Origin of the sequence: Undibacterium sp., from assembly GCF_030683615.1 — a bacterium.
GTDB classification, from domain to species: domain Bacteria; phylum Pseudomonadota; class Gammaproteobacteria; order Burkholderiales; family Burkholderiaceae_D; genus Undibacterium; species Undibacterium umbellatum.
This window is the reverse complement of sequence record NZ_JAUXQE010000006.1, coordinates 170,933-228,603: the sequence shown is the minus strand read 5'-3', so window position 1 is coordinate 228,603 and position 57,671 is coordinate 170,933. Positions and strand designations below refer to the sequence as shown.

50 protein-coding genes and 1 riboswitch (1 of these 51 cut by a window edge) are annotated in these 57,671 nt (G+C 50.6%); of the genes, 25 read left to right on the top strand and 25 right to left on the bottom strand.

Annotated elements, in window-relative coordinates; translation table 11 throughout:
• The first annotated feature begins 252 nt into the window (after positions 1 to 252).
• From Q8K39_RS04040 to Q8K39_RS03970, 15 genes are all read left to right on the top strand, one after another.
• Positions 253 to 2,031 (top strand): ABC transporter substrate-binding protein, encoded by a 1,779-nt coding sequence (locus tag Q8K39_RS04040; RefSeq protein ID WP_305258398.1) that lies wholly within the window; start codon positions 253 to 255, stop codon positions 2,029 to 2,031.
• Positions 2,032 to 2,105: 74 nt separating this feature from the next.
• Positions 2,106 to 3,953 carry an ABC transporter substrate-binding protein gene (locus Q8K39_RS04035; RefSeq protein ID WP_186954259.1) on the top strand — a complete coding sequence of 616 codons (1,848 nt, stop codon included), beginning with the start codon at positions 2,106 to 2,108 and terminating at the stop codon, positions 3,951 to 3,953.
• A 39-nt stretch (positions 3,954 to 3,992) separates the two neighbouring features.
• Positions 3,993 to 4,931 (top strand): ABC transporter permease, encoded by a 939-nt coding sequence (locus Q8K39_RS04030; protein ID WP_186954258.1) that lies wholly within the window; start codon positions 3,993 to 3,995, stop codon positions 4,929 to 4,931.
• Positions 4,932 to 4,940: 9 nt separating this feature from the next.
• The gene (locus Q8K39_RS04025; RefSeq protein WP_305258397.1) at positions 4,941 to 6,056 is read left to right on the top strand and encodes an ABC transporter permease; all 1,116 of its coding nucleotides are present in this window, start codon (positions 4,941 to 4,943) and stop codon (positions 6,054 to 6,056) included.
• Between the two features lie 9 nt (positions 6,057 to 6,065).
• Positions 6,066 to 7,766 (top strand): ABC transporter ATP-binding protein, encoded by a 1,701-nt coding sequence (locus Q8K39_RS04020; protein WP_305258396.1) that lies wholly within the window; start codon positions 6,066 to 6,068, stop codon positions 7,764 to 7,766.
• Positions 7,767 to 7,976: 210 nt separating this feature from the next.
• Positions 7,977 to 9,374, top strand: a complete 1,398-nt coding sequence (locus tag Q8K39_RS04015) for a TldD/PmbA family protein (RefSeq protein ID WP_305258395.1) — start codon at positions 7,977 to 7,979, stop codon at positions 9,372 to 9,374.
• Positions 9,374 to 10,696: a metallopeptidase TldD-related protein gene (locus Q8K39_RS04010; protein ID WP_305258394.1), complete on the top strand. Its 1,323-nt coding sequence runs from the start codon at positions 9,374 to 9,376 to the stop codon at positions 10,694 to 10,696. Before Q8K39_RS04015 ends, Q8K39_RS04010 begins: the two co-directional genes overlap by 1 nt.
• Before the next feature lie 163 nt (positions 10,697 to 10,859).
• Complete coding sequence (locus Q8K39_RS04005) at positions 10,860 to 12,446, top strand: dienelactone hydrolase family protein (protein WP_305258393.1); 1,587 nt, start codon at positions 10,860 to 10,862, stop codon at positions 12,444 to 12,446.
• Between the two features lie 275 nt (positions 12,447 to 12,721).
• The gene (gene fabI / locus Q8K39_RS04000) at positions 12,722 to 13,516 is read left to right on the top strand and encodes an enoyl-ACP reductase FabI (protein WP_186954253.1); all 795 of its coding nucleotides are present in this window, start codon (positions 12,722 to 12,724) and stop codon (positions 13,514 to 13,516) included.
• 158 nt (positions 13,517 to 13,674) lie between these two features.
• A complete protein-coding gene (gene bcsZ, locus Q8K39_RS03995) occupies positions 13,675 to 14,775 on the top strand; it encodes a cellulose synthase complex periplasmic endoglucanase BcsZ (protein WP_305258392.1) in 1,101 nt (366 codons plus the stop codon).
• 419 nt (positions 14,776 to 15,194) lie between these two features.
• On the top strand, positions 15,195 to 16,658 hold the full coding sequence (locus tag Q8K39_RS03990) for a DEAD/DEAH box helicase (RefSeq protein ID WP_305258406.1): 1,464 nt from the start codon (positions 15,195 to 15,197) through the stop codon (positions 16,656 to 16,658).
• Between the two features lie 157 nt (positions 16,659 to 16,815).
• The gene (gene selD, locus Q8K39_RS03985; protein WP_305258391.1) at positions 16,816 to 17,874 is read left to right on the top strand and encodes a selenide, water dikinase SelD; all 1,059 of its coding nucleotides are present in this window, start codon (positions 16,816 to 16,818) and stop codon (positions 17,872 to 17,874) included.
• A gap of 33 nt (positions 17,875 to 17,907) precedes the next feature.
• Complete coding sequence (gene tal, locus Q8K39_RS03980) at positions 17,908 to 18,843, top strand: transaldolase (RefSeq protein WP_305258390.1); 936 nt, start codon at positions 17,908 to 17,910, stop codon at positions 18,841 to 18,843.
• A gap of 71 nt (positions 18,844 to 18,914) precedes the next feature.
• The gene (locus Q8K39_RS03975) at positions 18,915 to 19,550 is read left to right on the top strand and encodes a chloramphenicol acetyltransferase (RefSeq protein ID WP_305258389.1); all 636 of its coding nucleotides are present in this window, start codon (positions 18,915 to 18,917) and stop codon (positions 19,548 to 19,550) included.
• A gap of 120 nt (positions 19,551 to 19,670) precedes the next feature.
• On the top strand, positions 19,671 to 20,363 hold the full coding sequence (locus Q8K39_RS03970) for a tetratricopeptide repeat protein (protein WP_305258388.1): 693 nt from the start codon (positions 19,671 to 19,673) through the stop codon (positions 20,361 to 20,363).
• A gap of 13 nt (positions 20,364 to 20,376) precedes the next feature.
• Here Q8K39_RS03970 and Q8K39_RS03965 read toward each other — a convergent pair whose 3' ends face one another.
• The gene (locus tag Q8K39_RS03965; RefSeq protein ID WP_305258387.1) at positions 20,377 to 22,011 is read right to left on the bottom strand and encodes a DUF342 domain-containing protein; all 1,635 of its coding nucleotides are present in this window, start codon (positions 22,009 to 22,011) and stop codon (positions 20,377 to 20,379) included.
• A 249-nt stretch (positions 22,012 to 22,260) separates the two neighbouring features.
• Between Q8K39_RS03965 and Q8K39_RS03960 the strand changes: the two genes are divergently transcribed.
• Positions 22,261 to 23,076 (top strand): hypothetical protein, encoded by an 816-nt coding sequence (locus Q8K39_RS03960; protein WP_305258386.1) that lies wholly within the window; start codon positions 22,261 to 22,263, stop codon positions 23,074 to 23,076.
• Between the two features lie 17 nt (positions 23,077 to 23,093).
• On the opposite strand, the gene Q8K39_RS03955 is transcribed toward Q8K39_RS03960, so the two are convergent.
• Positions 23,094 to 23,495 carry a DUF1398 family protein gene (locus Q8K39_RS03955; RefSeq protein WP_305258385.1) on the bottom strand — a complete coding sequence of 134 codons (402 nt, stop codon included), beginning with the start codon at positions 23,493 to 23,495 and terminating at the stop codon, positions 23,094 to 23,096.
• Between the two features lie 24 nt (positions 23,496 to 23,519).
• Positions 23,520 to 24,098: a MarR family winged helix-turn-helix transcriptional regulator gene (locus Q8K39_RS03950; RefSeq protein WP_305258384.1), complete on the bottom strand. Its 579-nt coding sequence runs from the start codon at positions 24,096 to 24,098 to the stop codon at positions 23,520 to 23,522.
• 161 nt (positions 24,099 to 24,259) lie between these two features.
• On the opposite strand from Q8K39_RS03950, the gene Q8K39_RS03945 reads away from it, so the two are divergent.
• From Q8K39_RS03945 to Q8K39_RS03925, 5 genes are all read left to right on the top strand, one after another.
• A complete protein-coding gene (locus Q8K39_RS03945; protein WP_305258383.1) occupies positions 24,260 to 26,212 on the top strand; it encodes a TonB-dependent receptor domain-containing protein in 1,953 nt (650 codons plus the stop codon).
• Positions 26,213 to 26,397: 185 nt separating this feature from the next.
• On the top strand, positions 26,398 to 26,562 hold the full coding sequence (locus Q8K39_RS03940) for a hypothetical protein (RefSeq protein ID WP_305258382.1): 165 nt from the start codon (positions 26,398 to 26,400) through the stop codon (positions 26,560 to 26,562).
• Positions 26,552 to 26,845 carry a hypothetical protein gene (locus Q8K39_RS03935; protein WP_305258381.1) on the top strand — a complete coding sequence of 98 codons (294 nt, stop codon included), beginning with the start codon at positions 26,552 to 26,554 and terminating at the stop codon, positions 26,843 to 26,845. The genes Q8K39_RS03940 and Q8K39_RS03935 overlap by 11 nt, the downstream gene beginning before the upstream one ends.
• Before the next feature lie 11 nt (positions 26,846 to 26,856).
• Entirely contained in the window at positions 26,857 to 28,455 is a 1,599-nt protein-coding gene (locus Q8K39_RS03930) for a PepSY domain-containing protein (RefSeq protein ID WP_305258380.1), read from the top strand.
• Positions 28,456 to 28,533: 78 nt separating this feature from the next.
• On the top strand, positions 28,534 to 28,941 hold the full coding sequence (locus tag Q8K39_RS03925) for a hypothetical protein (RefSeq protein ID WP_305258379.1): 408 nt from the start codon (positions 28,534 to 28,536) through the stop codon (positions 28,939 to 28,941).
• Here Q8K39_RS03925 and Q8K39_RS03920 read toward each other — a convergent pair.
• From Q8K39_RS03920 to Q8K39_RS03845, 16 genes are all read right to left on the bottom strand, one after another.
• Positions 28,938 to 30,359: a cobyric acid synthase gene (locus Q8K39_RS03920; protein ID WP_305258405.1), complete on the bottom strand. Its 1,422-nt coding sequence runs from the start codon at positions 30,357 to 30,359 to the stop codon at positions 28,938 to 28,940. The two genes, Q8K39_RS03925 and Q8K39_RS03920, sit on opposite strands and share 4 nt — an antisense overlap.
• A 34-nt stretch (positions 30,360 to 30,393) precedes the next feature.
• Positions 30,394 to 31,203: a cobalamin-binding protein gene (locus Q8K39_RS03915; RefSeq protein ID WP_305258378.1), complete on the bottom strand. Its 810-nt coding sequence runs from the start codon at positions 31,201 to 31,203 to the stop codon at positions 30,394 to 30,396.
• The gene (locus Q8K39_RS03910) at positions 31,200 to 32,117 is read right to left on the bottom strand and encodes a cobalamin-binding protein (RefSeq protein WP_305258377.1); all 918 of its coding nucleotides are present in this window, start codon (positions 32,115 to 32,117) and stop codon (positions 31,200 to 31,202) included. The genes Q8K39_RS03915 and Q8K39_RS03910 overlap by 4 nt, the downstream gene beginning before the upstream one ends.
• A gap of 180 nt (positions 32,118 to 32,297) precedes the next feature.
• Positions 32,298 to 33,311, bottom strand: coding sequence for a threonine-phosphate decarboxylase CobD (gene cobD / locus Q8K39_RS03905; RefSeq protein WP_305258376.1), 1,014 nt, complete (start codon positions 33,309 to 33,311; stop codon positions 32,298 to 32,300).
• Positions 33,304 to 34,257 (bottom strand): adenosylcobinamide-phosphate synthase CbiB, encoded by a 954-nt coding sequence (cbiB, locus tag Q8K39_RS03900; RefSeq protein WP_370868552.1) that lies wholly within the window; start codon positions 34,255 to 34,257, stop codon positions 33,304 to 33,306. The genes cobD and cbiB overlap by 8 nt, the downstream gene beginning before the upstream one ends.
• A complete protein-coding gene (gene cobU / locus Q8K39_RS03895) occupies positions 34,251 to 34,829 on the bottom strand; it encodes a bifunctional adenosylcobinamide kinase/adenosylcobinamide-phosphate guanylyltransferase (protein ID WP_305258375.1) in 579 nt (192 codons plus the stop codon). The genes cbiB and cobU overlap by 7 nt, the downstream gene beginning before the upstream one ends.
• Entirely contained in the window at positions 34,826 to 36,139 is a 1,314-nt protein-coding gene (locus Q8K39_RS03890; protein WP_305258374.1) for a cobyrinate a,c-diamide synthase, read from the bottom strand. Before Q8K39_RS03890 ends, cobU begins: the two co-directional genes overlap by 4 nt.
• Positions 36,133 to 36,759: a cob(I)yrinic acid a,c-diamide adenosyltransferase gene (cobO, locus tag Q8K39_RS03885; RefSeq protein ID WP_305258373.1), complete on the bottom strand. Its 627-nt coding sequence runs from the start codon at positions 36,757 to 36,759 to the stop codon at positions 36,133 to 36,135. Before cobO ends, Q8K39_RS03890 begins: the two co-directional genes overlap by 7 nt.
• A 45-nt stretch (positions 36,760 to 36,804) precedes the next feature.
• A complete protein-coding gene (locus Q8K39_RS03880) occupies positions 36,805 to 37,578 on the bottom strand; it encodes an ABC transporter ATP-binding protein (RefSeq protein ID WP_305258372.1) in 774 nt (257 codons plus the stop codon).
• Positions 37,578 to 38,633, bottom strand: coding sequence for a FecCD family ABC transporter permease (locus tag Q8K39_RS03875; RefSeq protein WP_370868555.1), 1,056 nt, complete (start codon positions 38,631 to 38,633; stop codon positions 37,578 to 37,580). The genes Q8K39_RS03880 and Q8K39_RS03875 overlap by 1 nt, the downstream gene beginning before the upstream one ends.
• Before the next feature lie 141 nt (positions 38,634 to 38,774).
• Positions 38,775 to 40,646, bottom strand: a complete 1,872-nt coding sequence (locus Q8K39_RS03870) for a TonB-dependent receptor domain-containing protein (RefSeq protein WP_305258371.1) — start codon at positions 40,644 to 40,646, stop codon at positions 38,775 to 38,777.
• A 182-nt stretch (positions 40,647 to 40,828) separates the two neighbouring features.
• Positions 40,829 to 41,067, bottom strand: a riboswitch (cobalamin riboswitch).
• A gap of 105 nt (positions 41,068 to 41,172) precedes the next feature.
• Complete coding sequence (locus Q8K39_RS03865) at positions 41,173 to 41,517, bottom strand: PilZ domain-containing protein (RefSeq protein WP_186954230.1); 345 nt, start codon at positions 41,515 to 41,517, stop codon at positions 41,173 to 41,175.
• A gap of 56 nt (positions 41,518 to 41,573) precedes the next feature.
• A complete protein-coding gene (locus tag Q8K39_RS03860) occupies positions 41,574 to 42,122 on the bottom strand; it encodes a histidine phosphatase family protein (protein ID WP_305258370.1) in 549 nt (182 codons plus the stop codon).
• Position 42,123: 1 nt separating this feature from the next.
• Positions 42,124 to 42,891 (bottom strand): adenosylcobinamide-GDP ribazoletransferase, encoded by a 768-nt coding sequence (locus Q8K39_RS03855; protein ID WP_305258369.1) that lies wholly within the window; start codon positions 42,889 to 42,891, stop codon positions 42,124 to 42,126.
• Between the two features lie 28 nt (positions 42,892 to 42,919).
• Complete coding sequence (gene cobT / locus Q8K39_RS03850) at positions 42,920 to 43,957, bottom strand: nicotinate-nucleotide--dimethylbenzimidazole phosphoribosyltransferase (protein ID WP_305258368.1); 1,038 nt, start codon at positions 43,955 to 43,957, stop codon at positions 42,920 to 42,922.
• A gap of 9 nt (positions 43,958 to 43,966) precedes the next feature.
• On the bottom strand, positions 43,967 to 44,365 hold the full coding sequence (locus Q8K39_RS03845; RefSeq protein WP_186954225.1) for a diacylglycerol kinase: 399 nt from the start codon (positions 44,363 to 44,365) through the stop codon (positions 43,967 to 43,969).
• 230 nt (positions 44,366 to 44,595) lie between these two features.
• On the opposite strand from Q8K39_RS03845, the gene Q8K39_RS03840 reads away from it, so the two are divergent.
• Entirely contained in the window at positions 44,596 to 45,375 is a 780-nt protein-coding gene (locus tag Q8K39_RS03840; protein WP_186954224.1) for an IclR family transcriptional regulator, read from the top strand.
• A 71-nt stretch (positions 45,376 to 45,446) separates the two neighbouring features.
• Here the strand turns inward: Q8K39_RS03840 and Q8K39_RS03835 are convergent, their stop codons facing one another.
• From Q8K39_RS03835 to tkt, 6 genes are all read right to left on the bottom strand, one after another.
• Positions 45,447 to 46,979 (bottom strand): DUF4214 domain-containing protein, encoded by a 1,533-nt coding sequence (locus Q8K39_RS03835; protein WP_305258367.1) that lies wholly within the window; start codon positions 46,977 to 46,979, stop codon positions 45,447 to 45,449.
• A gap of 344 nt (positions 46,980 to 47,323) precedes the next feature.
• Complete coding sequence (locus Q8K39_RS03830; RefSeq protein WP_230413735.1) at positions 47,324 to 47,785, bottom strand: cache domain-containing protein; 462 nt, start codon at positions 47,783 to 47,785, stop codon at positions 47,324 to 47,326.
• Between the two features lie 318 nt (positions 47,786 to 48,103).
• On the bottom strand, positions 48,104 to 48,784 hold the full coding sequence (gene lepB, locus Q8K39_RS03825) for a signal peptidase I (protein ID WP_370868551.1): 681 nt from the start codon (positions 48,782 to 48,784) through the stop codon (positions 48,104 to 48,106).
• Positions 48,785 to 48,910: 126 nt separating this feature from the next.
• Positions 48,911 to 49,924, bottom strand: a complete 1,014-nt coding sequence (gene gap, locus Q8K39_RS03820; protein WP_186954222.1) for a type I glyceraldehyde-3-phosphate dehydrogenase — start codon at positions 49,922 to 49,924, stop codon at positions 48,911 to 48,913.
• 173 nt (positions 49,925 to 50,097) lie between these two features.
• A complete protein-coding gene (locus Q8K39_RS03815; protein ID WP_305258366.1) occupies positions 50,098 to 50,697 on the bottom strand; it encodes a GNAT family N-acetyltransferase in 600 nt (199 codons plus the stop codon).
• Between the two features lie 18 nt (positions 50,698 to 50,715).
• Complete coding sequence (gene tkt, locus Q8K39_RS03810) at positions 50,716 to 52,719, bottom strand: transketolase (protein WP_305258365.1); 2,004 nt, start codon at positions 52,717 to 52,719, stop codon at positions 50,716 to 50,718.
• Positions 52,720 to 52,901: 182 nt separating this feature from the next.
• Between tkt and Q8K39_RS03805 the strand changes: the two genes are divergently transcribed.
• The 3 genes in view from Q8K39_RS03805 to Q8K39_RS03795 are tightly spaced (at most 28 nt apart) and all read left to right on the top strand, a layout consistent with a single transcriptional unit that may run on beyond the window.
• Entirely contained in the window at positions 52,902 to 56,288 is a 3,387-nt protein-coding gene (locus Q8K39_RS03805; protein ID WP_305258364.1) for a DEAD/DEAH box helicase, read from the top strand.
• A 10-nt stretch (positions 56,289 to 56,298) separates the two neighbouring features.
• Positions 56,299 to 57,534 (top strand): polyamine aminopropyltransferase, encoded by a 1,236-nt coding sequence (speE, locus tag Q8K39_RS03800; protein ID WP_305258363.1) that lies wholly within the window; start codon positions 56,299 to 56,301, stop codon positions 57,532 to 57,534.
• A gap of 28 nt (positions 57,535 to 57,562) precedes the next feature.
• A protein-coding gene (locus Q8K39_RS03795; protein ID WP_305258361.1) for a hypothetical protein crosses the window boundary here: on the top strand, positions 57,563 to 57,671 show its 5' portion. Its footprint extends 365 nt past the window's final position; the window shows 109 of its 474 coding nt (coding positions 1-109); it begins with the start codon at positions 57,563 to 57,565; its stop codon lies beyond the right edge, outside the window.

Sequence of the window (57,671 nt, the reverse complement as noted above, 5' to 3'; positions counted from 1 at the left end):
TAAAAATTTCTTTTCATTTCCCACCGATGTGACTCTTGCGTTAAGGTTACGGCTTTTTGGCATGCATACAAGCTAAATTGTTTGAAAACACAAGGGTAAAATTAATTTGCACCTGCAATATGTAAATTAAACTATTCAATAGTTTTTTTCTAAGATTTTGCCATTAAAGGCCCGCATGTACCCCACCCGGGCCTGATCCATGCTTAAGCAGAATAAATTTACACTACAAGAGTACGAAGGTTAACAATGTTCATGCGTCACCAGAGAGTTGCTTGTATTTTCACCATGCTGCTGGCTACAGTTTCCTTGCAGGTGGCTCAGGCAGCTAGCCCTGCGGACCTCAACAAAGTAGTCAGGCAGGCTTTCGAAGCTGCGGATGATGGCTTTGACATGGCAAAAACCCAAAATTTTTATTCTGGCTGGGTCAGTGAAGCAATCTTTGAACCCTTGCTCAGCTATGATTACCTGGCACGCCCTGCACGTCTCTTGCCACTTGCTGCAGAGGCAATGCCAGAAGTAACCGAGCAGGGGAAAGTTTTTACCTTCAAGATCAGGCCTGGCATTTACTTTGCCCCCGATCCCGCATTCAAGGGCAAAAAACATGAGTTGACCGCGAACGACTATATCTACACCTTCAAGCGCGTATTGGACCCCGTCAACCGTTCACCCAATGCCAGCTTCATAGAAGGCAAAATTGTTGGCCTTGATAGTGTCGCTGCAAATGCAAAAAGAACGGGTAAATTCGACTACGATGCGCCAGTTGCTGGCCTGAAGGCTATCGACAAGTACACGCTAAGGATAGAGTTAACAGCAACAGACTACAATTTCCTGTATGTCGTCGCCTACGGCGGTTTTGGCGCAGTAGCGAGGGAAGTGATAGAGGCTTATGGCGATCAAACTGGCCTGCATCCAGTCGGGACTGGTCCTTACATGGTGGAAAAGTATTTGCCACGTAGCAAGATCGTGCTCACGGCCAACCCCGAATACCGTGGCTACACCTGGGATTTCAAATCGACGGGCAGCGCCCGCGATGAAGAAATCGTCAAACAAATGAAGGGCAAGAAGATGCCCCAGGTTGGCAAGGTCGACATTAGCATCATCGAAGAAGAACAATCCCGCTGGCTGGCATTTCAGGATTCGCAACTTGACATTGATAAGCTGCCGCAAAGCGCTGCCACGGCAGCCCTCGATGGAGTTGCGTTAAAACCTGACCTGGTAAACCAGGGCATCAAGATGGACAGAGTTACAGACGCGGGCATCACCTTTACGATTTTCAATATGCGCGACCCTTTGATCGGCGGTTACACCAAGGAGAAAATTGCCCTGCGTCGCGCGATAGGCATGGCCTATAGTCATGAAGATGAAATCGCCCAAATGCGGCTGGGGCAAGCCATACGATCTGAAATGCTGATCCCCAAGGATATTGTTGGCTACGATCCAGCTTACCGCAGCAGTCTCGCATATGACATCAAATTAGCCAATAAACTGCTCGACCATTTTGGCTATAAACGTGGAGCGGATGGATACAGAAATAATCCTGACGGCAGCCCGCTCACCCTCAAAAAAACCGTGGAACCCGCAGCCATCTATAAAGTTCAGTCTGAGATTTATAAACGTGGCCTGGATAAAATTGGCTTGCGCATCGAATTCCCGGTCAGCAATTTCGCTGACAACTTGAAAGCTGCCTCCGCCTGCAAACTGAATATGTGGGGCGGCGCCTGGAATGCAGATTTCCCTGATGGCGAAAACTTCCTGCAATTACTCTACGGTCCCAAAGCCGGTGCGGGCAACCATGCCTGCTACGAATCACCTGCCTATGACGCACTGTTCCGCAAGGCTGTCTCCTTGCCATTGGGGGAAGAGCGCAATAAGGTGTATGCACAAATGAACCGCCAGGTAGAAGCTGATACACCATGGATAGTACATACCTCGCGCATCCGCAGCTGGCTATATCGTCCCTGGATTATTGGCTATAAAAAGCATCCTATCTTACATTCTGACTGGGCCTTCATTGATGTAGAAAAACATTAATTGCGACGTGCAAGTCTCAGTTGATTCAATACGCATTTATTATCATCGTACAAAAATAGCAGGAGAACTCGTTTATGAAGTCCACTCATCCGTATCAGCGCGACAGAGCTTTACGCAAGCTATCCAGAACAGGCATGGCAATCTGCCTGACCCTTGCTGGTCTGGCCGCAACAACTCTGCCCATGCATGCACATGCTGCCAAACCTGATTTTGCTGATCCGGAAAAAGTGTTGCGCACCATCTTCCCAGTTGCGGAAACCGGCTTTGACCCTGCGGCGACACGAGACCTTTACTCCAACGCCATTAATGAGGCGATTTTTGAACGCCTGTTCACCTATGACTACCTGGCCAGCCCGGCGAAGATTATCCCAAAAACAGCCGATGGCATGCCAGAGATTTCTGCCGATGGCAAAACCTATACCATCAAGCTGAAGAAAGGTATTTACTTCACGCCTGATGCGGCCTTCAATGGCAAAAAGCGTGAATTGACGGTGGATGATTATGTGTATTCATTCAAGCGCATCATGGACCCGAAAATCGCCTCTACCCATGTATGGCTGTTAGAAGACAAGATAACGGGACTGGATCAACTGGCCGCGCAGGCGAAGAAATCGGGTAAATTTGATTATTCGGCCAAGGTACCAGGTCTGGAAGTCGTCGATAAATATACTTTGCGCATACATCTGACGCGTCCGGACTTTAATCTGCCCATGATATTGGCCTACACCGCCATGTCCGCGGTTGCACGCGAAGTGATAGAAAAATACCAGGATGCACAAGGTGTTGCCATGGCAAACCCAGTAGGCACTGGCCCTTTCAAACTAACTGAATGGGTACGCGGCTCGAAAATGATACTGGATGCAAATCCTGATTTTCATAAGACGATATGGGATTTCCAGGCCAGCGCAGACCCGAATGATCAGAAAATCATTGCTGCCATGAAGGGCAAACGCATGCCACAAATCGGGCGTGTTGTCGTCAATGTGATACTGGAAGACCAGTCGCGCCTGCTGGCATTCCAAAAAGATGAAATTGATTTATTCCAGTTATATGGCGGTCTGGCACCTCAGGTATTGAACGGACCAGACTTGAAGCCTGAATTTGTCAAACGCGGCATACAGATGTCGCGCATTATTGACCCAGAACTAACCGTCTATTACTGGAACATGCGAGACCCAGTATTTGGTGGCTTGAGCAAAGAGAAAATCGCCCTGCGCCGCGCCATGTCCATGGCCCACAATGTAGAAGAAGAAATACGCATCGTAGACAACGGGCATGCTATACCTTTGCAATATCCCATCCCTCCTGGCGTGGTAGGACATGACCCTAACTACAAAAGCAGCATTCAGTACAATCCTGCCGCAGCCAACGCCTTGCTCGACAAGTTCGGCTACAAAAAAGGCAAGGATGGTTATCGCACCATGCCAGATGGTAGTCCACTGGAAATTGTTCACACAGCCCAGACAGAATCACGCGGTCATTTGCAGGCTGAGGTCTGGAAAAAATCCTATGACGGCATAGGCATTAAAATGCGTGCCGAATTCCGTCCCTTTGCTGAAATTTTGAAAGCAGAAAAGCAGTGCCAATTGATGCAGCGCATTTCACCATGGATAGCGGACTATCCTGATGGTGATAACTTTATGCAATTGTTTTACGGTAAAAACATACACATGAATAATAATGGCTGCGTCGCCATCCCAGAATATGACAAGCTGTATGAACAATCACAAAAAATGGCTCCAGGGCCAGAGCGCGATCTGCTGTATCACAAGATGACCCGCATCATGGAACTGTATGCTGCCCAGCGCCTGGGTTATGCCCGCCATCGCATGATGCTGTCACAGCCACGCGTGATAGGTCATAAAAAGCACCCCATCATGCATATAGAATGGCTACAGATCGACATCGACAAGAACAAGTAATCCGCAGGCTGACTGAAATTTGAAAACCGAGAGACAAACATGACCGCTTATATACTGCGCCGCTTATGGCAGATGGCACCAACGATGCTGGGTGTCATCCTGCTGGTGTTTTTCCTGTTTAACTGGGTGGGTGGCGACCCGGCCTACATCCTGGCAGGCAAGATGTCAAATGCCGAACAGATAGCCAATATCCGCACCCAACTTGGCATAGACCAGCCTTACTATGTACAACTATGGATCTTCATCAAGCAAATTGTCACCTTCAACTTTGGCAATAGCTGGAGTACCGGTGAAGCAGTGTCTTCCATCATAGGCACACGTCTTGGCCCTTCACTGACTGTCTTGATACCACTTACAATTATCGAAACCCTGATTGCGATTGCGTTGGCGCTCGCAATTGCCTTCAAACGTGGCTCGTTGACTGACCGCTCTGTGATGATTGCCTGTACCGTCGGCATGTCGGTCAGTATCCTGGTCTACATCATCGTCGGCCAGTATTTCTTTGCTTATAAACTGGGAATGTTCCCGGTACAGGGTTGGGGCAATCACTTTGCTGAAAACCTGTTCAAATACTCTGCCCTGCCTATACTGATTGCGCTGGCCGTGGGTGTCGCACCTAACCTGCGCCTGTTCCGCACCTTTGTGCTGGATGAAGTGAACCAGGATTATGTGCGCACTGCACGCGCCAAGGGCGTTAGCGAAAGCCGCGTGAAATGGGTACACGTCTTGCGGAATGCATCGATACCTATCATCACCCACGTCATGTCGAACCTGCCAGCCTTGCTGATCGGTGCCTTCCTGATCGAGCGTTTCTTTTCCATCCCTGGCATAGGCCGCGAAGTGATATTGGCAGTGGAACGCAGTGACTTCCCCGTGATTAAAGCGATCACCGTGTATGTCGCAGCCGCGACCATGTTTTTTAATTTGTTGACCGATCTGCTGTACCAGGCGGTTGATCCACGCGTACAGTTGAAATAAGGATCATTCATGAGCACGACTATCACCTATCCAACTGTTCAAACTGTTTCGCCCGGGCTGTGGGCCCTGGCCTGGCGCCGCCTGCGCGCCGACAAGGTCGCCATGATCGCCATGGCGATTGTGGCTGCCTTTTTATTGACTCTTACCCTGTCCGCTGCCGGTATCATTGCCGCAGACTGGGAACAGGAAAGCGGTGTCAGCTATGCCCCGCCCGGCTTTATTGGCGCAGACACAAACGTAGCAGCTAAAGTAGAAGTAGAAGCACCACCGCCTGAGAATCCTCTCGACCCGTTGGCTGACATCATCCGTGAATTGCGCAAGCAGCCAGATGATGATCAGGCAATCATCGTCAATGATTACGGCATCCCTGACCCGCTGGCAAAGGAAATGGCAGAAATCCGCGCTGAACTTGCCAAGTCTGGCAAAGCTGTCGTGGCCGACCGCCTGACCACCCTGCCCTTTGGTGCCGACAAGTGGGGGCATGACATTATCAAGAAAACCATCAAGGGTGCTGAGACTTCCATCGTCGTTGGCCTGGTTGCAGCCTTTCTGGCGACACTGCTGGGTACGATGTTTGGCGCACTGGCTGGTTATTTTGGCGGAAAAGTCGATGACTTTTTCAACTGGTTTTATAGCATCTTCACTTCCATCCCTTACCTGTTGCTGATACTTTCAGTCGCAGCTGTATTGCAGCAAAAAGGTGTGACCACCATCATCCTGATTCTGGCCTTTACTGGCTGGACTGGTCCATTCCGACTGATACGCGCCGAATACATGAAGCACAAGGCGCGTGAATATGTGTGGGCAGCAGATGCCATTGGCGCTTCGCACTGGCGCAAGATGTTCGTGCATATCTTCCCGAATGTCAGCCATGTGGCACTGGTACAGGTATCCATCCTTGTCGTCGGCTTTATCAAATCAGAAGTTATCCTGAGTTTCCTGGGTTTTGGCGTGCCAGTTGGCGTGGTGTCCTGGGGCAGTATGCTCAATGAAGCGCAGAATGAATTGATTTTGGGTAAATGGTGGCAACTGGTTGCCGCAACCGCAGCGATGGCCGTGCTGGTGACAGCCTTCTCATTGTTCACCGATGCCTTGCGCGATGCGCTTGACCCCAAGTTGAAATAAGGACAGATCATGAGTCAAGAAAACCCAAATCAAGCTTTGCTGAAAGTAGAAAACCTGCGAGTGTCTTTCCGCGTCAATAAAAAAGACAGTGTAGAAACCGTCAAGGGTATTTCATTTGAAATACCGCGCAATTCCACTGTCGCCCTGGTAGGGGAATCCGGCAGTGGCAAGTCAGTCAGCTCACTCGCTGTCATGGGCTTGCTGCCACCAGACACTTCAAGCATAGCTGTCGACAGCAAGATCATTTTTGAAGGCCGCAGCCTGCTGGAGCTCAGCATTGCTGACAGGCGTGTCCTGTGCGGCAAGGAAATCTCCATGATTTTCCAGGAGCCGATGACCTCGTTGAATCCGGTATTTACTGTTGGCTTCCAGATCGCGGAAGTCTTGCGTCTGCACATGGGCATGGATGCCAAACAGGCCAGGAAGCGCGCGATAGAATTGCTGGAAGAAGTCGGCATTCCCGATCCTAAGAACAAGATCGACGCCTACCCCAGCCAGATGTCCGGCGGCCAGCAACAAAGGGTGATGATCGCCATGGCGATAGCCTGCGAACCCAAATTATTGATTGCCGATGAACCGACGACGGCACTGGATGTCACCATACAAAAGCAGATCATCGACCTGATCGATGCGCTGCGCATTAAGCACAAAATGTCAGTGCTGTTCATTACCCATGACCTGGCACTGGTCGGTGAAATTGCCGACCATGTCATCGTCATGCGCAATGGCGAAATCCGCGAAGCGGGCACAGTAGAGCAAATCTTTGAAAGCCCGAAAGATACCTATACCCAGGCGCTGTTGCACTGCCGCCCTACGCTGGATACCCGTCCATGGCGTTTGCCGGTGATTGCCGACTTCATGAACAATAACGGCGCACTGGTCGAGCAAAAACAACGCCCGCGTGGCCTCAAAGGCGATGAAGAAATCGTGCTGGAAGTCAAGGATCTGGGTAAGAGCTTTTACTCCCGTGAAGGCTTCTTTGGCAAGAAAGAATTCAAGGCCGTAGAAGGTGTTTCCTTCAAACTGGCACGTGGCAAAACTCTGGGTGTGGTGGGTGAATCAGGCTCTGGCAAAACCACGGTAGGACTGACATTGATGCGCCTGCATCAGGCAACCTCTGGCCAGGCCCTGTTTGAAGGCAAGGACATCTTGTCCATGTCGAACAAGGAATTCCATCACTACAAACGTCGCATACAAATCATTTTTCAAAACCCCTATGCATCACTGAATCCGCGCTTTACTGTGGGGCAGATTTTGATGGAACCCATGTACATCCACAATATTGGTGCCAATGACAGCGAACGCTCTGCCATGGCTTATCAATTACTGGAAAAGGTTGGCTTGCCAACTATCGCCTTCCACCGCTACCCGCATGAATTTTCTGGCGGCCAGCGTCAGCGTATCGCCATTGCGCGCTGCCTGACGATGAAACCGGAAGTGCTGGTCTGCGATGAATCGGTGTCAGCACTCGACGTATCGGTGCAGGCGCAGGTGCTGAATCTGCTGCAGGATTTGCAGGAAGAATTTGGTCTGTCCTACATCTTCATCTCGCATGATCTGGCTGTCGTCAAATACATTGCCGATCAGGTCATGGTGATGAACAAGGGCAAGGTTGTCGAACTGGCGAATTCAGATGATCTGTATTTGAATCCTACCCAGGCGTACACCAAGACTTTACTCAATGCCATTCCCAAGGGTCTGCAACACTAAGCTGCACAGGCGAATCGGCTGCTTGCTGGTTCGCCCGCTCCAGTCTGAAAAACCTCCTTACACTTATATTTTTGACCAATCTTGCAAACACTGGCAAGATGGCGTTCGCCTGTTGCTTGACGAAACGGGCACAATTTCCCGCATATCCCATATGCAGCAAATTTACTGGAGTCAGGATTGGAAGCGTTAAGAAGTTTATTCCGGGAATTAATGCCCGCTGTCGATTTTTTCTCCATGCGTGTAGTGGATGAGCGCAGTGAAGAACTGCTGGTCAGGCAAAATGTATTGCAACCCCTGCGCAATGCCCGCAGCCATGGCGCGATGCTGACCGTTATTCACGATGGTGGCTACGGCTATGCCGCAACCAGCGACTTATCCCGCAATGGATTGAATACTGCATTGCAGCATGCTTTGCAATGGGCCAGGCTCAGCGCAGGTAAAACGGTCACCAACTTCAGCAAAATCCCGCAAGCTGCTATTGTCGGTCAATATCAGAGTCCTGCCGCATCCATCTGGCCCAGGAAAGACTTGATTGCCTTATTGATGCAGGAATCTGCAGCATCGCATTTCAGCGACAAGATTGTAGATTGGAGTGCTTCCATAGGCGTGACGCATACTGAGCAACTATTTATCAGTAGTGCTGGTGCTGACATACATCAGCAATTCAACTACTTGATACCGAATCTCAGCGTCACCGCCAATGAAGGTTCAGAAACCCAGACCCGTAGCCTCGGAGGTCAATACAACGGTTTTTGCCGTCAGGGTGGTATGGAAGTTTTGCAGCAATCCGGCTTTTATGGCGCGGGCAAGCGCATTGCAGAGGAAGCACTAGCGCTACTGCATGCAGCTAACTGCCCAAGTGGCCGCATGGACTTGCTGCTGATGCCAGAACAGATGATGCTGCAAATCCATGAATCCATAGGGCACCCGCTGGAACTTGACCGCATCCTTGGTGATGAACGCAATTTTGCTGGCACCAGTTTTGTCACACCAGAGATGTTTGGTCATTTCCAGTATGGATCTGAATTGCTGAACGTCACCTATGACCCCAGCCGTGCCGAACAATTTGCCAGCTTTGGCTGGGATGATGATGGCAGTACTGCAGAAAAAACCTGGATCATCAAAAACGGCATACTGGAAAAACCTTTGGGCAGCGCCCTTTCCCAAGCCCGCGCTGGTATGGCAGGTGTCGCCAATTCGCGCGCTTGCGACTGGAACCGCCCGGCCATAGACCGCATGGCCAACCTTAATATAGAAGCAGGCAGCAGCAGCCTCGATGAGATGATTGCCAGTGTTGAGTGTGGCGTGCTGATGAATACCAATGTGTCCTGGTCCATCGACGATTCACGCAATAAATTCCAGTTTGGCTGTGAATATGGGCAAATGATACGCAATGGCAAATTGCAAGAACTGGTCAAGAATCCCAATTATCGTGGTATTTCAGAGAGTTTCTGGCGCTCGCTAAAAATGGTGGGTGATGTATCCACCCTGGCAGTCATGGGCACACCCTTCTGTGGCAAAGGCGAGCCTTCCCAAGTCATACGCGTGGGTCACGCTTCACCAGCCTGCCTGTTCAATCAGGTGGAAGTATTTGGAGGCGAAGCCTGATGCAAGACTATTTTTTATCCCTGGCAGCACATATAGAAATGCAATTAGCGGCGAATGAAGTCAGCACCACCTGGTTGTCGGCAGAGTCCAGTGACTTTGTCCGTTTCAACCACAGCGCCATACGCCAGCCTGGCCATGTCTTGCAACTGATACTGAACCTGCAATTGATCAAGGGGCAAACCCATGCGGCCATGAGTTTCAATCTCAGCGGCAAAACGGAAATGGATTTACCGAGGATCAATGCTGCAATTGAAGATTTGCGTACGCAATTACCAGACTTGCCAGCAGACCCGCACCTGATGATAGCCACTGAAGTTAACAACAGCGTACAAATCCTCCCATCTTCCCTACCCCCAGTATCTGCCATACTGGAGCAGATACTGGCAGCAGCAAACGGGGTAGACATGGTGGGCCTGTTGACCACAGGTACGCAATATCGCGGCTTTGCCAATTCCTATGGCCAGCGCAACTGGTATGAAACCAGCAATATCAATTTTGACTGGAGCCTGTTTCATTCAACAGACAAAGCTGTCAAATCCAACTATGCAGGCTTCCATTGGGATGAGGCTGAATTTCTGAAGAAATTTGCCGATGCCCGTCAAAAGCTCGCCTTGCTGGCGCGACCACCTGTCACCGTTGCGGCAGGCAATTACCGGGCTTATCTCAGCCCGACGGCATTGAATGAATTGATCATGATGCTGAACTGGGGTGGTCTGTCCGAAAAGTCTTTGCGTACCCGCCATAGCTGCCTGCGTCGCTTGCAGTCAGGCGAAGCAAGCATGCATGCCATGGTGGATATCTGCGAAGACAGCCGTGCTGGCCTGGAGCCTGGTTTTCAGGCGCAAGGCTTCATCAAACCCGACGTCATTCCCCTGATACAGGCGGGCAAACTGAGCGGCAGCATGATCTCACCGCGCAGCGCCAAGGAATTTGGCTTGATCGCCAATGGGGCACCGGACGATGAGTCAGCAAAATCCCTGATCATGCGCGCGGGTACACTGGCAAACGTGGACATACTCAAAGAGCTGGGCACGGGTATCTATATTTCCAATCTCTGGTATTTGAACTTTTCTGATCGTGCTACCTGCCGCATCACAGGCATGACACGCTTCGCCACTTTTTGGGTAGAAAACGGAGAGATCAAGGCGCCGCTCAATGTCATGCGCTTTGATGATTCTTTATTCAGGATACTCGGTGATAATTTATTGAAACTAACACAAGAAACCGAGGTCATCATGGATGACCGCTCGTATGGTGAACGCCATACTGGCGGCGCAGTCGTGCCAGGTGCCTTGCTCAAAGAAATGTACTTCGCACTTTAATCCTGAACACAGGCCAGTCGTAAATCAAGCCGGGCACTGATAGCACATGGCCTGCCTCAGCTTTTTTGAAAGTAGACGCATGAATTTTCAAAGCAAGTGGTTTTCCTTTGTACGCATGGCCCGCTCGGAGAGTTCACTTAAGCATATAAGCAAGCAACGATATATGCTACGCCAGCCTTCATTTTTTCTGCGCCATATTGCAAAAGCCGCCAGTGGCTTTTGCCTGTTCGCAGCAACATTGGCTTCAGCCAATACCACCGAACCAAATTTCCAGCTCGCCAATGCCTATGGCAAACACGCTGTCGGTTTTCGCCTGGTGCAGCAATATGACTTCAGCCGCTCCATGAAGGGCAAGCATGATCTGGTCACTGGCGAAGCGATCAAAACTGAACGTGCCCGCCCGGTACAAACCCTGATCTGGTATCCCTCAGATAAACCAGGCAAGCCCCTGCGTTTCATTGATTATCTGAGAACGACCGAGACCAGGCCTGACTTCCAGCTGCCTGGCGCAGAAATCGAGCGTAAACTCAAGGAAAAGACTGACAAAGTACTACGCGTATTTGGGAACGAGCGTGGCAATGCAGAAGTCCAGGCTGTCATGCGTGCCAGCAAGGGCACATCCCCAGCCAGTGGCAAATACCCTGTCCTGATTTATGCCCCCGGCGCTGGTGGCGAAGCGATGGAAAACGTCGATAACTTTGAATACCTGGCCAGCCATGGCTACATCGTTATTTCCAGCGCCAGCCAGGGCCCGCTGACAAATAATGTGAGCATCGACATGGCTGGCCTTGATGCCCAGGCCAGAGATATACAATTTTTACTCGCCTATGCGTCGACCGTACCTGAAGCAGATTTATCCAAAATTGCCGTAATGGGTTTCAGTTGGGGCGGCATGGCCAACTTTGTTGCAGCCTCAAGAGACAGCCGCATTTCTGCCCTGATTAGCCTTGATGGTTCCTTGCGCCGTTTCACTGAATTTGCCAAACAGATTCCTGCAGTATCAATCACGGTACCGACGTTGTTTATACACAGGGGAAATGAATCACTGGAAGAACTGAGCCAGCGTAACCAGGACATGTCTTATTCAGCACTCAATAGCATGAAATACATGGATTTAATTAAAATCACCATGCCATGGATGCAGCATGTCGACTTTGCTTCAGATAGCTTGCGCATGGGATCCGATCTGCATTTTTCTGAATACACGCGTAAAGAAATAGGTTTAGCACATTCCTGGGTCAGCCGCTATGTGCTGGAATTTCTCAATGCAAAGCTCAAAGCCAACACAGAAAGCGAACGCTTTTTGCAAACGACGCCAGTCAAAAATGGCGCGCCTGCACATATGATGTATGTGCAACACCGGCCTGCCCTGCCAGGTGCCCTGCCAACACGCTCCGGTTTTATACAGGGACTGGCAAAACAAGACTTTCAGGGAGCCGAAGCGCTGTATGACAGCCTGCATAAACTGAATCCAGAATTTGTTCTTAAAGATAGTGATTTGAATGCCTGGGGCTATGAATTATTGCGCCAGAATAAACTCAAGGCAGCATTGGCGATTTTTAGACTGAACACCCACTTATCAACGGACAGCTTCAATGCCTTTGACAGCCTGGGTGAAGCTTATGAAGTCGCCGGCAACAAAGATCTGGCCATCGTCAATTACCGCCAGTCCTTGAAATTAAATCCTGACAACAAGCATGCAGAGCAACAATTGAAGGAATTGGAGACTTCAAACCAGCAAGATAAGTAACTGCATTGATAGTCATTCAGTCAAAAACTGGGCAATTGCAGTACCAATATTGCCCGGAATTGCCAAATTAAGTTCATTATTGCCATCGCAGCACACTTAATATTTGCCCGTTTTGATCTTAGCCACTACAATTCCGACCTACTGTGAGTATGGGCACAAGTTGGCCAGTCTCACTTTGTGCAGTATCAAAAAATTTTAAAACGTATCAAGGGCAGGTTTAGCCTGGCATTTTGCCGACCGGCCATAGACTTGATGCGGCCCTACCTGGAGTCAACATGGCATTTCTGCAAGGCAAAAAAATTCTGATCACCGGTTTGCTGTCCAATCGTTCCATCGCTTACGGCATCGCCCAGGCATGCAAACGCGAAGGCGCTGAACTGGCATTTACCTATGTAGGCGAACGTTTCAAAGACAGGATTACTGATTTTGCGGCTGAATTCGATAGCAAACTGATCTTTGATTGCGACGTCGCCAGCGACGAACAAATTGAAGCGGTTTTTGCTGACCTGGGCAAATCCTGGGACAAGCTTGATGGCCTGGTACATGCTATCGGCTTTGCACCACGCGAAGCAATTGCCGGTGAATTCCTCGATGGGTTCTCCCGTGAAGCTTTCCGCATTGCGCATGACATTTCTGCTTACAGTTTCCCGGCCATGGCAAAAGCTGCTCTGCCACTGCTGCGTGAAGACTCGGCCCTGCTGACCCTGTCTTACCTGGGTGCTATCCGTGCCATCCCGCATTACAACACCATGGGCATGGCCAAGGCATCACTTGAAGCATCGGTACGTTACCTGGCAGAACACCTGGGCAAAAAAGGCATACGCGTCAATGGTATCTCCGCTGGCCCTATCAAAACCCTGGCTGCCAGCGGCATCAAGGACTTTGGCAAACTGCTGGGCTTTGTTGCCGAGCACGCACCTCTGCGCCGCAATGTGACAATTGAAGATGTGGGCAATACAGCGGCCTTCCTGCTGTCGCCACTGGCAAACGGTATTACTGGTGAAATCACTTACGTCGATGGCGGCTTCTCGCATGTCATGGGCCTCAACGCTGATTCCTACAATAAGTAATCGGCCTGCGCCAGTTTAAGCATTGCATGAAGGCATAAGATTGATCTTTCCCTCATGCAATGCCGCTGTAAAATGAATACATCTCCCACATGTTCAACACCTTGAACGAATTATCCCGGCTTTCCAAGTGCTTGCTGATTTTTTTCAGCTGCTGGCTGATGCTGCCCGGTGTTGCACTGGCAGCTTCATGCAATGATCCCTGGCCTGCCTGGGATCACTTCAAAAAAACTTTCATCGCTGAGGACGGCCGAGTAATCGACCATAGCGGCCCACGCAAGCCCACGACTTCCGAGGGGCAGGCGTACGCCCTGTTCTTCGCCCTGAGTGCCAATGATAAAGCCGCTTTTCAACGCATTCTGACCTGGACCGAGAACAACCTGGCAGCCGGTGACCTGACAGCTCGCCTGCCCGCCTGGCAATGGGGACAACGTGAAGACAATAGTTGGGGCGTCATCGATAAGAACCCGGCTTCTGATGCTGATTTGTGGATAGCCTATAGTCTGGGTGTCGCTGGAGAAGTCTGGAAAGACAAGCGTTATTCTGCCCTATCGAGCTTGCTGGCACTAAGAATACTAAATGAAGAAACCGCCGAACTGCCAGGACTGGGGCTGAGCTTGTTACCAGCCCCGACTGGCTTCAATCTGCCTAACAATCAATGGAAGCTGAATGCCAGCTACCTGCCCCTGCCCTTGTTGCGCTGGTTTGAACAAAAAGAAAGCGATGAACGCTGGAAGCGCATGTTAGCTCCGGCCATGCGTCTCATCGCAGGCAGCGCGCCCAAGGGCTATGCTGCCGACTGGATTATTTACGATGCGCAAAAAGGCTTCTTGCCAGATAGCCAGGGCGCGGAAAAAGGCCAGGGTGGCTATAACGCCATCCGGGTTTATCTCTGGGCAGGCATGATGGCCAGCCAGGATGCGGAAAGAGCTAACCTGCTTAAATTGCTGCGCCCCATGCTGCAACTTGTCGATAGCAAGGGTTATCCGCCAGAGTTTATCGACATCCTCAGCGGCGAGATTAGTGGGCCGGGCTCCAGCGGATTCAGTGCCGCCCTATTGCCCCTGCTGCAAATCAACGGCGTACAAAAAACGCTGGTGCAACAGCAACTGCGCCTGCAAGCACAAGCCATCAAGCCGGATGCCTATTATGATCAGGTGCTATCCTTGTTCGCTCTCGGCTGGCAAGAAAAACGTTTTCGCTTTGATGCGCGTGGAAATGCCGACTTTTACTGGCAACACTTTTGCTGGCGTTTATTTTGAGGCATGAGCAAGATATTCTTAGAAACTGGCTGCTTTTTCCTGAAAAATCCTGTATAGTTCCGTTTTTTGCGCTGCAATATAAATTTCAGCGTAGAACCAAGTAGCATCGCAAGCCTGTGCACATCCTCAGGATGGTGCATGTAAAAGCCCTCCCGCCTCGCATGTCTGGTAGTAATCCATAGACATCATCCCGGCGCAAAGCTTTTGTGCCGAAATTTCATTGTCGTCCCTTGTTGGATTTTCTGTGTTCATTTCGTTTGGTTGGCGCTGCATTGTTGCGCGCGTTCGTTAGCAACGCGCTAATTTATACTGGAACAGAAGCAATCGTTCCGGCAAAACATGCTGCAAACTGGCCTTATCGTCGGTGAGCTTGGCATTGCTGCCGCATTTTGCAAATGTTCCAATCACGAAAGAAATTCATGAGTTTTGAAGCACTAGGTCTACACGTCAATATCATCCGCGCTCTGACTGACTCTGGCTACACCAAGCCAACTTCGGTACAAGAACAGGCAATCCCTGCCGCGATTGAAGGTCGTGACCTGATGGTCTCATCCCAGACCGGCTCCGGCAAAACTGCCGCTTTCATGCTGCCTGCTTTGCATAAACTGGTTACTGCTGAAGTTGTCAGCTACGACGCTGCCAGCAGCAAAACACCAAATCAAGAACGTCAGGCTGCCCGTTCACGTGGCGACAAACCACGTTTCGTTGCTGCAAAACCAAAAATGCTGGTGTTGACTCCAACCCGCGAACTGGCTTTGCAAGTCACTACAGCAACTGACAAATACAGCGCTTATTCACGCCGTATCAAAGCTGTGTCCATCCTGGGTGGCATGCCTTATCCTAAACAGATGCAATTACTGTCCCGCAATCCAGAAATTCTGGTGGCAACACCTGGCCGTTTGATCGACCATATGGAATCTGGCAAGATCGACTTCTCTGAACTGCAAATGCTGGTTCTGGACGAAGCTGACCGCATGCTGGACATGGGTTTCATCGACGATATCGAAAAAATCGTCGCTGCCACACCTCCTACACGTCAAACCATGCTGTTCTCCGCAACACTGGATGGCGTCGTTGGTAACATGGCAAAACGCATCACAACTGAGCCTCTGGTCATACAGATCGCCGGTTCTGCCAGCAAGCATGAAAACATTCAGCAACGCGTTCACTTTGTGGATGACCTGTCACACAAAAACCGCATGCTTGATCATCTCCTGCGCGACACTACCGTTGACCAGGCAGTTGTATTTACAGCCACTAAACGTGATGCAGACACGATCGCTGACCGCCTGAACATCGCTGGTTTCGCTGCTGCTGCTCTGCATGGCGACATGCACCAAGGTGCGCGTAACCGCACTCTGGACGCATTGCGCCGTGGCACGGTACGTGTACTGGTCGCAACTGACGTTGCTGCCCGTGGTATTGACGTTCCTGCGATTACGCACGTATTCAACTACGATTTGCCTAAATTCCCGGAAGATTATGTCCACCGTATTGGCCGTACTGGTCGTGCTGGTCGTAAAGGTCTGGCGATTTCCCTGGTGAACCATGCTGAAGGCATGCACGTCAAACGTATCGAACGCTTCACCAAGCAATTGATCCCTGTTGATGTCATCGAAGGTTTTGAACCTAAGAAATCTGCCGCACCAGCACGCTCTGCTGCACGCAAACCTAACGGCTGGAAACCAGGTGACGCCCGTAAAACAGGCGCTGGCGCAGGTGGTGGCGGTGGTTACGGCAATAACAAACCAGGTCAACGCAGCTTTAGCAAGCCAGCTGGCGCTTCTACTGGTACCAGCGCTGGTCCACGTAAAGAAGGCGGCGGCTACAAAGGCAACCGCTCTAACGATAGTGGTGCACGTCGTACATTTGGCGACTACTGATTTGCCAGGCAGCTTTACTCAGTAGAGCAAGTAACATAGACATTGCTGCATAAGCAATATCATGAAAAAGCGATCACGTTGGTGGTCGCTTTTTTTATACTTATAGGCTAGGCGTATAATCAACAGCTTCTGACCAACGCAAAAAAGTATAAGTCTCATGAGCAAAGAAACTGACGCACCCGTTCGACTCACCTCTTTTTCGCATGGCGGTGGCTGTGGTTGCAAGATTGCGCCTGGCGTACTTGCCGAAATACTAAAAAAATCTTCGGGCTTTCCTGTGCCGTCAGCCCTCATGGTCGGCATAGAAACTGCAGACGACGCAGCTGTCTATAAACTCAATGATGAGCAGGCACTGATCGCCACCACCGATTTTTTCATGCCCATCGTGGACGACCCTTTTGATTTTGGTCGCATCGCTGCCACCAACGCTATTTCAGATATTTATGCCATGGGCGGCACGCCCATCATGGCACTTGCCCTGGTCGGCATGCCCATCAATCAGTTGCCGCTGGAAGTCATAGGCAAGATTATCCAGGGTGGCGAAACCATCTGCGCCGAGGCTGGCATACCTATAGCGGGTGGCCACACCATAGACTCTGTCGAACCTATTTATGGCCTGGTGGTCATGGGTCTGATCCATCCATCCAAGGTCAAGCGCAATGCGGATGCGAAAGCAGGCGACAAACTGATACTCAGCAAACCACTGGGTGTAGGTATATTGTCTGCTGCCCTGAAAAAACAGGTACTGGACAGCGCTGGCTATGACACCATGATCGCCAGCACCACCAAACTCAACAAACCTGGGCAGGCCCTGTCTGCTCTTGATAGCGTGCATGCCATGACTGATGTCACCGGCTTTGGCCTGCTTGGCCATTTGCTGGAAGTCTGTCGTGGCTCAGGACTGGCAGCGCGTCTGAATATGACTACGATACCCTTGCTGGCGAATGTAGAACAACTGGCGACTGATGGCTTTATCACCGGCGCCTCCGCCCGCAACTGGGCTGCCTATGGTGAGTCTGTCAATCTTGATGCACTGATCAGCCCCGCCCAGCAAGCCTTGTTGACCGATCCGCAAACCTCAGGCGGCTTGCTGGTCGCCTGCGCCCCTGCAGCAGTAGAAGATGTTTTGAGGATTTTCCGTCAGGGTGGCTTCTTGGAAGCTGCTGTGATTGGTGATATTGTTACAGGTGAACCCCTAATTACAGTCCTGCCCTGATTTTTTGATTTTGCCCCCACTTTTGCAAATACCATGAACCAATTAGAACAACTCAAGCAATACACCACTGTGGTCGCTGACACTGGCGATTTTCAGGCTATCCAGGCTTACGCACCGCGCGATGCGACGACCAATCCGTCCCTGATCCTGAAAGCCGTGCAAAAGCCAGAATACCTGCCATTGCTTGAAAAAGCCGTCAAGGACACGGCAGGAAAGTCCATTGATGAAACCATTGATCATTTGCTCATTGCTTTTGGCCTGGAAATTTTAAAAGTCATCCCTGGCCGCGTTTCTACGGAAACCGATGCCCGCCTTTCTTTCGACACTGCTGGCACCATTGCCAAAGGCCGTCAACTGATCGCCATGTACGAAGCTGCAGGCATACCGCGTGACCGCATCCTGATCAAAATCGCTTCTACCTGGGAAGGTATACGTGCCGCCGAAGTACTGGAAAAAGAAGGCATACGCTGCAATATGACCTTGCTGTTCTGCCTGGCACAAGCGATAGCCTGCGCTGAAGCAGGAGCGCAACTGATCTCGCCTTTTGTTGGCCGTATTTATGACTGGTACAAAAACAAGACTGGCCAGGAAATTTTTGGCGCAGATGATCCAGGCGTCTTGTCCGTCAAAAAAATCTACACTTACTATCGCAAGTTTGGTTACAACACCGAAGTCATGGGCGCCAGTTTCCGCAATACTTCGCAAATCCTGGAACTGGCTGGTTGCGACTTGCTGACTATCAGCCCTGATCTTTTGCAAAAACTCAGCGACAGCAATGGCAATGTCACGCAAAAACTGAGCAAGGAATTGGCGGCTTCTTCTGACCTGCAAAAAATCAACATGGATGAAAAGACTTTCCGTCTTGACTTGAATGAAGATGCCATGGCGACAGAAAAACTGTCAGAAGGCATACGTGCTTTCTGTGCCGACACCGTCAAACTGGAAAAGATGATTGCCGCAATGCGTTGAATCAAAACCACCTGACAGGTTATGATGAGAGGGCAGAATTTTCTGCCCTTTTTTGTTTTGATGACCTGGATATGAAAAAGCAGTTAAATATAGCAAACTGGAATAGGCGTGAGCATTACGCCTTCTTTTCCCAAATGGATGAACCCTTCCACGGCCTGAACCTGAATGTGGATTGCACCTGGGCTTATCAGTATTGCAAAGAAAAACAGCATTCCTTCTTCCTGTTTTACCTGCATCAGATATTAAACGCCATCATGCGCACCGATGCCATGCGCTACCGCATAGAAGACGGCAAGGTGTTTGATTACGAGGTAGTACACGCGAATGCAACCGTGCAGCGTGCCGATCATACTTTTGGATTTTGCCCCATTTATTATGAAGAAGATTTTGCCACCTTCGCAGCAGGGGCAAACATCGCCATGGATAAAATCAAGAATAGCAGCGGCCTTTGCTTTAATGATGAATGCGCGCGTGAAGACGTCATCCACTTCTCTGCCATCCCATGGATCAGCTTCACCGGACTAACCCATGCCCGGCAATATGATCGCAAGGACAGTGTACCTAAAATCTCCGTTGGCAAATTTTTCAAGCAAGATCAGCGTCTGATGCTGCCGATTGCAATTTTTGTCCATCATGGGCTGGTCGATGCCTATCATGTGCATCAATTTATAGAGGTTCTGGAAGCGGCCTTGTCTGGAAAGACATAAACTTCCACAAGACTGATCTGGAAATCGAATCTGTATCATAAAGTCAAATGCAAAGCAGTCACGCGCTTGCTAAAATGCAGTCAGCAGCTAGAGCTGACTACTTTCCGACAAGGATATGCCATGCGAAAATTTAACCCTGCTGTCGTCTTGCTGTCATGCATGCTGGCAACTGGCAATGTACATGCTGACGACTTTAACGATGGAGTCAGCTACTACGAGCAAGGTGATTTTGCATCTGCACTTGAATCATTCAAGGCAGCTGCAGACAAGGGCAATACCGATGCGCAATTCAATCTGGGCCTGATGTTTTTGAATGGTGAAGGTGTGCCACAAGACTACAAACAGGCATTCAGCTGGTTTGAACTATCTGCCAGCAAGGGCAATGTCAAGGCACAAGTAAATCTGGGGCGTATGTATGCCAAAGGCAAAGGCATGCTGTCGAATCATGGCATTGCTGCGTCATGGTTCAGGAAGGCTGCTGACCAGGGCTATGCCGATGCTCAATACAGCCTGGGAATTTTGCATGTTACGGGGAATGGCGTGGCACGCGACTACAACAAGGCTAAAGAATTATTTCAGAGAGCAGCGAATCAAAGCAATGCCAGTGCCCAGTATCAATTAGGTCTGCTTTACCTGAAAGGTCGCGGCGTCACAAGCAATCTGGTTGAAGCGTATAAATGGCTGAGCCTGGCTGGTGATTATGAAGACAGTGAAGTATTCAGGAAATATGTGGCTGCCAAAATGAGCAAGGATGAAGTTGCAGAAGCCGAGGCATTGGCACAGGACTGGAAACCAGAGAATTCAACTGAATAGCAGGTCTCAGATCTCATATGATGGCAATATGCCCATCATGTAATTGATAATTGCCAGGTCCGGAATCTTCCTTGACCTGCCATTTCTGCTTGCCTATTTGTATTTCCACACCCTCGTGGATTTTTTTGATGATTTTCACACTGGCCTTGTCTATCAGTTCCTGTTCTGCTTCCAGTTCATCCAGCTCTTCTTCCAGGGTATCCAGTTCCGCCAATAAATACATGCGTTTGGCCTCGACTTTCTCACCTACACCTCCCGCGGCTTTTTGCGGATGAGTAGCAAAAAAAGCTTGCAACTTGATTAGTTGATCCAGCTCAGAAGCTTTGCGCCCTATCTGGTATTGTTTGTCATGAACTTGCTGATCCCGATAAGGATCAAACCCGACTTGAATTTGGGTGCGCGTCGCCACTGGTGAACCAATAGAAACTGCGCAAATCGCCAGGGCAGCCTGTGCGCGGCCACCCAGAATATTACCCACATTGGAACCTGGCTTACCGACGATGATCTCCCTCCTTGCCACGAGTTCACACTGCCTGGCATTTTGCTGCAGATGTATGCTGTCGCCCGCCTCTATGTGGGCGTTCTCGGCAAACAGGGCTTGCACTGAACCAGCGCACTTTATCCTTGACGTTGTACCACTGAGGTGCTGCGTGCCCGGCTTTTTTTCTGCCAGACCTATGATCCCACCCGTGACTGCGACGTTGCCACCAGCCGTAATATCCGCCGCTTCCACCAGGCCATTGACGATAATATCTCCAGTCACATTCAGTATCATGCCAGCCTTGATATCACCATCCACATGAATGGTGCCTTCAAAACTGATATTTCCGGTACTCAAATCCACATCGGGTACCTGTAAAACCGGATTGACGATCACGCCATTATCCACCACCACAGGCTGACCGGCATTGGTTGCCACCAGCAAATCAGGATTTGCAGCAGATGGCACTGCGCCCTGCAATTGCGCAGCAAAAGCCATTTCCGGCATGGGTTTGGCCAATATGACCTGACCCTTGATATTCATGCCAAATTTTCCTTGCACCGGCGGAGTTCGCCGCATCAGCTCATCGCCAACGTGAACAATCAGTAGATGGCTGAGCTCGCGAAACTTGATAATCGCCAGTTCGTCTCGTTGTGCAATTTCACTTTTTTGGGCGCCGAACAGTGGCTCCAGTTTCCCTGCCACCCCCTGGCGTGGCGGCTCACCTTCTGCAATCAGCACATGATGACATGCCCCAGCTGCCAGGGCTGCGTCGAGTTCCTTATGCAAAATACCATGAATAATGCCTTGTTCACGCAAGGCATCATTGATCGCACTACCTATGGCTTTACCACCTTGGGCAGGAATCAAGGTCAGGTATGCGGATAATAAATCGTCGGAAACCTCTAGTGAGAACTCAGCATCTCTGCGCTCCCCTATCTGGATTTTTTGCAGTTCTTTTACGTCACGACATAGCTTGATGAAGGCCAGTAAAGCCGTACTGTCTCTATAGAAATCAGCGTATTCACTTGCTTGCAATGCGCTTTCGAGACTGGCCATATCCGGGGCTGGACCAGCTGCTGCAGGGTCATATTGCGCAAACAACGTACCAGCAGGTCCTTCTGTAAAAAACGACAAGTTTGTCGATTGAGAAAGCGGTTCGTTCAAGGTGCTTCCTTTGCATTGAAATCCATGCAGAAGTCATCGTGCATGCTTATTACATCATATACAAGCATGCCACGCTGGCAAGTACATTGCTAGCTATACTTTGGTAGATGCTGAAATGCGCGCAAAAAGCCTGTATAAAAGCAAATTAAGACTGCAATGCCAGTTAAAAACACTGTTTTCGCGACACTTCTAAATGCCAGGAAAATGGGAAGAAAAAGTAAGCAAAAGAATTCGTTTATCAAAGAAAAAATGCAAAATAACCAAGCAACTTACTCAGCAGATCTCGATGCCCAAGGCGATATCGCACCGCCATGGGAAAAATTTCCGCATTACGATCGATACACCATAGGCTGGCGCATGGGAGCTGGTGAAACCTGGCTTGGCAAGTGGCGGGATTTTATACAAGAAATGCCCGCTGACTTCGCTGCGCGATTGGCCTACCTGAGACGCCATCCACCCGCACCTTACAATTGGGCTGACTTTGTTAAAGAGACCTTGCATCCTGAGCTTGAAGAAAGACTTGAAGAAGATGATGTAGATAAAACATATCTCAAAGAACTTCAGAATCTGGGTCTGATCGCCTCTGACATTGCCTATCCCACCTGGTTGGCACAACAGGACGGCGTTGCATGGCCATGGGAGTTTGACGAAACCCCAGAAGAAGTAGCGCGCAACTGGACGCGCTATCTGTGGTTTTGGTCACGTCAAGTGGCCGAGCTCAGGCTATGCCCTGACTGGCAACTGCCTGTAGTACCACCAGTATGGGCTGCCTGCACGTCAGCCTTGCAAGAAGCGCAGCCAGGCACGCCAGACTTCAAACAAGGCTTGCTGACACTAACCCGAATGTTATCCGCAAACAAGCTGACACCGCCCTGGCAATTGGGTCTCAGCTTGAATGATTTTGCCGATAGCTATGAAGATGACATGGGCTACGTCGATGCATTCCGGCTTTGGGGCATGTCTGCATTCGATGATGTTGAACATCTGCAAAAATTCCTCAACGACACTGACGCTCCGCAAGCCTGGCAAACATGGGCTTGCGAGCACTTCATCATGGATTTGTGATGAAGTGAACCGTGATACTACTTTGCAGATGGAAATTGCTCGACATGCACCTCACCTGCATGTCCAAAGTAACTGACGTGACGACCCGTTATCCAGACAAAATAACCCACGCATCCTGCGGTCATTGATAGTCTGACAAATTCTGGATAACGCACTTCATCGCGCTGTGCCCCTCGTATGGCAGCCACCAGAGACTGAGCATCGAATACGGCTGGAATCAGGTATTCCTTTTTCCCAAAGTCCAAGGTGCAAACACCACCTTCCTCAAAGTAGTATGTTGTCACTCCAGTGCGATAGTCGACAAAATAGGATGCTACACCCGCATCAACTAGGCTGCCGACGACCTGGCCGAAACTCAGTTTCCCTGCGTATGAATCCTTTGCTAGGGTTTCTATTGCCAGTATTGCTGCATCGTTCATTATTCACTCCTGGTCGTTTCAAAACTATTTAACTGGTATTTCTTTCAGGCCATACACGCAAGTGATTTCCTGCATGATTGCGATCAAGTCCATGCGTTGCTGCGGCAACATATGACCAAAAAACTTTTCGTCATTTTGATCGGCAAGTGCTGCCAGTTTCGGAACCAGATTTTTGGCTTTTCTTGTCAATGTAATTTGTTGGGCACGCCGGTCAACAAGAGATGTTTCCCGACTAAGCAATTCTTTTTTTTCCAGACTTGCAAGAATTTTTGAAATTGCCCCCTTGGTCATGCCCAATTCGCACATCAAATCCGCAGGTGTCGAATCAGTTTTACTGTACAAGGTGCGCAAAGCGACCCACTCAGATATGGATACCCCTGCTGCTTCCACGCTTTTTTCAAAGCACGCGGAAACATAGTTTGAAACATAGCGCAACCAAAAACCCAGGTGCGAATCCAGCGTACTGACAGGCTTTCCTGTCGAGGTAGCTGACGCCATGCTGGAATTTTTTTTCTCACTCATTATTAATAATCTCACACAAGGTTTGATGCATGCATGATAGTTTCCAAGGAAACTAATCGCAAGAACTTTTTGAGGTTCCAATCCTTCAAGATATCAGAGAGCTTTGTCGCTACTCTTAGTTCAGACGAAATTCATGCTGTGGATACTGGCGCACACAAGACCAATACTTAATGTTAATGCGAATCATTTGCATTAACATTTAAATTGAATTAATATTTCGACCTTACATCACGGGGGGAAGCATGCGTTTCAAAAGGAAGTTGATCGTCATTGTCTTGGCTAATCTGGCCACTGGACAAGCTTTATATGCAGCAGCACAAGAACCAGCAGATGGACAACAGGTCGTGGTAACAGCGACTCTGCGCAACCATAGCATTGCCTCAGCACCGGCATTTACCACTGTGGTGACTGCTGAAGATATCGCTAAATCACCAGTAAACAGCCTGGCAGACTTATTGCGCGAAACCGTGGGTGTCAACAATCAGACTGACGGCACAGGCCGTGATGAAATCCAGATCCGGGGGCTGGCAGGCAAATATACGTTAATGCTGGTGAATGGCAAGCGCATCTCTTCTGGCGGCGCCTTGTGGCGCGGCAGTGATTTTGATTTCAGCTCCATCCCTTTGAACAGTATCAAACGGGTAGAAATCGTACGCGGCCCCATGGCTGCCTTGTATGGTTCTGACGCTATTGGCGGTGTGATCCACATCATCACGAAGACGCCTGCCAAGCAATGGACAGGCACATTCAATACCGAGTACCGCAAGGTCGCGACTGGTGAGCAAGGCGATCAATACCGAATAGGTGCGGCCACCAGTGGAGCCTTCAATGAGCGACTCAGCATGGCTATTTCCGGCGAAGTCTATGACAGGCAGCCTTGGTTCAGCACTTCGGCATCTGATCCTACCCGCCCTGCCCGCCTGGAGAAAAAACAATCCCAGAATCTGGTGACGACAACGACACTTAATCTGTCAGATACACAGTCACTCGACTTTGACTTTGGCTATAACAAGGACAAGCGTCCACTCGCTCTGTACTACTACGCCTACAATCCTGAATACAAATTTGAATCCAAGGATTATCGCGAACAGGAAGTCACGCGCTATACCTATGGGATCACTCACAAGGCTACATGGGGCTGGGGTACCACTACTGCGTTCCTGAATCAGGAAGATACCACCATAGATGATTTCAACAGCCGCTACAAAAAACCACAACAGCACGTATTGAAAGAAAAAAATACGTATGCAAAAGTGTATGCAAATACTGAGTTGGGCATTAATAGCCTGACAGCGGGCATCGACTTGCGTCGCCAGTTAATCAAAGACCCGCTGACTTATTTGAAGACCGGTGAGATCAGTACGCGCAGTTCTGCCATATTCGTGGAAGATGAAATCAGCCTGAGCAAGGACTTGCACCTGACACTGGCTGGGCGTGTCGATGACAGCAATACTTTTGGCAATCACTTTTCCCCAAAAACATATCTGTCTTACCAGGTCAACAATGCTGTCACCGTCAAAGGCGGTATCAGCAAAGCATTCAAAGCACCGGATGCCTATCAGTTGAGTCCTGAGTACAGTGTGATCAGTTGCGGCGGAGCTTGCTATCTGTCCGGCAATCCAAATTTGAAGCCTGAAACCAGCACCAACTTTGAAGCTGGTGTTGAAGTACATCAAAAAGGCTGGAACCTGAGTGCCGTGGCTTTCAAGAACGATGTCGATGACATGATCGTCGCCAACTATGATGGCATTAAGAAAACTCGCAATTGGATCAATATTGCCAAGGCCAAGACCAGTGGCATAGAACTGCAGGCAGATGTGGAACTGAGCCCTTCCTTTTCCATCAATGGCAACTATACGCACTTGAAAGCTAACTATACCGATGAGCGCGGCAAGGAAAGCAAGCTGGACAACCGCCCTGCTAATGTTGGAAAACTAGGTGTCAACTGGAAAGCAACGACACACTTGCAAACTGGTCTGACTGCGCATTACATAGGCAGCCAATTCTATGAAAGCAAGGAACTACCAGCCTATACTCGTCTGGACTGGAACCTCTCAGCCCGCCTGCAAGATAACCTGATTTTGCGCGTGGGCGTAAAGAACCTCACGAATGTGAACCTGGAACAAAAGAGCAAAGACTTTGCTTACTTTGAACTAGGCCGCAACTATTACGTGCGTGCCACACTGGCTTTCTAATTTCAGCAAATGAGAAGCTGCAGTTTTTCACCTGCGGCTTCTCTCTACAGAAACATCCTACCTACCCAAACAGGAATAGTCTTGTGTCTATTTTGTTTTTATTACTAACAATCGTAGCTTCCCTCCTCCTGTATCTGTGCCAACGACACCAAGGGTGGTTGCCAACCTCTTTGCCAGCAAAACCTGTGCTTGCGATTACCAGTCTGGTCACGGCACTGGCCTTGTATTGCGGATGGCAGGCTTTCAGCATGGCGACCGCAATATTTGCGTGGCTGGTCATTACCATGCTGGTTCTGGGCTTGCTGCCATTTTTCTCTTTGCTCAAGAAAAAGAAAACACGTGGAGAATAAAGTAAAAAAATTACCCATCCGTGCTGACTGGTGGAGCAAAACCATATCAGGCCTGGTGCTGGGCTTTACGCTCGCGCTGGCGATATCTGGCGTGTTTGCCTGGATAGGCCCAGGCGGCATAGCTGCACCACAAAAAGTGCAGTTTGTCATGTGGCTTATCACGCCGGTATGGATGCTGATACTCAGCTTGATTTATCTGGTGCGCACCGGCGTGCGTGCATTGAAAGGGCTGCTGATTGCCAATGCGCTGGCCTATGCCCTGCTGTTTCTTGTAAAAACTTAGTCGAGTAGTCAATGAAAATCAGAAGTGACATCCTGCGTGTCTATCAATCCCTGCATACCTGGGTAGGGATCAGTGCGGGCTTATTGTTGTTCATCGGTTTTTTTGCTGGTGCCTTGACGATGTTCAAGCAACCGCTGGACCACTGGGTCAGTCCACCGACACCTTCACCCGCCATGGTCAACGCGCAGCACATCGACAGCCTGGCACTACAAGCGCTGGCACAGCACCCTGCTGCGCGCAAAGGCTTCACCATGCATCTGGGTCATCATGACAATAATGCTGCGACCATGAGCTGGACGGCAGGCAGGCCCGGACGTGAGCTGGATTTCTCAGCAAAACAATGGAGTGCCACGCTTGATGAAACGGGTATTCTGCAAGCAAAAGAAGAATTGCCGTCTATCCTGGCGCAAATGATAGACATGCTGCACAGAACAGGCGGGATACCTGGAGAGATAGGCAACGAATACCTTGGTGGCTATCTCATGGGCGTGGCAGGTATTTTGTACTTTCTGGCTCTGATATCTGGCGTGATTCTATTACTGCCGACCATGGTTAAAGATTTCTTTGCCCTGCGCCCTGGCAAGAACCGCAAACGCTTCTGGCTTGATGCCCACAATATCATCGGCATTACCAGCCTGCCCTACCACATCGTCATCAGTGTTACCGTCATTGTATTTGCCTTTCATGATCAGTTTTATGACAGCCTGGCAGAAGTAGTCTATAAAAACCAGGCCATGTTTGGCAAGCCACCGGCAGCAGCAGCCAAACCCTATGAAGCCAAAGACATGCTGCCGCTGACCAGTATCATCAGCAACGTCAAAGCGCAGGCAGGTGACTCAACAATCTCAGAAATACAGTTTTTTGGACTGGAAAGCCTACGCCCTATGGCAAGGGTAGCGCTTGTCAATCCACGTTATTTGGTGCAAGGGCCTGAGGCTGGCTACCTCATACTCCATCCTTATACCGGAGCTGTGATCAATGCCAGCATGTTGCCGGGCAAGGAAAGCACCTGGAGCGCCATCGTCGGCCCCTTCTTTTCCCTGCACTTCGGCAGTTACGGCGGCGACATGATGCGTTGGGTGTATTTCGCCTTTGGCCTGAGTGGTGCCTTCCTGTTTTACTCCGGTAATTTATTGTGGCTGGAAAAGCGCCGTAAAGTACAACGCCGTGACCAGGCAGTGCCAGTGCAAACGCTTTCTACCAGGTTGATGGCTGCTGGCACTGTTGGTGTTTGCCTGGGCTCTGTGGCAGGCGTATGCTTCACCCTGGTGGCGGGCAAATTGTTTGCTGCCACGGCAGAAAATATCAATGTTGTTTATTTATTCGTGTATTACAGCGTCTTCCTGGGTGCGCTGGTCTGGGCATATTTGCGTGGGGCAGCACGTTCTTCGGTAGATTTGCTATGGCTATGCGTGATAGCTGCGCTGGCTATTCCAGCCAGTTCCACCATCATGGTCGCGCAGTCTACATCCAATAGCAGCCTGACTGGAATTGGCGTGGAACTGGTTGCTATCGTAACGGCACTGACATTTGCTTATGCCGCACGTAAGGTTGGCAAGCGAGTCAAGGATGAAACAAAGGACTGTGTCTGGTCTTTACAGCAAAGCTAGTCATTTACTGAAGAAGTATCTTGACCTTGGACTCAAGTCCAAGGTTTAACATGGTCTCTCCTAACTCTGGAGAGACTTATGCATCTTAACAACTACCTGCGCATCGTGCGCGCCAGCGCCTGGTATGACTTGATTGTCACGATAGGTTTTGCCACACCCTGGAGCTTTGCCCTGATTCATCAAAGCATCACACAAATCCATACTGGCCTGGGTCTCGCAGGTGAGTTCCCTGCATTTGCCGCTGCCCATGTCCTGATGGCGAACTTGCTGGGCTCCATCGTCACGATCTGGGCCATCCTGCGCCTGCGTGACACGCGCGTGGTATATGGTCGCTATGACGCCGCCGGGCGTGTCCTGTTCAGCATGTGGCAGTTATATGCAGTTGCTCATGGTGCAAGCCAGATCATCCTGGCGTTCACCGTGTTTGAAATCGCTTTTGGTATTGCGCAGTTACTGCCTGTTGAAAAAGAGGCAGCAACTGATTAGAGCCTCTGCAAGGCATCTAGTAGCGGCACGCAGGCGTCCGCCACCCGGTCCAGGCTAAGTTCACGCAACGCAGCCAGATCGACCTTGTGCTCGCTTTCCAGTCCTGCCCAGGCCAGCAAGGCGGCGCAGGCTTCTGGGTGGTCGAACAGGCCGTGCAGATAAGTGCCGAGTATCAGGTCATCGGGTGAGCGTGCGCCTTCGTCTTCGCCATTGATCTTGAAAACTGGCTGAGTGTCGTTACTGGCATAAGTAATGCCCATATGGATTTCGTAGCCATTGACTTGAGCTGTGCTGGAGTTGAATGCGCAAACACCTGTCACCTGTTGCAGACGTTTTTCTTGCGTCAGCTCAGTGGTGATGTCTAGCAGGCCCAGGCCATCAGAATCACCGGCCTGCCCTTCTACACCATGCGGGTCGCTAATGACTTGCCCCAGCATTTGATAACCACCACAAATGCCGATGACTTTGCCGCCATAGCGTAGATGTTTTTCCAGCACTGCCTGCCAGCCCTGCGCCTGCAAGAATGCCAGGTCAGCGCGGGTGTTTTTACTGCCGGGCAGGATGATCAGGTCGGCAGGCGGTATCACCCCGTCCGGGCCTATGAATTGCAGATCAACGTCGGGGTGGGCGCGCAGTGCATCGAAGTCAGTATGATTGGATATGCGCGGTATGGCAGGCACGATGATGCGGAACTTACCAGCATTGCCCTGGCTGGACTGTATCGCATCTTCGGCATCCAGTTGCAGGCCGTGCAGGTAAGGCAGGACTGCCAATACAGGTTTACCAGTTTTTTTCTCCAGCCATTCAAGACCAGGTTCCAGCAAACGTATATCGCCGCGAAAGCGGTTGATGACAAAGCCTATGATACGGTTTTGCTCTGATTCAGAAAGACAATCCAGAGTGCCGACGAAATGGGCAAACACACCACCACGATCTATATCGGCCACCAGGATGACGGGGCAATCTACGGCCTCGGCAAAACCCATATTCGCGATATCGCGGTCACGCAAATTCACTTCGGCAGGGCTGCCTGCACCTTCAACAATAATCGCCTCATATTGCTGTTGCAGGCGTCCGTAGGATTCAAGCACTGCCCCCATGGCGATGGTTTTGTATTGATGGTAATCACGCGCATCCATATCTGCCCTGACCTTGCCATGGATGATGACTTGCGCGCCGGTATCGGATGAAGGCTTCAACAAGACTGGATTCATGTCAGTATGCGCAGGCAAACCTGCTGCCAACGCTTGCAAGGCCTGGGCACGCCCGATCTCGCCGCCGTCAATGGTCACGGCGCTGTTGAGCGCCATATTTTGCGGCTTCATGGGAACGACGCGCACGCCCTGACGGTACAACAGGCGGCACAGGGCCGCAACCACCGTGCTTTTGCCAGCGTCAGAAGTCGTACCTTGTACCATCAGCGTGGATATTTTCATAGGATAAATTTCTTGTTCACGCGGTCTGTGCAGACTGCCATTCAGCAATCAGTATATGCAATTGCACCAAGCCATGCTGTATCGCTGAAGGACCTGGCGAAAGTATGTCTGCCGATTTAATTTCCAGCACCCTGCCATTTCTTACAGCAGGGATATGATCCCAGCCTTCGCGGGCAATCACGCTGTCAGGCCGGAACTTCTTGCCACACCAGGAGCCGATGATGATATCTGGTGCACGCAGTATGATTTCTGCAGGGTCGGCAATAATGCGCTCTCGGGCACTATGATGCTGCGCCAGGTCAGCAAAAGCATCTTCACCACCAGCGATATGGATCAGTTCTGACACCCAGCCTATGCAGGACATCAGTGGATCATTCCATTCTTCAAAATAAATTTTTGGCCTGCGTGTCCAGCCTGCGCTTTGCTGTTTGACAGTTGCAATTTGCGATTCCAGTTCTGCGATCAACACGGAACCCTGCTCCTGCTTGCCGACTAGGTTCGCCAATACCCTGATCATATGCAAAATACCGCCAACGTCGCGCTGGTTGAAGGCATGCACTTCTATGCCTGCACTGATCAGCTCACGCGAAATCTCGGACTGCATATTTGAATAGGCAACGACCAGATCAGGCTTCACAGCGAGTATGCGGTCTATCTGCGCAGAAGAAAAACCACTGACCTTGGGTTTTTCATCACGGGCGCGGGCCGGTCTGGTGGTATAGCCAGAAATGCCAACCACATAATCTTCTGCCCCCAGTGCATACAAAACCTCCACCGCTTCTGTAGAGAGGCAGGCAATACGTTGATACAGGCTGGCTGAATTCATTTTTTCCCTTGTGGCGGCACCACGGTTTTGTCGCGTTTCTGCCGGGCTTGCTCAAGCGCCTGACAAATCAATTTCGCACCTTCGATAATGCGCGGGCCAGAACGGTTGACCAGATCACCCTCTATAGATACCAGATTATTATTTTTTGTTGCAAGTAAGGTAGGGAAAGTTTTCCACTGCTCAATGCCGCTCACCGCCTGGGTTTTGCTGTCTCCAGTGATGATGACTTCAGGATTTTCCTGCAAGACAGCTTCTGTACCAACCACAGGTGCCGTGGTGGCTAATTTACCAAAAATATTTTCACCACCGCAGGTGCGAATAGCATCACTGACGATGTGGCTGTCATTCAACGTATAGAGCGGCTTGCCCCACACCTGATAAAAAGTCCTGACCTTGCTTTTGCCCTGATACTGACTGTTCAGTTGCTGTACTTGTTGCCTGAATTCAGCCGCAGCTACCTGCGCCTGTTTTTCTGTACCAAACAGACTACCGAACTTGATCAGGGTCTCTGCCACATTATCAAGCTTATGCGGTTCACTGAAGAAATAAGGAATGCCGGAATTGTGCAACATTTCCAACTGTCGTTCGTAGGCACCATGCATCCATACAATGAGCAAGTCCGGTTTCATCGCCAGTATGCGTTCAATATCCAGTTGACGATTGTCCCCTACGCGCGGAATATTTTTTGCCGCCGCCGGATAATCGCTGTACTTGACCGTACCAATTATCCTGTCACCCGCACCTGCAACGTAAATCATTTCCGTCACATGTGGCGACAAACTGATAATCCGCTGTGCAGGCTTCGCCAGGGTAACCTGATTACCCAAGTCATCCGTCACTGTAATAGTCGCCTGTGCATGCGCAGTCAATGCAGCAAATCCGGCAGCCATCAAAAAGTTCAATAACCTGAACATACAACTCCAATACTCAAAAATAAAAACGAAATGCAGAACTCCTTTGCACTTCCTCTGTGCTTACTCTGTGCTTACTCTGTGGTGTATAGCAGGGAATTCGAATGGCATGCCATTCGCCTGCGAAACGAAGATTTCCCAAGAGAAATCTTTCCTCCCTCCGTTCCTCTGTGGTGAGTGGTTTTATTTTTGTGACCCACACCATTCATCCAGACCAAGAACTAGCCGCAACCAGCCAGCTTCACTCCCCGGCAATCCAAAGCGCAGGCCATGCGGCCTATGTGCCCCCGGCGCAAACCAACGCAACCAGATGCCACGCTCTGCCATGAACTGCCACAACTGTTCCGACTTATCGTCCAAGTCTTGATGACTGCACCACTGAAACAAATCAGTACCTGATGAACGCATGTCATGCGTTTTCAAAAGCTGGCGCAATCGTTCACCTTCTTGCTGCAAACGTTGCGCTGTCTGCATTTGCCATTGCCGGTCATTCAAAGCAGCGATGGCAATTTGCTGAGCTGGCCCGCTGACACTCCAGGGCCCTAGATAATTTGCCAATTGCTGTAACAAATTCTGTTCAGCTGCGACAAAACCCAGACGTATGCCAGCCAAACCAAAGAACTTGCCCACTGAGCTCAAGACGATCAAGCCAGGCTGATCTGTATGGTTAGCCACACTCATATCGGGCACGGTATCGGCAAAGGCTTCATCAACAATCAACCAGCCACCACGTTCAGCCAGTTGCGCAGCCCAGCGCAAAAGCTGGGCTGGTGTAATGAATTCACCAGTAGGATTATTTGGATTACACAGAACCACAACATCTGCCTGTTCGACGGCAGCATGCAACTCCGCATAAATGCATTCAGTCACCGCGTGCCCTGCTTGCCGCCACTGATAAGCATGTTCGGCATAGCTGGGGGCTGACACAGCAACCAGCGCAGCCTGGCGCAAGCGCGGCAAGGCTTGTATCACGGCCTGCGAACCTGCCACAGCCAGCATCTGTGGCGCGCGATAATAAGACTGTGCTGCTTGTACCAGCGCATCAGAATACTCAGGCAAGCGATGCCAGGCATTCGCTGCCAGTTGCGGTGCCGGATAAAAGTGAGGATTGATACCGGTGGACAGGTCCAGCCAATCTCCCAGCGCACGGCCAAAATGGCGCACCGCATCGCGCAGATTGCCACCGTGTTCAAGCATGAATGACTCCACTCAAAAATATGGCCGCCAGCAAGGCTACGCCACACCACAAGGCAGCGCCAGTTTCTACCAGACGCAAGGCACGCAGAATATCTGCTGCATTCGCTGTATCGCCCTCACCCAATGGTGGCCGGACTTCGGCCACGCCGTCATAACTGGCTGCGCCCCCCAAAGCCAGGCCAAGCGCACCAGCACCGGCAGCCATTACTGGCCCCGCATTGGGGCTAGGCCAGCCAGGTGCCTGACGCTGCCAGCATTGCCATGCCAGGCGGGTCTTGCCCAATATCGCATAGGTGCATGCAGTCAGACGAGCGGGTATCCAGTTCATGACGTCATCCGCGCGTGCTGCCACACAGCCAAAGCGCAGGAAGCGTGTGGAGCGATAGCCCCACATGGCATCGAGAGTATTCACGAGACGGTACAAGACGGCACCCGGACCACCCAGCAAGATGAACCAGAACAAGGTAGCGAAAACGGCATCACAGCCGTTTTCGAGCACGGATTCGACGCTGGCTTTGGCCAGGTAGGCTTCATCCGCATTTTCTGTATCACGGCTGACGATATAGGAAGTGCGTTTTCTGGCTTCGGCCAGATCACCAGTCTGCAAGGCAGTGGCTATAGCGGCATTATGTTCGTGCAAGCTGCGCAAGCCCAGGCAAAAATACAGCAATATTATGTGCAAAATCGGCGCCAGCCAGAGGCTGAAGCGCTGTGCCAGTAGCACCACCACCAGGCTCAGCGCGACCAATGGCAAGACCGCCAGACACCAGGCCAATGCCCCTGTCCAGCGGGTAGCAGTGGGTTTGTTCAGACCGCGCTCTATGGCATTTACCAGATTACCAAAACCCACCAGCGGGTGGAACTTCTTCACCTCTCCCAAACCCGCATCCAGCAAAATGCCGAGCAGCAGACATAGCACCATGATCAGTCCATCCTGCATCAGCATGGTTTGCCTTTCAAATACAGCGGCAAGCCAGCAGCAACCCAGATCACATGATCCGCAATGGCGGCGACAGACTGATTCAGTCGTCCCGCTTCATCAACAAACCAGCGCGACACCGCCCCCATGGGGACGATGCCCATGCCGACTTCATTCGATACCAGGATAATCTGACCCGGTGCCTGCACCAATGCATCCAGCAATGCCTGACGTTGCGTGGCAAACTGCGGTGGCGGAGAAATGTGACCTATCTCTGGAAAGTCTGTCTTTACTGAAAACAGTAGATTCGACAGCCAGACCGTCAGGCAATCGACGAGGATGATATTGTCTGCACGGCTATGCTCCATAATGGTCGCGCCCAGTGCCAGACTTTGTTCCAGCGTGCCCCAATGCGCGGGGCGGCGAGCACGATGATGGGCAATGCGTTCCTGCATTTCAACGTCGCCTGCCTTTGCGGTTGCCAAGTAAAGCACTTCCTGCTTGCCTTCACTAAGCCTGCTCGCCAGTTGCTCAGCAAACGCACTCTTACCCGAACGCGCACCACCAAAAATCAGGCTGGTACGTTGCGCGGTACTCATATTTTATCTCTTAAGAACAGTGCTGCCGTTGCTGACGGATTAGAAGCAAAGTAAGCATGAAAATAAGAGGCACGTACATTGCCAATGCGGTAAATAGCTTCGCCCTGCTGCTGAGTAGAATGTTTAATCGTATGGCTGCTAGCCGCCAATATCGTTTCAAAGCGCGAGTAATGAAAAGTATGCCCGCGCAATTCGCCCTGCGCAGTCGCCCATGCCTGCGCACCCAGCGCTGCCAGCCTTTTTTGCATGATGACTTTGCCTGACAATATGCCAGCCATGGGCCATCTTTGCTCCTGTTGATCCACCAGGCCTTCGGTAATGGCCATCATGCCGCCACATTCTGCCAATATCGGCATGCCTTGAGCATGTGCGGCGTGCAGGGATGCCAGCCAGTTATTGGCCTGCGTCAGTGACTCTGCATGCAATTCAGGATAACCGCCGGGCAGGTACAGGGCATCAGCTCGCTCTGGAATCGCTTCATCAGCAAGAGGCGAAAAGAAAACCAGTTCTGCACCGAGTCCGATCAGGCATTCAATATTGGCTGGATAGATAAACGCAAATGCTGCATCACGAGCAATGGCAATGGTTTTACCAGCCAAATTCCCGGCAGTTTGCAATACATGCTGAGCCTGATGCTCATGCAATTCAAAACTGGTGTCTGGCAAGGCATCCCAGGCCTGCATATCCAGCTCCAGGCTGTCGGCCATGACATCAAGTATGGCTTCAATGCGATCCACTTCCTGAGGCAAGACCAGCCCCAGGTGCCTCTCTGGTAAAGCCTCTTCCTGACGGTGCAGGCAGCCGAGCAAGGGGATATCACGCATGGCAGCTGCCACCATCTTGGCATGACCTTCTGAGGCTATGCGATTGGCAATGACGCCTGGCAGATGCACCGGCCCAAAATCACGCAAACCCAGGGCCAGTGCACCGACTGTCTGCGCCATGGCAGAGGCATCAAGCACAGCCACAACAGGCACACCAAAGGCGCGCGCAAGATCGGCTGATGATGGATTGCCATCATACAGGCCCATGACGCCTTCGATGAGGATAACGTCGGCATCCATCGCCGCACGTGCCAGCATGCCTTCAGAGTCAGCCTGCCCTACCATCCACAAATCCAGCGAATGCACAGCTGAGCCACAAGCGCGCTCCAGCATCATGGGGTCGATAAAGTCTGGGCCGGTTTTAAATACACGTACCGTCTTGCCCAGCTTCACCAGCTTGCGAGCGAGTGCTGCTGTAGTCGTAGTTTTTCCCTGGCCTGAGGCGATAGCCGATATCAGTACGACCTTGGCGCTGGGCCTTACCATTCCACACCTGCCTGCGCCACGATACCTTCTTTGAAGGCATGCTTGATGACATTCATTTCTGTGACAGTATCGGCAATGGCAATAAGTTCTGGCAATGCACCGCGACCGGTGACGGCGACGTGCTGCATTTCTGGCCTGCCGTCAAGATCGTCAATCACCATCTGCAAATCCAGGTAATGGTATTTCAGAGCGATATTAAGTTCATCAAGCACCACCAGGCCTATCGCAGGGTCATTTAAAAACCGTCTTGCCTGCTCCCATGCGACGGCGGCTTTTTCCATATCGCGTTCACGGTTCTGGGTGACCCAGGTATAACCTTCACCCATGGCATGAAATTCGACTTCATCAGGAAAGCGGCGCAAGAAAATCTCTTCGCCAGTCGACATAGCGCCCTTGATAAACTGAACCACACCGACCTTCATACCATGCCCCATGGCGCGCATGACCATGCCGAAAGCACTGGAGCTTTTACCCTTACCATTGCCAGTATGCACCAACAAAACACCCGTCTTGCGCTGCGCCTGCTCAATCTTTTCGTCCATCATCGCCTTTTTGCGTTGCATGCGGCGTTCATGACGAGTGTTGATATTATCGGTCTCGGTTTCTGGCTTTGGTGGCATTGCACTTGTCATGGTGATAGTCTGTGTGATGGTTTGTTGTGATGTTTAGTTTTGCGGCAGGAATATGGTTTGCCCGCCATGTGTGAAACGTTCTATTGGGTGCCCAAGACAAATGCTGAGTTGGGATGCGCTGAATATGTCGTCTGCTGGCCCAGCTTGCCAGCCACCATCACCCATCAACAACAGGGCGTGGGTGGCAATGCGGTAAGCCATATTGAGGTCATGGCTGACCATAACGACAGCCTTGTTTTGTTGTGTATCTTCTTTACTGCATAAACGGGCAAACAATTGCATGACGCTGACCTGATGACCCAGATCAAGTGCATTCGCTGGTTCATCCAGCAGCATCCATCTGGCGTCCTGAGCCAGCAAAGCAGCAATGGCCACACGCTGTCTTTCGCCGCCAGAAAGGCTACGTACATCGCGCTCTGCCAGATCGGCGACATCCATCTCGCGCAGCGATGACATGGCAATATCCATGTCATCATTGTTTTCCCAGTAATGTGCGTCCTGATAAGGATGGCGGGCGCTGAGTACAGTATCCAGCGTAGAATAGCCAAAAGCGTCTGCCCTGCCCTGCGGCAAGAAAGAACGCTCACGGGCAAGCGCTGTCAAAGACCAGTCTTGCAGCGGTTTGTCATGCAAATAGACCTGGCCGCTTTCTATGGGACGCAATCCAGCCAATGTGCGCAGCAAGGTACTTTTGCCAGCACCATTGCGGCCTATGATGCACCAGCATTCACCGGGCTGTATCTGCCAGTTGAGTTCGCGCACAAGTACACGTTTTCCTACCGATATATTGAGAGAACGGATGTCCATCAGCGCCTCCTCAATTGATGCAGTTGCAGCAGGAACATGGGCACGCCTACCAGGGCAGTAATGACACCAACCGGTAACTGCTGTGGTGCGACCACGGTACGGGCCACCGTATCTGCCAGCACCAGGAAGCAGCCACCTGCCAGCGCCGCAGCAGGTACCAGCAAGCGGTGATCCGGCCCAAAGGCAAAGCGGCAGATATGCGGCATGATGAGCCCGACAAAACCTATGCTGCCCGCATTGCTGACTGCGCTGGCAGTCAGCAATGCAGAACATAAAAACAGCAATTGACGCAGGCTGCCAATATTGACGCCCAGAGTACTGGCATTGTCAGCATGCATGGCAGCGACATTGATGGAGCGTGCATTGCGCATGGCGAACAACAAGATGGCGCCGAGTATCAACCAGGGCAGATAGCGCGACTGGGTATTCGACAAATCACCTATCATCCAGAACACCATGCCGCGCAAGCGGCTGTCTGGCGCAATCGACAGCATGAGAGTGATGATGGCACCGCAACCAGTGGCAACGATAACACCAGTCAGCAACAGGATAGGTGCACTGCCATCGGTACTACCCGCACCGCGCAAGTCGCGGTAAGCAAGGCCAAACAGCAACAGCGCAACGGTAATCGCACCGACAAAAGCAGCCACATCCACGAGCCAGAATGCACCGAAAAACAAGATGGTCGCCAGCGCACCGACAGATGCTCCACCGGATATACCGAGCACATAAGGATCAGCCAGCGGGTTGCGCAACAGCGCCTGCATCATCACACCGGCCAGCGCCAGCGTGGCACCTGTAACGAAACCAGTCAGTGCACGTCCGAGGCGCAAATCCAGCAAACTGCCAGGCAAGGTCGTTGGTGGGCCACGCAACAATTCCAGCAAGGCTTGCCATAATTCAGCAAAGCTCAGGGACACTGAACCGCAGACGCAGGCAATCAATATGCTGCCTACAGCTGCGGCGAATAAAATAGGGAGAACCAGACCAGCACGTTGAGCGACCGCCATCCTGGGGGATTGCTTGCGCTGTCGTGCAGAAAAATAAGACGCCATCATCGGTCTGGTCCAAAAGAAAAAACATGTTTTGATGTGCAGCGTCTTTTGAAAAACCAGACCTGCACATCAGGCTATCAGCTTGCGATGTGACGTGCGATGCAGCCGTATCAACCATTTCGCTTCACATCAATGCCAGACTTATTTAAAGCCGTAGTTCACGCCAACAAATACATTGGAACCGGCTGTTGCATAATTTCTCGCCAATTCGTAGTCTTTGTTTAGTGCATTATTCCAGCGTGCCAGTACAGTCGTGTTTTTCGCAACCTCATATGTTGCGTACAAATTCAGCAAGTTATATGAGCCCAGGACTTTGGTGTTGGCAGCATCATCATAACGGTCTCCCGAATAAATGGCTTCTACACCAAGCTTTGCGTTTGCAAAGGAATACTCTGCAGCTAAAGTACCATGCTGTTTGGCACGGCGTGCCAGGCGTTTATTTGCCGTGTCGTCTTTAGGATCCTGAATATCGATGGAGCCACGCACTGTAAGGTCAGCAAAACGGGTTGTGCCGCCGATACTTAAACCAGACAGAGTTGCCTTGTTGACGTTGCGTGCACAGCCAAAAGAATAACCAGCAGGACAATCCTTGGAACCAGCGGAAACCAGCAAATCAGTTGCTTTGTTTTGATAATACACTGCACTCAGTTGCGTATCACCTTGCTCAAAATACACGCCGATTTCTGCATTTTTTGCTTTTTCAGGCTTATTAGTGGCAACACCATAACCCTGGTAATACAACTCATTGTAAGTTGGTGCACGGAAGCTGGTGCCGTAGCTGGCATTGACGCGCAAAGCATCGCTTAAGCGGTAGCCGTATGCCACGCTACCCGTAGTATTGGAGCCGTATTGTGAGCTACGATCATTGCGTAAACTAGCGCTGGCCAGATGTGCATCGTGTTTGAATACATAAGATGCAGCAAAAGAATTCGTCGTACGTTTCGTACCGTTGATACCCACCGATGGGATACCCCCAGACACCGAATCAACTTTTTCCTCGCGCGTTTCTGCGATCAATTGCAATACATCTTTACCGATACGGACATCATTTTGGAAGCTAAGGCTGTCCTGATGTGTATCAATCTGGCTCTTGCCATATGATGCATCGGTAAAACCTTTATCTGCTGCTTTGGCATATTGCAGAAATGCCGACCAGTTATCTGTGAACTTGCCACGACCGAAGACGGCGATGGTTTCCAGCTTCGAAACACTACGGTCATCTTTTGATGCACCAGCATCAAACTGCGCATCATTGCGACTATGCAAAATGCTTGCGCCCAGCTCATAACCCTTACTAATTTCCCATACCAAACGACCATTAAAGCTGTCCAATTTGTAACCATCTTTATCTGGGTTATAGGTGAATGTACCTGCGCCCGGTTTGCTGGCAGAAAAACCATCACTTTCTTCGCGTGCAGCATTCAAACTCAGGCTAAGGTTATTTGCCACAGAACCAAAGATACCTGCATGCAATTTGTGTGTATCATAGCTACCCAAACCAGCCGACATGGTAGGAGAGAGAACACCAGTACCTTTTTTGGTGAATACCTGAATAACACCACCCATGGCATCAGCACCATACAAACTGGACAAAGGACCATACACGACTTCGATACGGTCTATTTGTGACAATGGAATGGAAGACCAGGTAGCGCCACCGGTAGTGGAAGAGCCTATGCGTACGCCATCAATCAACACCACGTTTTGCGCGTTGCTACCGCCACGCAAAAAAACGGAAGAAGAAGTGCCAGGACCACCGTTGCGGGTAATTTCTATGCCGCGTTGCTGTTGCAACAGATCGACAACAGAAGCAGCGCCGGATCTGGCGATATCTTCTGCCGTGATGACGACATTGTCAGCCAGCACATCCTTGGCGGCTTGCGTCTGGCGACCAGCGGTAATGACCACGCTGGAAGCAGCGCCTACAGCAGCAGTTTGCGCAAAAGCGAAGGTGGATGGGAATGCAGCGGCAATGGCCAGGCTGAGGGCAAGCGGTTTGAATGCAGATGTCATGATAATTCAGAAAAAAATGGAGCAAATAGCCGACGTCCCCGCAGGCTACTTTGAACAAAGCAATAAGGACAATTGATCGTCTACTACAGGTCCACTCAGGCAGCCTGCACTATCAGGATTTCGCACGACGCCAATCAACATGGCAATCCATGCGCATCTGTTGCACGAAAGTTCCCCGTCCGTATTGCTTCACTTATTCTGGCCGGTATCCGGGCTGACAAGTATCACCATCTGACCTTCCCATGCACTTAGCACAGTGGTATTGGAAAATGGCTGGCTGCGTGTGAACTACAAACATGTTCTAAATTCGCAGCAACTTGTACACCGTTGCGGGGGCAGCACACTTTTGCAAGAGCTTAGTGTTTCCCGTTTAACCGCGGATATGAATATACCCGCGAGCACCAAAACCCCGCCATTCTATAGACAGATGGGGGCAGCCGCAAGTTTGGGAGATTTAAAAGTTGACGCAGTTCAGTTTATTAACTTATTGAAAACAAAGCAGATTTACTTTTAAGCGAGCCCTGATTCAGCTCAGATGGGCTGTCTTGGAAATCCATGCAGTCACCAGTTCAGTGTGCAATTGCGACATTTCCGAGAGTTGTATGCCAACATGATAAACCTCACCACTGAGAATGGCATGCCTGACTGTGCCTTTGCAACTGACCTTGTAAATCTGGGATTCCTGAAAGATGCCGGGGATTTCTATTAGCATGGGGTAACTACGTTGCGGGATCAGGTTTTCAGTGGTGTGTATGAGCACACCCTCTGCCGAGATATTGACCAGCTTGGCAAGAACCAGTTTACCGTCAGGCAATTTGACGCCTGCACGCCAGGTCACAGTAATACGCGGGGATCTCCTGAGTTCTATCATGCAATGACCATGGGAAACATGGCTTTATTGTCAGTCTTGCGTAAATACTATCTGCATTAAGTGTTAAATACCAGTATTTCCTGATATTCACCAAAGGCGAGGCTGAGGTTTTGTGCACACACCACACCTGCCAACTCCTCAGCCGCCATACTTACTTGCCAAGCCAGCAACATGCGCATGACACCGGCATGGGTAACTACAATGGCGTCTGGTATGTTCCGTGCATGCATGTCAACCAGCCAACTGAGCGTGCGTTGCGCCAGGTCTATGGCTGATTCCAAACCGCCAGGTTTATAGCTGGCGGGGGCTGCGGCCCATGCGTCAATTTCGGTTCTTGGGATGTTGTCCCAGGCTTGCATTTCCCAAACGCCAAAATTGAGTTCTTTCAAACGATCATCAAACAGAGGCTCGGCATGCAATAGCCTGGCAAGACGGGCGCAACGCTGCAAAGGGCTGGAAAACACTGGCAAACCTGGCCGCAACTGACTGGATAGTTTCTGCACCAATGCGTCACAGTCAGCTTGACAGACATCGACATCCGTTTGCCCATAGCACAGACCTTCAGCTATCTGTGGCTTGGTGTGCCGGAGCAAATGCAGGCGCATATCAGGTCACCTGAAAAGCCAGCAAACCCAGATAGATAGCCACTTCTGCCACTTGCTGGGTGGCCCCCAGACAGTCACCTGTAAACCCGCCTATCCTGCGCTGAAACAGGCACGCCATACGCCAGGTCAGCAATAACATCAGGCCCAACGCCAGCAACAATCCATGCAACGAAAAGGGAAAAAAATGTAAAAGCACTGCGCCTGGCAACAACACTGTCAGACAGGCGACGAGAAATTCACCTGAGTGCATTTCCTGTGCCAATGGCTTGGCCTTGCCTTCATGCCTTGCATATTGCATGAGCCAGATCAGGCTACAAGAAGCCAAGCGCGACAAGGGATGCGCCAGCAACAAGGCTGGCACGATCATCGAAGCAGGCAAGCTGATCAATAATGTCAGCTTCAAGGCCAGCATCAGTAAGATACCGATGGCACCATAGGCACCGACGCGTGAATCCTTCATAATTTCAAGCACGCGCTCTGGCGTCATGCCACCACCAAAGCCATCGCAGACATCGGCAAAACCATCTTCATGAAAAGCGCCAGTCAGCAAGACGCCTGCAACGGTAGACAGCACAACTGCTACCGCATGTGGCCATAATTGTACTGCGGCGACATAGACACCGGCACAGCCTGCGCCGACTACCCAGCCAGTTGCCGGAAAATAGCGTGAAGACTGGCGCAGCCAGTCAGGCTCAAACCCCACCCACGCAGGGATGGGGATGCGGGTAAAAAATTGCAGGGCAATGAAGAATAGGCGTAGTTGATGCAAACCGACTCCAGCAATAGGAAAAACTATGTTAGTCGCTGCTTTTTTCACTGACCTGTGCTGAGGCAAAAGTAGCCATCTGGTTCAGGAAATTCACCGCCGCTTGCAACATTGGGTACACAAGTGCAGCTCCAGTGCCTTCGCCCAGACGTAAATCCAGTTGCAACACTGGCTTGACCTGCAGAGCCTGCAACATACGGGCATGTCCGCTTTCATCTGATTGATGAGAAAACACACAATAATCAAGTATCGCTGGATGCATCCTGGCTGCCACCAGCAAGGCGCTGGTGACGATGAAGCCATCTATCAGCAAGACCATGCGGCGCTCTGCCGCTGCCAGCATGGCACCGACCATGGTGGCAATTTCAAAACCACCAAATGTAGCCAGCACATCGGCAGGCGCTCCTACATTTGCATGTAAGGCCACGGCGGCTTCAATCACAGCCTGTTTATGGCGTATGCCTTCGGCAGACAAACCTGTACCAGCACCTACACAATCAGCGACAGGAACACCTGTCAGCTTGTGCATGAGTGCAGCCGCGGCCGTGGTATTGCCTATACCCATCTCGCCAAAACCCAGTACATTGCCAGACAGAGCGGCCACCAGTTCAGCACCATTTTTCATCGCAGTCTGGCATTGGGCAGCAGTCATCGCCGGTTCTTTGGCAAAATTGCATGTGCCATTGGCGACTTTCATGCTCAGCAGCTTTTCGCGCGCACCAAAATCATGGTTCACGCCAGTATCCACTACATGTAAGGCAATACCATTCTGGCGCGCAAAGACATTGATCGCGGCACCATCAGCCAGAAAATTCTCCACCATCTGCCAGGTCACATCCTGTGGAAATGCAGAAACACCTTCTGCCACCACGCCATGATCCCCCGCAAACACAATAATGGCAGGCCCACACAGTGATGGTTGCGTGGTTTGCTGTATCAAGCCTATTTGCGCTGCCAGATGTTCAAGACGGCCAAGACTGCCCAAGGGTTTGGTCTTGTTGTTGATGGCGGCGGCGAGCTGGGCTTCCAGTGCGGAATTGGCGCTGCTGGCGATATTGAAATTAAGCATATCTCGAGGTCAATAGTAAAAACGGTCAAGCAAAATGACTACCCAGGTAGCCAGAGCAATCAACACTGTCAGCAAGACAGCGGCACTGCCAAAGTCCTTGGCATTCTTGGACAAGGTATGGCGCTCAAGCGAAACACGGTCAACCACTGCTTCAATCGCTGAGTTAATCAACTCTACGATCAGGATCAGGATCAGTACCGCTATCATCATCAGCTTTTCAAAGGCCGATACTGGCAAAAACAGGGCGATGACAGAGCCCGTGACGACCAGCACCAACTCCTGGCGGAAAGCATGTTCGTTTTTCCAGGCGGAACAAAGGCCATCGATGGAATAAAGGAAGGCCGAAAAAATACGGCGCAGGCCACTTTTGCTTTTGAATTCACTGACAGCTTGTTCTTTTTCAGACATTTCTCTTCCTTATCCTAGATGCAGATGAAGGCCAAACCTGGATGCCTTCGCTCAGGTGGCGAATTTTACAGGACTATAAGTCAGGGACAAGCAGATTTACTTGCCGTCAACAGAATTATTGCAAGTGCAATTGATGCATACCTATGATGATGTTACATTTTGACAGCGAAGCAGTGACGTTCATTTCACATTGTGGTATAACTTATATATTGCAGCGCACCAACCACAATATGAAAAACGATACACCTTCGTCAGAGAAAACTTCCATCCAGGTCATAGAACGCATGGTGTCCTTGCTGGATGCCCTGTCACGTTACCAGGATCCGGTCAGCCTGAAGGAATTGGCCATCGTTACTGGCTTGCACCCATCAACTGCTCACCGCATCCTCAATGATATGGTGCTCACACGTTTCGTTGATCGTGCCGACACTGGCTCATATCGCCTGGGCATGCGTTTGCTGGAATTGGGCAATATCGTCAAAAGCCGTCTGGATGTGCGTGAAGCCGCGCTGGAATTCATGCGCGCCCTGCACCGCCAAACCAACCAGACCATTAATCTGTCGGTACGCCAGGGCGACGAAATAGTTTACATAGACCGCGCCTTCTCTGAGCGTTCTGGCATGCAGGTGGTACGCGCCATCGGTGGCCGTGCCCCACTACATCTGACATCCACTGGAAAATTGTTTTTGTCTCTGGATGAACCTAAGGCCATCCGCGCGTACGCCACTCGTACAGGCCTGGCCGGGCATAATAAAAATTCCATCACTGATTTGGCAAAACTGGAAAAAGAATTGGCTGCGGTTCGGGAAAATGGCTACGCCAGGGACAATGAAGAACTGGAACTGGGTGTGCGCTGCATGGCAGCAGGCATTCATGACGACAGCGGCAAAATGATTGCTGGCCTGTCTATTTCTGCGCCTGCTGACCGCCTGCAGGAAGAATGGCTAAGCAATCTGACTGAAACAGCGAGGCAGATTTCTTTCACCCTGGGCTACATGGAAACGAGATAAAAGGGAATACCTTTGCCAGCACTGGCTTAGCCCATGATACGGTCATGGGCTAAGCAAATCATCTTTCCAAACTAGCCAAGGTACTCGATGTAATCAAAGCCATGTTGAATGGAGCCAATAACTTTCAGCTTATTCTCCTGACCTTCAGTAAAACTGGCCAAAGTCCCAGCAAAACTGATTTTATTGGCACTTAACTCATTTTTCCAGTAGTCGTAACCCGCCTGATCTGGGATACGACCCAAGATATTTTTGTACAAAGTCGTCAAGAAAGTATCAACTGAGGGATTTGCACCATAAAGCGTCTGGAATTCTTTCGATTGCATAAATCCCGCTGCGACCGTCGTCAAGTTAGAACCATTGTCCATATCCTTGATCCAATATCCGAGACCGGCCAGATCTGGGGTGCGACCAAAAGCAGCCTGATATATCCTGTAAGCCTGACCAGCAGTACCATCAATATCAAGCGCTACCGACACATCTGCAAATTTGAGTCGCTCAAGGCTGTTAAGTGTATCTACTCCTTGAGAATTTGGTTTACTCACATTGAAACCCGTATTGTTTCCCGCAATTGAATAGGTGCTTCTCAAACCAGTGTACTGGGCAGTATCAAGTCCAGCGGCGCCATCAAGAAAGTCGTCGCCACTACCACCAACAAAGAGGTTGTTGGAAGCATTGCCAGTGAACTTGTCGCTAAAAGCAGTACCGATGATATTCTCTATCGTTGCATCGAAAGCGATAGATAAATTATTGATCGCTGCATCCCCGGCAGCAACGCGCCCCACAGAATTCAATGAACCCGGTGTAAGATTAATGGTGGCAGCCAATGTTGCCTTGGATACGTCAATAGTATCGACTCCGCCAGTATCATTGATGATCTTCAGCGTCTGCCCATCAGCATCTCCATAGGAGTAGGTATCATTGCCTGTATGAAATGGTCTGCTTCCATACAAATACTTCAGGGCCAACATATCGTAAGTCGCAAAAAACTCGCCTTGCTGGTTTTGCGCGATCGGATTGTAGGACATGATGGAAATCCAGCTACTGTCCTCGGAAGTCGCCAGATAGTTACCCGCCTCAACACTTGGCGGCTCACCGGCATTATAGTTACCAGGATGGTTAAGTCCTATCGCATGTCCTATTTCATGAATCAGTATCTTGTAAGCATCACTGCCTTTTTGATAACTCACATCCATGTAAGTTGTCGACATGAATAAATCACCACTGCCCGCACTGAAGGTTGAACCATCCGATGCAGGCACGGGTAGTTTGGCATATCCGGCGCTCTTCTCCTGGATATTATTCGCCAGCCTGATGCCAGACTGGATATCAGCCTCTGCAACCTCCTTGAAAGTTACATTCAACACTTGGGATATCTCAGCAAAGATGGCTCGGGCAGCAGCCATCTGTTCCACAGTGAAAGCCTTGAACCCGTTTTTATCAGAATCGGAAGCATAGGAAGCTGGAGATTTGATAAAGCTAAAGCTGATCTCTACCGGGGTTCCTAGCGCCTTGCCCGCATTCCAGCGGTAATTAATATCATCAATAAGTACATCTATCCTGTAGTCGCCCGAAAACGGCTTAGCAATAACTGTTTTTTCTTGCATGATCATGTCCTTTCAATAGATTGAAAACACTCGGGCAAAAAATAGAGCGCAGCAGAAGCGTGGAAACTCAAGTAGACGAAGAATATAAGGAACAAATTTTACGCCGCAGCGACAACCAAACCGTTGCTTTTTGGGCGCGCAAAGTAACTAAACTTTAAATTGCTTTGGTGGCACCGAAACAAATCAATTCTCGATGTAAAACTTCGCTTTTTTCATGAGGAATTAACTTGATTATCTCCCTGCTGCACCAACCTGCCAAACACGAATAGTGTAGCATATTCGAAATGCAAAAAAAACAAGGCCAGCGAAACCGCTGGCCTTGCGTTCGAGTCAATCCATCACACTTATTTATAGGCACCCGCACCAACAAAATAATCATCAACTTTTTCGAAGTAACTGGACTTGGTTTCCAGGGCCTTAGTGACAGGGTTTGGCCATTGATAGTCAATCCAGCCGTCATTCTTGGTTTTGAGAGCAGTGATCATATCCCTGATGATGGGCTTGCCTTCCACTTTCAAATCCAGCAAATTCTTACCGACCATCTTGGGATTGGCGCCATGAGACAAGTTCAGACCATTCATGTCATACACAAACAAATACAGGTCGCGGTCATGAAAGTCTTTGTTTGCGGTGTCATTAAAATCGGCAAAAGCTTTTTCCTTACCATTTTTTTTGATGTGGGCGATCCCTTTTTTCACCATGGCCTGTGCTTGCGCTGTAGTTCCGCGCTCCTCCCTCGCAATGGCTGACGAAGACATAAAGAAACCCATCGCTGCCAGCAAAAACAGTTTACTCATTAATTTCATGACTTATCTCCTTGTTGTGTCCAGCCATCCTGGCCAGAATCCGGTTGTTATTGCTTTGCAGAATCAATCATTCATTATTTGCTTTCCTTCGTCCAGCGTTACTCACTGTGCAGTGCAATAATTTTACAATTTCATGTTTAGTTTCACACCAGCATAGAGCATATTTGCATTTATAGTTAAGCACATTAACAACACCGTCAACATCAAATTTACGTAACAGTTTTCCCAGTTCTTTTGCCTGGCCCACAGTGTGCAGGCAGCACCAATAAAAAAGCCAGTGCAATAAATGGCACTGGCTGTTGACTTACTTGTCTGATTTTAAATTTTCGCCCCAAAGCGGTCAAAACGTGGCGAATAATACCGATCACCATTCAGTGAATACATCAGGCGCTTTACCTGACCAGTAATCAACTCACGCTTTACCAGACCAATGTAGCGGGAATCCCGGCTATTATCCCGGTTGTCTCCCAGCATCATATATTCGCCTTCAGGGACTTTGACGGGGGCGAAAGAGCGAAGAGCTTCACGCTCTGGCATGACAATCATTTCATGTTGCAGGCTGCCTAAGCGTTCTTTGTAAACCAGTTGCTGGCCTTGGTATTCACGTTTTGGCGTCAAATGGTCATCGCTGCGAGGCTCTATGGGTTCATAGGCGGCTGCCACACCATTAATAAAGAGTTTTTCTTCGCGCATCTCCACCACATCACCTGGCAGGGCTACCAGGCGCTTGATCAGGCGCACACCATCTTCCGGCGAGGTGAAAGTGACTACATCACCACGTTGCGGATCGGACACATGTTTGAGGATGACATCAGTGAATGGCAGCTTGACGTCGTAGGCCAGGCGGTCACAAATCACGCGATCCCCTTCCAGCAGGGTCGGATACATGGAGCTGGTGGGCACAATATAGTAATCAGCCAGCGCGCTACGTACAAAGACCATGCCCAGCATGAGTACGATAAAACCTTTATTGTCGGCCAACAGTTTTTTGAGCTTCACAGTAATCTCCAATGACAAAGCAAAAAATATAAATCAATAAATTACCCTTGCCCTGCATAGACAAAACAATACCCCGAAAGTTCGGGGTATTTTTAATCTTGCTGCAAAAACTATCTGGCAAGCAGATTATTTTGCATGCATCAGTGCAACAGTGGTGTCCAGCATACGGTTGGAGAAACCCCACTCATTGTCATACCAGCTCGATACTTTAACCAAACGGCCAGAAACTTTTGTCAGTGTTTCATCATAAGTACTGGAAGCTGGGTTGTGGTTGAAATCCACAGACACCAGAGGTGCTGTGTTGTAATCCAGGATGCCTTTCAGGGCACCTTCGGATGCATCTTTCAATACCTGGTTGATTTCTGCCACTGTGGTGTCACGGGCAGCAACGAAAGTCAGGTCAACCACGGATACATTGATGGTTGGTACGCGCATGGCGTAGCCATCGAGCTTGCCATTCAGTTCTGGCAATACCAGGCCAACAGCTGCTGCTGCTCCAGTTTTGGTCGGGATCATGCTCATGGTGGCAGAACGGGCGCGACGCAGGTCTTCATGCATCACGTCTGTCAACACCTGGTCATTCGTGTAGGCATGGATAGTCGTCATCAAGCCGTTGACGATACCGATGGCATCATTCAAAGGCTTGGCCAGAGGTGCCAGGCAGTTGGTCGTGCATGATGCATTGGAAATCACTGTGTCAGTGGCTTTCAATACGCCGTGGTTGACACCGTAGACGATGGTTGCATCGACATCTTTGCCACCTGGGGCAGAGATGATGACTTTTTTCGCGCCGCCAGCCAGATGGGCAGAAGCTTTTTCTTTTGTCGTGAAGAAGCCAGTGCATTCCAGCACGACGTCGACATTCAATTCACCCCAAGGGATATTGGCTGGATTGCGTTCTGCAAATACCTTGATCTTGTCGCCATTGACGATCATGGTGTCGCCTTCGACCGTGACTGTGCCTGGGAACTTGCCGTGGGCTGTGTCATAACGGGTCAGGTGGGCATTGGATTCTGCATTGCCGAGGTCATTGATCGCAACGATCTGGATCTCGTTCTTGAACTTTCCACCTTCGTAATGTGCGCGAAGGATGTTGCGGCCGATACGGCCATAGCCGTTGATTGCGACGCGAATCGTCATGGTTTTATCTCCAAAGGACTAAACAACAATAAATACAAATCAAAAAAACGTACTGGAGCGCTGATTAAGCGCAGCGAGCGGCGCTAGTTTGAGTTAAGAAGCGCAGTCGTACGAATGTACGATGAGCATCGCAGGCTCAAAATCGCGTCGCGCAGTAGCTTAATCAGTGTCTCCTAATGCAAAGAAGCAGAAGTACGCATGGCATTCACCGATGCCATCAGCACCGACAAATCGCGCCAGCCGTAACCCACTTCCATCAAATCCATGCCATCCCAGCTAAATGCCTGTTCTATCAACTGCGCGCCACCGAGCTCTTCATAAAAATTGCGGGCGATGGAATTGCCGGAGATGACCCACACCAGCAAACTCTCGGCACCCTGCGCCTGCAGGGTGCGCGCCACTTTCTGTACCATGCGGCGGCCTATGCCAGAACGCTGCCACGCTGGCCGCAGATATACTGCGGTCAACTCAGCCTGCATGCCAAGCTTAGGTTCAGGCAGCATCATGCCGGACGCAAAACCGATGATATGGCCTTCGCTCTCAGCCACATACACGCAGATGCGGTCTTCTGCCTGCGACATGGCTTGCAAAATTTGTCGCCATTGCAGCATGCTGTCTTCTACGCGCATTTCATCCAGATAGTTATCTGGAATCATGCCACGGTAAGTAGCCTGCCAGCTTTCCACACGCACAGCAGCAATCGCCTCTGCATCATCTAAGGTAGCACGACGCAGGCTGACCTCTTTGATGCTGCTCACAGTAATGTCTGTCAATTCAGTATTCCTGCTTATTTAAGCCAGTGTCGCTTTTACTTTGGCAACGACATTGTCAACAGTGAAGCCAAAATATTTGAACAGAACACCAGCAGGTGCAGATTCACCGAAAGTATCAATACCGACAACTGCGCCTTCCAAACCTACATATTTATACCAGAAGTCAGTCACACCGGCTTCGATGGCAATACGTGGCAAGCCCTTGCCCAGTACGGCTGCTTTATAGGCTGCATCCTGGCGGTCAAATACATCCGTCGATGGCATGGACACTACGCGCACTGCAATACCTTGCTGTGCCAGTTCAGCAGCAGATTTGACAGCCAGTTCAATTTCAGAACCAGTAGCAATCAATACAGCCTTGGCATCTACCGCATCTTGCAAGACATAGGCACCGCGCTGGATGTCATCGATTTGCTGGGCGCTACGCTCCTGATATGGCAGGTTCTGACGAGAGAAGATCAGGGTCGATGGACCATCATTGCGTTTGACTGCATGCGCCCAGGCGGCAGCAGATTCCACCGTGTCGCATGGACGCCAGTTATCCAGGTTAGGGATCAGGCGCATGCTGGATACGTGTTCTACGGATTGATGAGTAGGACCATCTTCACCCAGGCCAATAGAGTCATGGGTGAATACAAACAGGGTACGGATTTTCATCAACGCCGCCATGCGGATAGCATTGCGGCTGTAATCAGAGAAAGTCAGGAAGGTTGCGCCAAACGGGATATAACCGCCATGCAGGGCGATTCCATTCATCATCGCGCTCATGCCGAATTCACGCACGCCATAATTGATATGGTTGCCAGCCTGGTTACCACGGACGGCGATGCTTTCTTTCCAGTTGGTCAGGTTGGACCCTGTCAAATCGGCAGAACCGCCGAGGAACTCTGGCAGCGATGGGGCAAATGCCTGGATCGCGTTTTGGCTGGCTTTGCGGGTAGCGATGTTTTCTTTTTTCTCTACGCAGGATGCAATCGCATTCGCTACCACTTCGTCGAAGTTGGCTGGCAAATTGCCATTCATACGGCGTGTCAGTTCAGCTGCTTTTTGCGGGAACTGGGTTGTGTAGGCAGCAAATTGTGTATTCCATTCAGCTTCCGCTTTGGCGCCATCTGCTTTGGCATCCCAGGCTTCATAGACGTCAGCTGGCACTTCAAATGGTGGATATTCCCAACCGATATGCGCGCGTACGGCGGCAATTTCTTTATCACCCAAAGCGGCACCGTGCACATTGTGCGTGCCTTCCATATTTGGTGAGCCTTTGCCGATCACGGTTTTGCAGCAGATCAGGGTAGGCTTGTCTGACGTTTTGGCTGCAGCAATCGCATTGGCCACAGCTACAGCATTGTGGCCATCAATCGCCGGGATTACATTCCAGCCATAGGCTTCAAAGCGTTTTGGGGTGTTGTCAGTGAACCAGCCTTCGACGTGACCGTCAATGGAGATGCCATTGTCGTCCCAGAAAGCGATCAGCTTATTCAGTTGCAGTGTACCTGCCAGTGAACAGGCTTCATGTGAGATGCCTTCCATCAGGCAGCCATCGCCCATGAAGGCGTAAGTGTAATGATCAACAATCTTCAGGTCGCCCTGGTTAAACTCTGCCGCCAGCAATTTTTCAGCCAGTGCCATACCGACTGCATTGGTTATACCCTGACCCAGTGGGCCAGTGGTAGTTTCCACGCCTGGCGTAAGATGGACTTCAGGGTGGCCGGCGGTTTTGGAATGCAATTGACGGAAATTCTTGATCTCTTCGATAGGCAGGTCATAGCCAGTCAGATGCAACAGCGAGTAATGCAACATCGAGCCGTGGCCATTAGACAACACAAAGCGGTCGCGGTTGATCCATTTAGGATTAGCTGGATTGTGACGATAAAAGCCTTTCCATAAAGCAACTGCGATGTCGGCCATGCCCATAGGTGCGCCTGGGTGGCCAGAATTGGCTTTTTGTACGGCATCCATGGACAAGGCACGAATTGCATTGGCCATTTTGGTGAGTGTTGCTGGCTGAAGAGATGAAATCATGGTGTCAGAAGGTAGTCTTGAGGAAACTGGTCAGTGTTGCGAGCTGGGGACATGAAACTCTCCCCGCGAAAACCCGATATTTTACCAGAGCATGAGGTCCATACTACAATTGCGTCGCTTCAGAAGCGCAAACTTGCTCTTTTAAACTGTAAAATTACTGGGTTTACCTATAAAGCTTACGCATGTCATCAAAAAAACGTCACTTCTCCCTCGACGATCTTGCCCGGCAATTTCCTCATGAGGTGTTCATACGCGGTATCAGTTATGCAACAGAAAACAAGGTCAGAGGTTGGAGTTTTGACAATGACTTTGTCGAGAGCGAAGTCCAGGGCAGTGGCCGCAATATTTATGCGCAAGAGATAGAGCTGGTGTTTGAAAACGGTAAACTGGAAGCCGTGAATGGCTCTTGCAGTTGCCCGGTTGAATACAATTGCAAACATGTGGCGGCAGTTTTATTGAATATCCTCGACCACCACAACAAAGCCCATGCACAGCCCGGCCATGCCGATGGCAATGATGCCGCGCTGGGTTTTAATGAACAGAAGTGGTTGCGCGAGCTGGAATTTGCCACGCATGAATCCCCTGCCCCAGCCCCGGTGGCTGACACAGAATTTGCCAAAGACGAACTGGAAGATGGCATGCTGATTTTCAGCCTGTCTACCGTATCTGGCAGCAAGGAAGTGCGCCTCATACCCGGCAAGGCCAAGCAAAATGCCAAAGGCGACCTGAAATACACCAAGCTGTCACTGGCAGTGCGCGACATGATGAAGTCAGCCAGTTTTTTGCAGGAAGCAGATTACGAATTACTGGCGCTGTTCAATATGTGCACCATGAATTCGTTTTATTACTCGCATTATTCTCCCAAGGGCAGGATGGGTGCGGTCTTGCTCGAACGTGTCGCCAAGGCTGGCAAACTATATTGGCTCAATACTGAGAATAGACAAAATCATTTATCAAAGCTGGCCTACCAGCCTTTGCAACAGGCACACCTGGCCTGGCAAGAAGAAAATGACTACCTGCGCCTGCGCTGGCAACTCGATAGTAGCGATGCAGAGATACCTGCCCCGCCCTATATCCTGCCCACCGAGCCCCCCTGGTTGATAGGGCAGGATAGCTGTGGAGAACTGCATGTAGCAGCGACCAGCAAGTTCCCCTTACCTGCCCTGATCAACCTGGTGCAGGAAGCGCCGCTACTGGCAGTTGGTCGGGCAGAAACCCGGCAGGCAATGGCCAATCGCCTGCTGGACATGGGCTTGCAAAACCTGATCCCTTTACCAGCAGAACTGGAAGCACAATTGCGTGCAGACATACGCATGCGCCCGGTGCTGGAACTGAATAGCCTGACGACATCCAGCACATGCACTGATTACGCCATCCTCCGGTTTGCCTATGAAGACGCGGTAGCTGAATCAGAGCAACCAGGCGATCACTTGCTGCACCGTGGCCAGAACGGCCTGGAAAAAATACTCAAGGATTTGCCTGCTGAACAAAGTGCCAGGCAAACCCTGCAGGATCTGGGTTTTCAGGCGCAAGCTGTGGCAGGCCATGAAAAAGAGCTGTTACTTTGCCTACCCGACCAGAATGCCTGGCTGAATTTTGCAACAAAAGACTTGCCTGAGCTGATCAGTCAGGGATGGGATATTCGTCAGCAAAATGATTACCGCTACAACCTACAGGAAGTGGAGGACTGGTATGCCGAGGTTGATGAAGATAACCAGCAATCGGTTTGGTTTGAGCTGGAACTGGGCATCGTTGTCAACCAGGCCAAGATTTCATTGCTGCCCTTATTGGTCAGCCTGATACGTCAGGCACCACAAGACTTTAGCTTGCAACAAGTGAACCAGCGCGCCGATGATGAACAAGTCTTGCTGGCCCTGCCTGACAATACCCGCGTCGCCCTGCCCTATGCACGCATCAAGCCTATCCTGCTGATCCTGGGTGAGTTGTATTTCAATGAACAGCAAGGTGACAAACTGCGCATGCCCATGCTGGATGCCGCACGCCTGGCGGAATTGTCTGCCACTACCCACTTGCGCTGGATAGGTGGCGAACGCCAGCAAAGCTTTGGTAAACGCCTGGCAGAATTTGGGGGCATCAACAGCATCACCCCCCCTGCAGGTTTACAAGCCAGCCTGCGCGATTACCAAAAAGAAGGCGTGGCATGGATGCAGTTTTTGCGCGAATACCAGCTTGCCGGCATACTTGCTGATGACATGGGCCTGGGCAAGACCATACAAACCCTGACCCATATTCTGATGGAAAAAGAAGCTGGCCGCCTGATCCAGCCAGCACTGGTGGTTGCCCCCACCAGCCTGATGGATAACTGGGCCAGCGAGGCACAACGCTTCACGCCTGATCTGCGCGTGCTGGTCTTGCAAGGTAAAGACCGTAATAAATTATTTGAACAAATCCCGCAGGTCGACCTGGTGCTAACCACTTACGCCCTGTTGCCACGCGATGAAGAAGCTCTGCGCCAGCACCGCTATCATTTGCTGATACTCGATGAAGCACAATACATCAAGAATGCCCAGGCCAAGGCCAGCCAGACTGCCAGCCTGCTGCAGGCCAATCACCGCCTGTGCCTAACGGGTACGCCGCTGCAAAATCATCTGGGCGAACTGTGGTCGCAATTCAATTTCCTCATGCCTGGCCTTTTGGGGGATATCAAGTCATTTACCAAGGACTTCCAGCACCCCATAGAAAAACTGGGTGACAGCCAGCGCCATGCCTTACTGACGCGCCGCATCAAGCCCTTCTTATTGCGCCGTACCAAGGACAAAGTAGCGACGGAATTGCCAGCCAAGACCGAAGTCTTGCGCCATATAGAACTCAGCGGCGCACAACGCGACCTGTATGAAACCGTGCGTCTGGCCATGGATGAAAAAGTCCGCGAAGAAATCGCCAAGAAAGGTGTGGCACGCAGTCAGATCGTGATCCTTGATGCGCTGTTGAAACTGCGCCAGGTCTGCTGCGATCCACGCCTGGTCAAGATTACTGGTGCCAAAGCCACCAACGCAACTAAGTCTACCAAAGGTGGCAAGGATAAGATGCCACCGTCAGCCAAGCTGGAAGAATTGCTGGCCATGATCGATGAACTGCTGGCCGAAGGCCGCAAGATCCTGGTCTTTTCACAATTCACCAGCATGCTGGCCCTGATCGCCGAAGCGCTGACTGAAAAACAATTGCGCTTCGCCATGCTGACAGGCGATACCGAGCACCGTGGCGAAGTAGTACGCCGCTTCCAGGAAGGTGATATCCCCCTATTCCTCATCAGTCTGAAGGCTGGGGGCGTAGGCTTGAACCTGACCGCTGCTGACACCGTTATTCACTATGACCCATGGTGGAATCCGGCGGCAGAGAACCAGGCTACCGACCGCGCCTGGCGTATAGGACAGGATAAGCCCGTATTTGTCTATCGCCTGATAGCCAAGGGCACCCTGGAAGAAAAGATACAGGAAATGCAGGCTAAAAAATCTGATCTGGCACGTGCCATACTCGACCAGGGTGAAATCGCCAGCGTGCAACTGACTGCAGAAGATTTGCAGGGTATTTTTGAACCATTGAATTAAAGAAAGACTTATGGAAGGCTTACACCTGACCGCCGACTGCTTCAATTGTGATGCAGCGCCAGAATATTTCGTCAGCCCGGAAAGCCTGCGTCGATGCCTCAGCGATATCACTATTGCTGCTGGCCTGACCATCGTCGGGGAAAAGTTTCACCCATTCACCCATGAGGATGGGAGCCCGGCTGGCGTCACCGGTGCCTTGCTATTGGCAGAATCGCATGTCGCCATCCATACCTGGCCAGAACGTCATGCAGTCACGCTGGACGTATACGTCTGCAACTTCAATCACGACAATGGCAGCAAGGCCAGACAAATGGTTGATGCCCTGATTGCTGTTTTCCAGCCACGCACAGTCTCACGCCAGGAATTGCAACGCGGTGAACATAGCCCTGCCATGAGCTTTGAAGCCCTGACAGAAGACAGCTTTGCGGCTACCCGTATCAATCAGGTATTGGCACGCCAGCGCAGTTCCATGCAGGAAATCGAGATCGCCGATACCAACGATTTTGGCAAGGTCATGCGTATAGACGGTGCCATGATGACATCAGAAAAAGATGAATTCTTTTATCATGAATGCCTGGTACACCCTGCGGCGATGAGCCATCCAGAACCACGTACCGCCCTCATCATCGGTGGCGGCGATGGCGGGTCTTGCGAAGAATTATTGAAATACCCCAGCATCAACAGCATCACCCTTTGTGAAATTGATGTAGAAGTCGTCAAGATGGCACGCCAGCACTTGAGCAAAATTCATCACGGCGCACTGGATGATCCAAAAATACAACACCGTTATGAAGATGGCTTTGCCTACATCCATAACAGTACAGAACAGTTTGACTTGATACTGCTGGACCTGACCGACCCAGTCAGTCCAAATGGCAGCTCACTGGCAGCCACCTGTATGACTGAAGAATTTTTCCACGCGTGTGCGCAAAGGCTGACGCAACAAGGCATGCTGGTATTACATCTGGGCAGCCCCTACTTTCACCCACAACGCTTTGCAGACACCTTGAAAAAACTCAAGCTTGTATTTCCTCAATTGCATCCATACACCGTTTTCATCCCTTTGTATGGGGCATTGTGGGGCATGGCGATTGTCAGCAAGCACAGTAATCCCCTGTCAATATCAGCGTCAACGGTAAATCTGCAGATCAAACACCGTGGTTTGCCATTGCTAAAGTATTACAATGGCGAAGTGCATCAGGCATTATTTGCTTTACCTAATTATGTGAAAGACCTGATGCCTTAGCCCCAGAATGGGGGATACAGGAGAAACCGTGAGTGCCTCAAAAATAAAACGACATGGCAATCGCAGAGTCAGCCATGCTCTGCCCTTAATGCTGGTAACCAGTGCCGCCCTGACAGCATGCAGTGGTAACACTGAAA

Coding starts and splice junctions, on each gene's coding strand:
- Q8K39_RS03915 (WP_305258378.1), bottom strand. CDS start 31,203: ATGAATTCAGCCAGCCTGTATCAACGTATTGCCTGCCTCTCTACAGAA.
- cbiB (WP_370868552.1), bottom strand. CDS start 34,257: ATGCTGATGCAGGATGGACTGATCATGGTGCTATGTCTGCTGCTCGGC.
- Q8K39_RS04025 (WP_305258397.1), top strand. CDS start 4,941: ATGAGCACGACTATCACCTATCCAACTGTTCAAACTGTTTCGCCCGGG.
- cobD (WP_305258376.1), bottom strand. CDS start 33,311: ATGCTTGAACACGGTGGCAATCTGCGCGATGCGGTGCGCCATTTTGGC.
- cobU (WP_305258375.1), bottom strand. CDS start 34,829: ATGAGTACCGCGCAACGTACCAGCCTGATTTTTGGTGGTGCGCGTTCG.
- tkt (WP_305258365.1), bottom strand. CDS start 52,719: ATGATTTCATCTCTTCAGCCAGCAACACTCACCAAAATGGCCAATGCA.
- Q8K39_RS03955 (WP_305258385.1), bottom strand. CDS start 23,495: ATGAACGATGCAGCAATACTGGCAATAGAAACCCTAGCAAAGGATTCA.
- Q8K39_RS03890 (WP_305258374.1), bottom strand. CDS start 36,139: ATGGTAAGGCCCAGCGCCAAGGTCGTACTGATATCGGCTATCGCCTCA.
- Q8K39_RS03875 (WP_370868555.1), bottom strand. CDS start 38,633: ATGGCGTCTTATTTTTCTGCACGACAGCGCAAGCAATCCCCCAGGATG.
- Q8K39_RS03870 (WP_305258371.1), bottom strand. CDS start 40,646: ATGACATCTGCATTCAAACCGCTTGCCCTCAGCCTGGCCATTGCCGCT.
- Q8K39_RS03930 (WP_305258380.1), top strand. CDS start 26,857: ATGAAAATCAGAAGTGACATCCTGCGTGTCTATCAATCCCTGCATACC.
- Q8K39_RS04015 (WP_305258395.1), top strand. CDS start 7,977: ATGCCCGCTGTCGATTTTTTCTCCATGCGTGTAGTGGATGAGCGCAGT.
- Q8K39_RS04040 (WP_305258398.1), top strand. CDS start 253: ATGCGTCACCAGAGAGTTGCTTGTATTTTCACCATGCTGCTGGCTACA.
- Q8K39_RS04010 (WP_305258394.1), top strand. CDS start 9,374: ATGCAAGACTATTTTTTATCCCTGGCAGCACATATAGAAATGCAATTA.
- cobT (WP_305258368.1), bottom strand. CDS start 43,957: ATGCTTAATTTCAATATCGCCAGCAGCGCCAATTCCGCACTGGAAGCC.
- fabI (WP_186954253.1), top strand. CDS start 12,722: ATGGCATTTCTGCAAGGCAAAAAAATTCTGATCACCGGTTTGCTGTCC.
- Q8K39_RS03835 (WP_305258367.1), bottom strand. CDS start 46,979: ATGCAAGAAAAAACAGTTATTGCTAAGCCGTTTTCGGGCGACTACAGG.
- Q8K39_RS03910 (WP_305258377.1), bottom strand. CDS start 32,117: ATGTTCAGGTTATTGAACTTTTTGATGGCTGCCGGATTTGCTGCATTG.
- Q8K39_RS03830 (WP_230413735.1), bottom strand. CDS start 47,785: ATGAAATTAATGAGTAAACTGTTTTTGCTGGCAGCGATGGGTTTCTTT.
- Q8K39_RS04030 (WP_186954258.1), top strand. CDS start 3,993: ATGACCGCTTATATACTGCGCCGCTTATGGCAGATGGCACCAACGATG.
- Q8K39_RS03960 (WP_305258386.1), top strand. CDS start 22,261: ATGCAAAATAACCAAGCAACTTACTCAGCAGATCTCGATGCCCAAGGC.
- Q8K39_RS03925 (WP_305258379.1), top strand. CDS start 28,534: ATGCATCTTAACAACTACCTGCGCATCGTGCGCGCCAGCGCCTGGTAT.
- Q8K39_RS03840 (WP_186954224.1), top strand. CDS start 44,596: ATGAAAAACGATACACCTTCGTCAGAGAAAACTTCCATCCAGGTCATA.
- cobO (WP_305258373.1), bottom strand. CDS start 36,759: ATGCCACCAAAGCCAGAAACCGAGACCGATAATATCAACACTCGTCAT.
- Q8K39_RS03865 (WP_186954230.1), bottom strand. CDS start 41,517: ATGATAGAACTCAGGAGATCCCCGCGTATTACTGTGACCTGGCGTGCA.
- speE (WP_305258363.1), top strand. CDS start 56,299: ATGGAAGGCTTACACCTGACCGCCGACTGCTTCAATTGTGATGCAGCG.
- Q8K39_RS03880 (WP_305258372.1), bottom strand. CDS start 37,578: ATGGACATCCGTTCTCTCAATATATCGGTAGGAAAACGTGTACTTGTG.
- Q8K39_RS04020 (WP_305258396.1), top strand. CDS start 6,066: ATGAGTCAAGAAAACCCAAATCAAGCTTTGCTGAAAGTAGAAAACCTG.
- Q8K39_RS03975 (WP_305258389.1), top strand. CDS start 18,915: ATGAAAAAGCAGTTAAATATAGCAAACTGGAATAGGCGTGAGCATTAC.
- Q8K39_RS03945 (WP_305258383.1), top strand. CDS start 24,260: ATGCGTTTCAAAAGGAAGTTGATCGTCATTGTCTTGGCTAATCTGGCC.
- Q8K39_RS03920 (WP_305258405.1), bottom strand. CDS start 30,359: ATGGTACAAGGTACGACTTCTGACGCTGGCAAAAGCACGGTGGTTGCG.
- Q8K39_RS04035 (WP_186954259.1), top strand. CDS start 2,106: ATGAAGTCCACTCATCCGTATCAGCGCGACAGAGCTTTACGCAAGCTA.
- Q8K39_RS03845 (WP_186954225.1), bottom strand. CDS start 44,365: ATGTCTGAAAAAGAACAAGCTGTCAGTGAATTCAAAAGCAAAAGTGGC.
- tal (WP_305258390.1), top strand. CDS start 17,908: ATGAACCAATTAGAACAACTCAAGCAATACACCACTGTGGTCGCTGAC.
- Q8K39_RS04005 (WP_305258393.1), top strand. CDS start 10,860: ATGCTACGCCAGCCTTCATTTTTTCTGCGCCATATTGCAAAAGCCGCC.
- Q8K39_RS03805 (WP_305258364.1), top strand. CDS start 52,902: ATGTCATCAAAAAAACGTCACTTCTCCCTCGACGATCTTGCCCGGCAA.
- Q8K39_RS03860 (WP_305258370.1), bottom strand. CDS start 42,122: ATGCGCCTGCATTTGCTCCGGCACACCAAGCCACAGATAGCTGAAGGT.
- gap (WP_186954222.1), bottom strand. CDS start 49,924: ATGACGATTCGCGTCGCAATCAACGGCTATGGCCGTATCGGCCGCAAC.
- selD (WP_305258391.1), top strand. CDS start 16,816: ATGAGCAAAGAAACTGACGCACCCGTTCGACTCACCTCTTTTTCGCAT.
- Q8K39_RS03970 (WP_305258388.1), top strand. CDS start 19,671: ATGCGAAAATTTAACCCTGCTGTCGTCTTGCTGTCATGCATGCTGGCA.
- Q8K39_RS03990 (WP_305258406.1), top strand. CDS start 15,195: ATGAGTTTTGAAGCACTAGGTCTACACGTCAATATCATCCGCGCTCTG.
- bcsZ (WP_305258392.1), top strand. CDS start 13,675: ATGCTGCCCGGTGTTGCACTGGCAGCTTCATGCAATGATCCCTGGCCT.